The sequence below is a fragment of the Rhodohalobacter sp. 614A genome (genome assembly GCF_021462415.1).
Taxonomy (GTDB): Bacteria; Bacteroidota; Rhodothermia; order Balneolales; family Balneolaceae; genus Rhodohalobacter.
The window spans coordinates 277,944-335,614 of sequence record NZ_JAKEDS010000001.1; the positions used below are offsets into that span (position 1 = coordinate 277,944).

The 57,671-nt window shown below is 42.3% G+C and carries 45 protein-coding genes and 1 tRNA gene (2 of these 46 cut by a window edge); 26 read left to right on the forward strand and 20 right to left on the reverse strand.

The genetic code is table 11. The annotated features are described in order from the left end of the window. The 15 genes from L0B18_RS01060 to L0B18_RS01130 form a co-directional block, all read left to right on the forward strand. Window positions 1–468, forward strand: partial view of a hypothetical protein gene (locus tag L0B18_RS01060; protein WP_234567257.1) — the 3' portion only. 417 nt of this gene lie to the left of the window's left edge; only the last 468 of its 885 coding nucleotides appear in the window; its start codon lies beyond the left edge, outside the window; it ends in the stop codon at window positions 466–468. Then, the gene (locus L0B18_RS01065) at window positions 465–1,256 is read left to right on the forward strand and encodes an enoyl-CoA hydratase/isomerase family protein (protein WP_234567259.1); all 792 of its coding nucleotides are present in this window, start codon (window positions 465–467) and stop codon (window positions 1,254–1,256) included. Before L0B18_RS01060 ends, L0B18_RS01065 begins: the two co-directional genes overlap by 4 nt. 92 nt (window positions 1,257–1,348) lie before the next feature. After that, a complete protein-coding gene (locus L0B18_RS01070) occupies window positions 1,349–2,632 on the forward strand; it encodes a hemolysin family protein (protein WP_234567260.1) in 1,284 nt (427 codons plus the stop codon). 54 nt (window positions 2,633–2,686) lie between these two features. Continuing rightward, window positions 2,687–4,399: an ATP-binding protein gene (locus tag L0B18_RS01075; RefSeq protein ID WP_234567261.1), complete on the forward strand. Its 1,713-nt coding sequence runs from the start codon at window positions 2,687–2,689 to the stop codon at window positions 4,397–4,399. 3 nt (window positions 4,400–4,402) lie between these two features. Further along, window positions 4,403–5,551, forward strand: a complete 1,149-nt coding sequence (gene pheA / locus L0B18_RS01080; protein ID WP_234567262.1) for a prephenate dehydratase — start codon at window positions 4,403–4,405, stop codon at window positions 5,549–5,551. Window positions 5,552–5,686: 135 nt separating this feature from the next. Continuing rightward, the gene (locus tag L0B18_RS01085) at window positions 5,687–8,413 is read left to right on the forward strand and encodes a PAS domain-containing protein (RefSeq protein WP_234567263.1); all 2,727 of its coding nucleotides are present in this window, start codon (window positions 5,687–5,689) and stop codon (window positions 8,411–8,413) included. Window positions 8,414–8,422: 9 nt separating this feature from the next. Continuing rightward, complete coding sequence (locus L0B18_RS01090; protein WP_234567264.1) at window positions 8,423–9,082, forward strand: response regulator transcription factor; 660 nt, start codon at window positions 8,423–8,425, stop codon at window positions 9,080–9,082. Window positions 9,083–9,224: 142 nt separating this feature from the next. Further along, window positions 9,225–9,635 (forward strand): hypothetical protein, encoded by a 411-nt coding sequence (locus L0B18_RS01095; protein WP_234567265.1) that lies wholly within the window; start codon window positions 9,225–9,227, stop codon window positions 9,633–9,635. Window positions 9,636–9,786: 151 nt separating this feature from the next. Continuing rightward, window positions 9,787–11,988 carry a PAS domain S-box protein gene (locus L0B18_RS01100; RefSeq protein WP_234567266.1) on the forward strand — a complete coding sequence of 734 codons (2,202 nt, stop codon included), beginning with the start codon at window positions 9,787–9,789 and terminating at the stop codon, window positions 11,986–11,988. A 4-nt stretch (window positions 11,989–11,992) separates the two neighbouring features. Beyond that, window positions 11,993–12,367 (forward strand): response regulator, encoded by a 375-nt coding sequence (locus tag L0B18_RS01105; RefSeq protein ID WP_234567267.1) that lies wholly within the window; start codon window positions 11,993–11,995, stop codon window positions 12,365–12,367. 27 nt (window positions 12,368–12,394) lie between these two features. Continuing rightward, the gene (locus L0B18_RS01110; RefSeq protein WP_234567268.1) at window positions 12,395–13,609 is read left to right on the forward strand and encodes a GAF domain-containing sensor histidine kinase; all 1,215 of its coding nucleotides are present in this window, start codon (window positions 12,395–12,397) and stop codon (window positions 13,607–13,609) included. 125 nt (window positions 13,610–13,734) lie between these two features. Further along, complete coding sequence (locus tag L0B18_RS01115) at window positions 13,735–14,247, forward strand: phosphoheptose isomerase (protein ID WP_234567269.1); 513 nt, start codon at window positions 13,735–13,737, stop codon at window positions 14,245–14,247. 18 nt (window positions 14,248–14,265) lie between these two features. Next, a complete protein-coding gene (locus L0B18_RS01120; RefSeq protein WP_234567270.1) occupies window positions 14,266–15,381 on the forward strand; it encodes a glycoside hydrolase family 3 protein in 1,116 nt (371 codons plus the stop codon). A gap of 229 nt (window positions 15,382–15,610) precedes the next feature. Continuing rightward, a complete protein-coding gene (locus L0B18_RS01125) occupies window positions 15,611–16,804 on the forward strand; it encodes a class I SAM-dependent methyltransferase (RefSeq protein WP_234567272.1) in 1,194 nt (397 codons plus the stop codon). A gap of 11 nt (window positions 16,805–16,815) precedes the next feature. Then, window positions 16,816–17,388, forward strand: a complete 573-nt coding sequence (locus L0B18_RS01130) for a DinB family protein (protein ID WP_234567273.1) — start codon at window positions 16,816–16,818, stop codon at window positions 17,386–17,388. 27 nt (window positions 17,389–17,415) lie between these two features. On the opposite strand, the gene L0B18_RS01135 is transcribed toward L0B18_RS01130, so the two are convergent. Next, a complete protein-coding gene (locus tag L0B18_RS01135) occupies window positions 17,416–20,181 on the reverse strand; it encodes a S9 family peptidase (RefSeq protein WP_234567274.1) in 2,766 nt (921 codons plus the stop codon). A gap of 97 nt (window positions 20,182–20,278) precedes the next feature. Between L0B18_RS01135 and L0B18_RS01140 the strand changes: the two genes are divergently transcribed. Beyond that, window positions 20,279–21,196 carry a 2-hydroxyacid dehydrogenase gene (locus L0B18_RS01140; RefSeq protein WP_234567275.1) on the forward strand — a complete coding sequence of 306 codons (918 nt, stop codon included), beginning with the start codon at window positions 20,279–20,281 and terminating at the stop codon, window positions 21,194–21,196. Between the two features lie 31 nt (window positions 21,197–21,227). On the opposite strand, the gene rlmN is transcribed toward L0B18_RS01140, so the two are convergent. From rlmN to L0B18_RS01155, 3 genes are all read right to left on the reverse strand, one after another. After that, a complete protein-coding gene (rlmN, locus tag L0B18_RS01145) occupies window positions 21,228–22,355 on the reverse strand; it encodes a 23S rRNA (adenine(2503)-C(2))-methyltransferase RlmN (RefSeq protein WP_234567276.1) in 1,128 nt (375 codons plus the stop codon). A 93-nt stretch (window positions 22,356–22,448) separates the two neighbouring features. After that, entirely contained in the window at window positions 22,449–23,066 is a 618-nt protein-coding gene (locus L0B18_RS01150; protein WP_234567277.1) for a peroxiredoxin-like family protein, read from the reverse strand. Between the two features lie 93 nt (window positions 23,067–23,159). Next, a complete protein-coding gene (locus tag L0B18_RS01155; RefSeq protein ID WP_234567278.1) occupies window positions 23,160–24,407 on the reverse strand; it encodes a hypothetical protein in 1,248 nt (415 codons plus the stop codon). Window positions 24,408–24,577: 170 nt separating this feature from the next. Here L0B18_RS01155 and L0B18_RS01160 point away from each other — a divergent pair, with 170 nt between their 5' ends. Next, window positions 24,578–26,293: a potassium channel family protein gene (locus L0B18_RS01160; RefSeq protein ID WP_234567279.1), complete on the forward strand. Its 1,716-nt coding sequence runs from the start codon at window positions 24,578–24,580 to the stop codon at window positions 26,291–26,293. Between the two features lie 9 nt (window positions 26,294–26,302). On the opposite strand, the gene L0B18_RS01165 is transcribed toward L0B18_RS01160, so the two are convergent. The 5 genes from L0B18_RS01165 to L0B18_RS01185 form a co-directional block, all read right to left on the reverse strand. Then, window positions 26,303–27,820 carry a TrkH family potassium uptake protein gene (locus L0B18_RS01165; protein ID WP_234567281.1) on the reverse strand — a complete coding sequence of 506 codons (1,518 nt, stop codon included), beginning with the start codon at window positions 27,818–27,820 and terminating at the stop codon, window positions 26,303–26,305. Next, window positions 27,820–29,166 (reverse strand): Trk system potassium transporter TrkA, encoded by a 1,347-nt coding sequence (gene trkA, locus L0B18_RS01170; protein WP_234567282.1) that lies wholly within the window; start codon window positions 29,164–29,166, stop codon window positions 27,820–27,822. Before trkA ends, L0B18_RS01165 begins: the two co-directional genes overlap by 1 nt. A gap of 72 nt (window positions 29,167–29,238) precedes the next feature. Continuing rightward, window positions 29,239–29,679 (reverse strand): deaminase, encoded by a 441-nt coding sequence (locus L0B18_RS01175; RefSeq protein WP_234567283.1) that lies wholly within the window; start codon window positions 29,677–29,679, stop codon window positions 29,239–29,241. 70 nt (window positions 29,680–29,749) lie between these two features. Then, complete coding sequence (locus L0B18_RS01180; protein WP_234567284.1) at window positions 29,750–32,029, reverse strand: S9 family peptidase; 2,280 nt, start codon at window positions 32,027–32,029, stop codon at window positions 29,750–29,752. A gap of 119 nt (window positions 32,030–32,148) precedes the next feature. After that, a complete protein-coding gene (locus tag L0B18_RS01185; protein ID WP_234567285.1) occupies window positions 32,149–33,567 on the reverse strand; it encodes a phosphoglucomutase/phosphomannomutase family protein in 1,419 nt (472 codons plus the stop codon). Between the two features lie 211 nt (window positions 33,568–33,778). On the opposite strand from L0B18_RS01185, the gene L0B18_RS01190 reads away from it, so the two are divergent. Together L0B18_RS01190 and L0B18_RS01195 are read left to right on the forward strand one after the other, a co-directional pair. Beyond that, window positions 33,779–34,831, forward strand: coding sequence for a porin (locus tag L0B18_RS01190; RefSeq protein WP_234567286.1), 1,053 nt, complete (start codon window positions 33,779–33,781; stop codon window positions 34,829–34,831). A 123-nt stretch (window positions 34,832–34,954) separates the two neighbouring features. Next, window positions 34,955–35,028, forward strand: a tRNA-Ile gene (locus L0B18_RS01195). A 3-nt stretch (window positions 35,029–35,031) separates the two neighbouring features. Here the strand turns inward: L0B18_RS01195 and L0B18_RS01200 are convergent. After that, entirely contained in the window at window positions 35,032–35,640 is a 609-nt protein-coding gene (locus tag L0B18_RS01200; protein WP_234567287.1) for a 2'-5' RNA ligase family protein, read from the reverse strand. A gap of 138 nt (window positions 35,641–35,778) precedes the next feature. On the opposite strand from L0B18_RS01200, the gene L0B18_RS01205 reads away from it, so the two are divergent. From L0B18_RS01205 to L0B18_RS01215, 3 genes are all read left to right on the forward strand, one after another. Continuing rightward, window positions 35,779–38,109: an amino acid permease gene (locus tag L0B18_RS01205; protein ID WP_234567288.1), complete on the forward strand. Its 2,331-nt coding sequence runs from the start codon at window positions 35,779–35,781 to the stop codon at window positions 38,107–38,109. Window positions 38,110–38,113: 4 nt separating this feature from the next. After that, window positions 38,114–38,416 (forward strand): hypothetical protein, encoded by a 303-nt coding sequence (locus L0B18_RS01210; RefSeq protein WP_234567289.1) that lies wholly within the window; start codon window positions 38,114–38,116, stop codon window positions 38,414–38,416. A 239-nt stretch (window positions 38,417–38,655) separates the two neighbouring features. After that, on the forward strand, window positions 38,656–39,780 hold the full coding sequence (locus tag L0B18_RS01215; RefSeq protein ID WP_234567290.1) for a BamA/TamA family outer membrane protein: 1,125 nt from the start codon (window positions 38,656–38,658) through the stop codon (window positions 39,778–39,780). A 91-nt stretch (window positions 39,781–39,871) separates the two neighbouring features. On the opposite strand, the gene L0B18_RS01220 is transcribed toward L0B18_RS01215, so the two are convergent. Next, window positions 39,872–40,546, reverse strand: a complete 675-nt coding sequence (locus L0B18_RS01220) for an FAD-binding oxidoreductase (RefSeq protein ID WP_234567291.1) — start codon at window positions 40,544–40,546, stop codon at window positions 39,872–39,874. 423 nt (window positions 40,547–40,969) lie between these two features. Here L0B18_RS01220 and L0B18_RS01225 point away from each other — a divergent pair, with 423 nt between their 5' ends. Then, window positions 40,970–41,716, forward strand: a complete 747-nt coding sequence (locus tag L0B18_RS01225) for a carbohydrate-binding family 9-like protein (RefSeq protein ID WP_234567292.1) — start codon at window positions 40,970–40,972, stop codon at window positions 41,714–41,716. A 14-nt stretch (window positions 41,717–41,730) separates the two neighbouring features. Here L0B18_RS01225 and L0B18_RS01230 read toward each other — a convergent pair whose 3' ends face one another. Continuing rightward, window positions 41,731–42,474 (reverse strand): 3-keto-disaccharide hydrolase, encoded by a 744-nt coding sequence (locus L0B18_RS01230; protein WP_234567293.1) that lies wholly within the window; start codon window positions 42,472–42,474, stop codon window positions 41,731–41,733. 240 nt (window positions 42,475–42,714) lie between these two features. On the opposite strand from L0B18_RS01230, the gene L0B18_RS01235 reads away from it, so the two are divergent. Genes L0B18_RS01235 through L0B18_RS01245 form a run of 3 tightly spaced genes read left to right on the forward strand, consistent with a single transcriptional unit; the run spans window position 42,715 to window position 47,111 of the window. Beyond that, on the forward strand, window positions 42,715–43,815 hold the full coding sequence (locus L0B18_RS01235; RefSeq protein WP_234567294.1) for an amidohydrolase family protein: 1,101 nt from the start codon (window positions 42,715–42,717) through the stop codon (window positions 43,813–43,815). Window positions 43,816–43,842: 27 nt separating this feature from the next. After that, a complete protein-coding gene (locus L0B18_RS01240; protein ID WP_234567295.1) occupies window positions 43,843–44,967 on the forward strand; it encodes an acyltransferase family protein in 1,125 nt (374 codons plus the stop codon). 29 nt (window positions 44,968–44,996) lie between these two features. Further along, the gene (locus tag L0B18_RS01245) at window positions 44,997–47,111 is read left to right on the forward strand and encodes a CehA/McbA family metallohydrolase (RefSeq protein WP_234567296.1); all 2,115 of its coding nucleotides are present in this window, start codon (window positions 44,997–44,999) and stop codon (window positions 47,109–47,111) included. Between the two features lie 20 nt (window positions 47,112–47,131). On the opposite strand, the gene L0B18_RS01250 is transcribed toward L0B18_RS01245, so the two are convergent. The 8 genes from L0B18_RS01250 to L0B18_RS01285 form a co-directional block, all read right to left on the reverse strand. Next, window positions 47,132–48,847: a GMC oxidoreductase gene (locus L0B18_RS01250; RefSeq protein ID WP_234567297.1), complete on the reverse strand. Its 1,716-nt coding sequence runs from the start codon at window positions 48,845–48,847 to the stop codon at window positions 47,132–47,134. Window positions 48,848–48,907: 60 nt separating this feature from the next. Further along, window positions 48,908–50,092 (reverse strand): amidohydrolase family protein, encoded by a 1,185-nt coding sequence (locus L0B18_RS01255; RefSeq protein WP_234567299.1) that lies wholly within the window; start codon window positions 50,090–50,092, stop codon window positions 48,908–48,910. 37 nt (window positions 50,093–50,129) lie between these two features. Next, complete coding sequence (locus tag L0B18_RS01260) at window positions 50,130–51,287, reverse strand: amidohydrolase family protein (RefSeq protein WP_234567300.1); 1,158 nt, start codon at window positions 51,285–51,287, stop codon at window positions 50,130–50,132. 166 nt (window positions 51,288–51,453) lie between these two features. Beyond that, the gene (locus L0B18_RS01265) at window positions 51,454–52,803 is read right to left on the reverse strand and encodes a Gfo/Idh/MocA family protein (RefSeq protein ID WP_234567301.1); all 1,350 of its coding nucleotides are present in this window, start codon (window positions 52,801–52,803) and stop codon (window positions 51,454–51,456) included. Between the two features lie 37 nt (window positions 52,804–52,840). Beyond that, the gene (locus tag L0B18_RS01270) at window positions 52,841–53,986 is read right to left on the reverse strand and encodes an amidohydrolase family protein (protein ID WP_234567302.1); all 1,146 of its coding nucleotides are present in this window, start codon (window positions 53,984–53,986) and stop codon (window positions 52,841–52,843) included. Window positions 53,987–54,012: 26 nt separating this feature from the next. Continuing rightward, window positions 54,013–55,356 (reverse strand): Gfo/Idh/MocA family protein, encoded by a 1,344-nt coding sequence (locus tag L0B18_RS01275; RefSeq protein WP_234567303.1) that lies wholly within the window; start codon window positions 55,354–55,356, stop codon window positions 54,013–54,015. Between the two features lie 309 nt (window positions 55,357–55,665). After that, a complete protein-coding gene (locus L0B18_RS01280) occupies window positions 55,666–57,234 on the reverse strand; it encodes a RagB/SusD family nutrient uptake outer membrane protein (RefSeq protein WP_234567304.1) in 1,569 nt (522 codons plus the stop codon). 35 nt (window positions 57,235–57,269) lie between these two features. Then, on the reverse strand, window positions 57,270–57,671 hold the 3' end of the coding sequence (locus L0B18_RS01285; RefSeq protein ID WP_234567305.1) for a SusC/RagA family TonB-linked outer membrane protein. 2,532 nt of this gene lie beyond the right edge of the window; the window shows 402 of its 2,934 coding nt (coding positions 2,533–2,934); the start codon falls outside the window, past its right edge — the gene reads right to left on this strand; it ends in the stop codon at window positions 57,270–57,272.

The window sequence follows — 57,671 nt, forward strand, 5'->3', positions numbered from 1 at the left end:
ACATTATTGGATATGAATCGGCGTTTTCAAATCTATATGAATTCAGAGGTTGAGGAGGAAATTCGCCGTGAGGTTGAAGAACAGCAAAACGATCTTGAAACGATTGATTCTGAAAAACTGAAAAAGACCCGTGAACGGCGGTTGTCAATACTTAATAAACGCCTCAGCAAGTTCGACGTTGCTAAAGAAAAATACCTTATTTGTGAAACACATCTGGAAACCATTGAAGATGCCATCCGGTATATTTACGAACAGTCAATGACAATGCCGAATGCCGAAGATGTGGGAACCCAGCTTGATCATCTGCTGTCCGAAATGGAAGAAACTACCAATATCATCGAGGAACTGGATTCGAATTTGCTGCCCGGTTTTGAAGAGATGGACCGTGAGCTTGAACTGGCCCAACTTCGCAAAGAAGCTCAAGAGCTTAGGAAAGAGACCGGAGAAAAAGTTAAAAAATCGATATGAGTTCAACTCCATTCGAACGCGAAACACTTCTTTTAGATACAGACGAGAATGGTATTTCCATTCTGACAATCAATCGTCCCGAAAAGCTGAATGCTTTAAATGGACAGGTTTTGTCTGATCTGAATGATGCTCTTCATCATATAGAAGAATCAAATGATATTCGACTGCTGATTATTACCGGGTCTGGTGAAAAAGCTTTTGTTGCCGGTGCCGATATTAAAGAGCTCAGTACTCTCGATCGGCAAAGTGGTGAAGAAACATCCTCTGCAGGGCAAAATCTATTCAACCGAATTGAAACATTTCCAAAACCTGTCATCGCTTTAGTAAACGGCTATGCATTGGGTGGCGGGGCTGAACTTGCAATGGCGTGTCACATTCGTACAGGAACTGCAAATGCCGTCTTTGGCCTTCCGGAAGTTTCTCTTGGCCTGATTCCGGGTTACGGCGGAACTCAACGATTGCCTCAATTGGTTGGGAAAGGAAAAGCAATGGAAATGATTCTTAGCGGTGCCCAGATAAAAGCTGATGAAGCGAAACAATTGGGCTTGCTTAATGATATCTTTGATCATTCAGAAGCAATAGAAGAGACCAAAAAATTGTCAGGAAAAATTTTAAAGAACAGCCCTTCGGCTATTTCAAGCGCAATCAGTGCCGTTAATGCCGGATACAGAACCAATGGCTTTGCAAAAGAGGCCGTCTTATTCGGGCAATTGTGTGAAACGGATGATTTTAAAGAGGGCACGTCTGCTTTCTTGGAAAAACGAAAAGCCAAATTTACCGGGAATTAACAGCATTTCTATTTGAAGAAATTACGCAAACGTTCTAAAATTACTTCTCCGGTTTTTTCTCCTGAAGACACCCTCTGTACCATTTAAAGCTCATGCCAGAACTTCTCTACATACTACTTACCATTTTAATCAGTGGCTTCTTTTCGGGCTCGGAAATGGCTTTTGTAACAGCCAATAAACTAAAGCTGGAAATCGAATCCAGGAAAGACTCATTCCGTGGAAGATCATTGGCTTATTTCAGTGAAAATCCCGAAAACTTTCTCACCACCACGCTGGTTGGAAATAATATCATCAACGTGATGTACGCCACATTAATGGCCGTTTTTCTCGTGGAACCAATCCAGGTATTCTATCAACAGTTTTTTGGTGAATTACCCACAACCGCCATGATTCTTTTTATTCAGACCATTATTGCCTCCGTCATTATTCTTCTGTTTGGTGAAATTCTGGCAAAAGCGATTTTCAGAGTTCAGGCCGATTTCCTGATTACGATGATTGCCGTCCCACTCAGGATTACGAATTACATTCTCTCGCCGTTGATTGTTTTAACGAACAAAACCTCCGGCTATCTTCTAAGCTTCTTTGATATCGGTAGTGAACGAAGCGAAAAAGTGTTTCGCCGCCAGGATGTCGAGATGATTTTCAGGGAGTTGAAAGACAGCGGAGGTAGCCAGGAAATTGATCACGACGATTCAGAAATCCTCCATAATGTACTGGAGCTTTCTAATAAACGGGTTCGTGAAACAATGGTTCCGAGAACCGAAATTGTAGCCATTGAAAAAAATGCTACTGTCGAAGAATTAAAAAAAGCATTTATTGAATCGGGCTATTCCAAAATTCCGGTTTACCAGGACACGATTGACGATATCATCGGTGTGGTATTTGCCTACGACCTCTTCAACAGCCCCAAAAGTATCAGCCAGATTATACGGCCGGTAAATTTGATCCCATCCAGTAAAAAATCTAAAGACCTGCTTACTGAATTCAGGCAAAGCAGTATTTCAGTTGCCATTGTAATTGATGAGTATGGAGGAACCGCCGGTATGGTTACTATTGAGGACCTGATCGAAGAGGTGGTGGGTGATATCCAGGATGAGTACGACAAAGAAAATGACCTTATCAAAAAAATATCCACAGATACATTTCTGCTATCCGGTTCGGTTGAATTGGATGAGCTCATTGAACTTCATCCCGAAATACATATCGATTTTGAAGATGGTGATTTCGAGACCGTTGCAGGTTACATCATCCACCATACAGGCCGTATTCCAAAAGTAAATGAAGAACTGCAGATCCACGGAAATACTTTTATCATAACCAAGGCTACGCAGAGTAAGCTCGAAAACGTTAAATTAATTACCCAGACCGGAGATTGACATCTTCGCTGAAAATCCGGTTTCGGATCCACAAACACATTCAGAAGGCACTCGATGATCGAAAAATATCCACATTGGGCACAACAACTTGCCAAAAAATACCTGAGCCGAACGCTGAACCAGTTCATCATTCATGGAAATGTAAATGACCTGGTTTCGATAAAAGATCAGGATAAACATCGATACATACGCCTGAAATCTTTTATGGCTGAAGAGTTCTTTGGCGCGAGAGACATTGTCCTTTTTTACGACCGCGCATCCGGAATTTATTTCAGAGACCAGGATTCGCAACGCGATTTTAACCGGGCAGTTGCCGGCCGGGATTCATTGATTGGCACCGAATATGCCAAGAAACTTCCAAAGGATCCGGTCGGAGCGTTCAGTGTATTGGAGCAATATATTCGATCCCGGTTGGATCAAAAGAAAAGCATTGCACTGATTGTAGATTTTGCCGAAACCATTGTCCCCGCAAATGAAGCGGGAAGTACCGGTTCTGAAGACCGAAATGCGTTGGTTTATTTGTTGAAATGGGCACACGATCCCCTTTTTCTTGCCGCTGATTTTACAACCGCTTTGATTACTGAGAATCTTTCCGACCTGAACCGAACATTGGTTCAGAATCCATATTCATCGGAAATAAAAATTCCGCTTCCTGATGAGAGCGACCGGCTCTCCTACATTGTTCAGGAGTGTCATCCCGATACGTACGAAGAAATATCGGATGTCACCAAACCGGTAATGGCCCAAATGACGGCCGGCCTTGGATTTTTAAAACTCAAAAGTATTCTCTCCAATGCCGTCCAAAATTCAGAACGAATTACTTTCGATTCGCTTACAGCCATCAAAAAAGAAATGATTGAAGCCGAAGCATACGGGCTTCTTGAATTCGTAGTCACTGATTACTCACTGGATAATGTAGCCGGTCATACTCATGTAAAGAAACACCTTCGGCAGGCGGTGCAGGCGTTGAAATCCGGCCGGAATGATGTGATTCCCATGGGATACCTGATCTGTGGACCTGTTGGAACCGGCAAAACATATCTTGTGACTTGCTTTTCCGGTGATGTGGGTATTCCTATGGTGAAACTGAAAAACTTCCGAAGCCAGTGGCAAGGTGTAACCGAGGGAAATCTCGAAAAAATTCTGAGTTTATTGAAAGCAATGTCGCCGGTAGCTGTGATGATTGACGAAGCCGATGCCTACTTGGGCGATCGAAATGCCTCCGGAGACAGTGGTGTTTCAAGCAGGGTATTTTCACAGATTGCAACCTTTATGAGCGATACTAAAAACCGCGGAAAAATTCTCTGGTTTCTGATGACGGCCCGCCCCGATCTCATGCCGATTGACTTAAAACGGCAGGGTCGCGCTGAAGAACACATTGCTCTCTTCCCCCCGGATACGGAAGAAGAACGCATCGAACTTTTTGATGCCATGAAGAAAAAAACAGGTATCAAAATTTCCGAAAACCATATTCCAAAAAATGTTTTAAAAGGTGATGTGCACTACTCCGGCGCCGATATGGAAGCCGCACTCACCCGGGCCAAGTTCAGAACGGCATCCGAAGGACTTGAACAAGCCACTCCACAAATTCTGGATGATGTTTTCGACGATTTTCTCCCTCCTACGTATCCTGAAGAAGTAGAATTACAAACATTAACGGCTGTTTCGGAATGTACATCCAAGGCGCTATTGCCCGAACGATTTCGTAAATTAAACCGAGATAAAATTTTAAGCCGAATCCAGGAATTGAAAAAAACGATACGGTAAAGAATGTCAAAAGGCAGGTTAGAAGAGATCCGAAAAGCCATCGACTCGCTTGATGAAACGATTGTAAAAGCACTCGGCGAGAGGCAAAAAATTGTTCGCGAAATTATTGTCGATAAACTTGAACACGAAGATGAAATCCGCGACCCGGACCGTGAAGAAAAACTCATCGAAAAAATTCGGCATAAAGCGCCGGAAGTTGGCATGGATCCTTATTTCCTCGAGCAGTTGTTCCGGGAAATTATCAATCACTCCGTCCGGTATCAAACGCATGCATTGATCGATCATCAAAATGACCGTTCAAATGAACAGACGATAAGGGTTTCATACCAGGGAACAGATGGCGCTTTTAGCCACCAGGCAGCTATGCGCCATTTTGAACAGCGGTATGCAAATGTAGAATGTATCGGTTATACCCGGTTCGAAGAAGCCGCAGATGCCGTTGAGAAAGGAGAAGTAGATGTGGGAATTCTCCCTATTGAAAATACTACCGCCGGTTCCATTAACGATACGTACGACCTCCTGAATGAAAAAGATCTCTACGTAATCGGTGAAGAGGTTCTGAAAGTTCAGCATTGCCTGATGGCACCGGAAGATATCAGCCTGAATAATATCCGACGAATTCTGTCTCATCCGCAGGCTATTGCACAGTGCAGTAAATTTTTAACGTCTTTGCCTCGCTGTCATGTAGAATCATATTTTGACACAGCCATGTCCGCCCGAAAAGTTCGGGACGATGCAGATCTCTCACAAGCTGCTATCGCAAGTGCCTTTGCCGCCGAAATTTATGGTTTAAAAATTCTGAAGAGAGATCTCGCCAATCAAGAAGAAAACTATACACGATTTGTAGTTGTGAGTCCCGAGCCGGTCACCTGCGATCCTCAACTTACCTGCAAAACGTCTCTTATTTTTGCGACGATTGATGAGAAAGGTGCCCTTCTGAAATGTCTGAACTTATTGGGAGACAGTGGAATCAACATGACAAAACTTGAATCCCGGCCTCGAATGGGTCACCCATGGCAATCACTTTTTTATCTGGATATTGAGGGTAATAAAGAAGAACCCCGTATTGAGGATGCCTTGCTCAAACTGAAGAAGAAAGCCCAATACTTCAAAGTTTTAGGAAGTTATCCTGTGCGGGAAGGAAAGTGGTAAAGGATTTGTGGGTAGCGCCTCGGATTATCAAATCACTTTTTCTTAGTTGTACATTCAGGTTTTATTGCAACTACAATTTTTCTTGGTTCAATTGAATCAAAATTGTAATGTGAGTAACCATTAATGGTGGCTACCATGAAATTTACACCTTCGCGCATCGCGCTGATCTATCTTGGATTTGCATTTCTTTGGATTACCACAACAGACTGGATTGTCGATTATTTCTTTGCAGGAGAAAGTTTTGTCGCTGAGATCCACCTGTTTAAGGGATATTTTTATGTAACGGTTACTGCCTTTTTTCTTTACCTGATGGTTAGAAGCCACGAACTAACGCTAAAGAGAGAACAGGAACTGCAAAACACAATCATAGAAACTATTCCTGTAATGATCACCGTTTACCGGCCCGATCTCTCTGAAATTTCAGTTAATCCTGAATTTGAAAAAATTACAGGTTGGTCCAATAAAGAGATCACCTCCGTAAACCTTCTGGACAGGCTCTATCCGGACAAGGATTATCAAAGCGAAGTTCTGGATTTTATGGACAAAACCAACACAGGATGGAAAGATTTTGAAATGGTCACAAAGGATGGACGGATTATACAATCAGCCTGGACAAATCTTCGCCTTTCTGATGAAACCCAGATTGGAATTGGCCTCGACATTACAGAGAGAAAGCAGATCGAAGAAAAGCTTAAAATGAGTGAAGAATGGCTTCAGCTAACCACCACAAGCTCCAACACGGGACTTTGGGAGTGGCATCCCCAAACAGGAGAAACTGTTTTTGATGAAGTTTGGGCGAATTTGGCAGGATATACCCTGGAAGAACTTGAGCCGGTTAGTATTGAGACGTGGAATAGCTTGGTTCATCCCGAGGACCTTGCCATGTTTGAAAGTGAACTTGAGCGATATCTTCAGGGAGAAAAGCCTCTCTACGAATGCGAAGTGAGAATGAAGCACAAGCAAGGCCATTGGGTGTGGATTTTGGATCGGGGCCGTGTGGTGGATTGGGATGATGACGGAATGCCGGAAAGAATGGTAGGTACGCATGTAGATATTACTTATCAAAAAAATATCGAAGAACGGATTAAAGCCGAACGCCACCGGTTTGAAGTGGCAGCGAATTTAACCAGCGATGTTATATGGGAATGGAGACCCGATAAACAAGAATTGTGGTGGGGAGATGGAATTGAAACCGTTTTTGGATATAAAGAAGATGAATACGAGGATGACCTTGGTTTCTGGAAAAAGCACATTGCCAAAAAAGATCAGGAAAGAGTTGTTCAAAGCATGAAGAAAGCCGAAAACTCCGATGCAACAGAGTGGAGCGAAGAATATGATTTCATTGCATCTGACGGATCGTTAAAAAAAATACGGGATTCTGCCATTATCATCCGGAATGAAGACGGTACTGTTTTGAGAATTATTGGTGCGATGGTAGATAAAACCAAGGAATTTGAATACCGCCAGGCACTTCATCATCAAAGCTACCGTTTTGAAATGATTGCCAAAGCTACGACCGATGTACTCTACGAGTGGAATATTCAGACAGACGAAGTTTGGTGGAGCGAAGGCTGGCATACACGATTTAATTACCCGGAAAAAAATGTTAATAATTCGTTCAAATGGTGGACAAAAATCGTTCATCCGGATGACATTGAAAGAATTGTCGCATCAACAAAGAAAGCGATAGGTTCTAACGAGGATTACTGGTCGGGCAGCTATCGGCTCAAAAACGGGGAAGGCGAATATTCGAATGTGGTAGACCGCGGTTATTTTTTGAAAGATGGAAAGGGAAGAATTCAATATATGGTTGGTACCATCTCCGATGTAACCGCAGATGTAAGAGCTCAGAATGAACTGAAAGCCTCCGAACAACAGTATCGATTGCTCTTCAAACAAAATCCTATCCCGATGTTTATTTATGATCAGGATACACTACAGTTTACTTCTGTCAATGAAGCGGCCATCCATAAATACGGTTATTCAGAAGAGGAATTTGCAAATATGACTATTCTGGAGATCCGCCCCGCTGAAGACATCGAAAAGATAAAAAAGCTTATTTCTCAAAATCAGGAAAAAACACGTACTCCGGTGGGTGAATGGACACACCTAACGAAAAAAGGAGAAAAGCTGACGGTTAAAATATCATCCTCCGTCATTTACTATAAAGGCAAAAAACAGCGCTTAGTAATTGCTCTTGATATCACCGAACAACGGGCGGCTGAGGAACGGGCTTTAAGTGCCATTATTGAAGGGGAAGAACGAGAGCGGCAGCGAATTGCCAAAGAACTTCATGACGGGCTCGGGCAGTATCTCTCTGCTTCCAATATGAATTTGAAATCCGTTTTTGAGGATCTGGAAGAAATTCCATCTCCCCTGGAAACAACCTTTCAAACCGGGTTAAGGTTTTTAAATCATGCCATCTCGGAAACCAGGAATATTTCCCAAAACCTGATGCCGAAATCGATTCAGGATTATGGGCTTGAATTGGCCGCAGAATCGCTTATTAATCACCTGCGGAAAACTCATAAGATTACCTTTTACATCTATACTAATCTTAAAGATGTTGATTTGAATGAAAAGATCCAGATTAACCTTTACAGGATACTTCAGGAAGGTATCAACAATGCCATAAGGCATGGAAAACCAAACAAGATTGAGGTACAACTGGTCCATTCGAAAGGAGAGATACTTATGACGATTGAAGACGATGGAGTTGGCTTTGATAAAGATAATATTGCAGGAAACGGCATTGGAATCCGGAGTATAAAAACCAGAGTTGGTGCTATGTCAGCAAATTTAGATATTGTAAGCAAGCCGGGCAAAGGCACTATAATTTCTGTTGTTGTACCTGTTAATTAAAAAAATGCTATGGCTAACGTAAAAATCGCATTAGCTGACGATCACAAAATTGTAAGAGACGGAATCAAAACGATGCTTGAGTCGCAACCGGAAATTGACGTTGTTGCAGAAGCATCCGATGGGAAAGAGATTCTTCAAAAAGTTGAAGAAAACCTGATTGATCTTGTAATTATGGACATCAACATGCCGGAAATGGACGGTATTACAGCTGCAAAAGTACTTAAAGACAAACATCCGAATGTTAAAGTGCTTGCTCTCACTATGAGTAATGACGACCTGCACGTACGGCAAATGATACAAGCCGGAGCTTCGGGATACATTATGAAAAGTGCCGGCCGGAAAGAACTGAAAAATGCTATTGAAACCATTATGAGCGGCAAACACTATTTTAGTGATGAAGCCACGCACAGCATTATGATGGATTTAGTAAGAGGGAAAGGTAAATCAACATCTCCGGAAGCCGTTCACATTACAGACCGCGAGCTGGAAATATTGGAACTGATTGTAGAAGAGTATACCAACCAGGAAATTGCAGATAAGCTATTCATCAGCTCGCGTACGGTGGATGCTCACAGACGAAATTTACTCCAAAAAACAGGTTCCAGAAATACGGCCGGTCTTGTTAAGTATGCATTTCAGCACAACCTGATCTCTTCGAGAGATGAATAACCACCTATAGGGTCCCTCTCAATCTTGCTTTCGAGAGATTTAGCTCCAAATATCTCTTAGGTTTTTTTACTTATCAAACGAGTTTTAAAAATACGTTCTTCAACCAATACATAATTGGCTCCAGCATTTATAGTTTTATTAAATGGAGGACGAAGCTCTTAATATTGCCATTATTTCCGATCAGCCGGTTCGTGCTGAAAGCTTGTCTAAAACCATTGAAAACGGACTTAGCAATGGCACTGAAATACGGGTTCTTACTACCGACCTGATTCACTCCACCGGTGCCATGTCAAGCGTTCACTTAATACTTGTCGATTTGATGGGAATCAGTAAGTCTTCACGGCAGATTATCCTTCCTTTAAAAGAAAAATATTCCGGAATAAAGATTATTGCGATGCACTTATATCGCTCCTCTCTTCTCGTTAATCCGCTCTTTGCCATGGGGATAGACGGTTATATTTATTATGAACCGTCCAGGGGTGAATTGATGAACGCAATCCGAACTGTCACTGCCGGCAAGAAATATATTCCGAATGATCTCCTTTCTGCGTAAAAAAACCTACGCTCATTTTGGTTGAGCTTAGGTAGTTCCGGCAAAAAAAAATACGCTTTTCACGTCTAACGGTTGTCTCTGGAAAAAGAGAACTTTTATAAATACACAAGAAGAGATTTATCAGGATAGACAAATATGTTGAGTGAACCATATGAAAGGAAAGAAAAAAGATCTGGTAAGCAGCCTGTCCATTTTAAACGCCATGCAAGGTCCGGCTGCTGTTTTAGACAAAGATGGAAATGTTATTCTCAGCAATGAACATTGGGGGAAGGAAAAAAATCACTCCCATTGGTTCGAAATCGAACCACATAACGACAACTACATTGAACACTGCCGGTACGCTGTGGAGTTGGGAAACGACTACGCCTTGCATCTGCTTTTTGGAATCCGTGAAATTTTGCAGGGACAAAAAGAGTCTCTTGCCCTTACAATTTCTGCTACTCCCGGAGTTAATAAGCAATGGCATAAAGTAGAAATTTCAAAGCTTGAGAATACTTCCAAAGACTATGTGCTACTTGTTTTCAGTGATATTTCTGAGGATATGAAATCGGTCAAAGAATTACGGGATTCTGAAGCCAAATATAAGCAGTACTTTCAGCAATCTACAGACGGTATCATTCTTGGCAAACCCAACGGAGAAATCCTGGACGCCAATCCTGCGGCATGCCAAATACTTGGATATTCGAAACCTGAATTGATGGAAGGCGGCCGGGCATTAATTTTGGACGAAAGTGATCCCGCGCACCTGGAAGTTGTGCGAACCCGCGATGACAATTCCTTTTTTACTGGTGAAAAGGAATATATCCACAAAGACGGACATTATATCCCCGTTCAATTAACTTCTTTCGCTTACACGTTTGATGACGGAACCCAGCAAATCATCAATACCTTCCGGGATATCCAGAAAGAGAAGAAAAATAAATTCACTCTTGAGGAGGAAAGAAGATTTTCAAAAACAGCGCTCAATAGTATTCCGGGTATCTTTTTTGTACTGAACGCTGACAATCATTTTATACGATGGAGTGATTCAATGCTTACCGTATTAGGCCACACCGATGAAAGCATTCTTGAGCTCACGATTTATGATATTTTTCATGACTCGGAACATGAAAAGCTATATGAAGTAATTCAGGGAGCTTTTATCACAGGTAGCGGCAATTTCTCAGGGCGAATTATTACCGGGGAGGATGAATGCCGATTCTATAACCTCCAAATCAACAAGTTCGAAAGTAATGACAAAAACTTTTTAGTAGCCACGGGAGTGGACATGACTGACTTCGTTGAATCAGAAAAAAAACGAGAAAAGAACTATCAACTCATGACGGAATTATTTGATAATTCACCGATTGCGAAAGTCATGATAAATCCCCATAACGAAGTTCAAAAAATGAATCAGGCGTTCATTAACCTTTTTGAATATTCGGCTGAAAAGATCATGGGAAACAATATCAATAAACTCATCTCATGTGTTAATTGTATGGATGAGGCTGAAGAAATCACAAAAGCCGCATTTAAAGGCAAAGCAGATCAGCGAAAAACGGTGCGTATAAAAAAAGATGGCACAAAAGTACCTGTCTTGATTACAACCGTTCCTGTTAGAAACAACGGCGAAATCATTTCAGTTTATGGGATTTATGTTGACCTCACGGAGCAACGAAAGCTGGAAAATCACCTTCAAAAATCCCTTCATGAAAAAGATATCCTGCTACAGGAAGTGCATCACCGGGTAAAAAATAATCTTGCCATTATTGCCAGTTTGTTGGAATTGCAAATAATACATGATTCAAATGAAGAATCCAGAGAACAACTTCGTCACGCATATAACCGAATCTTCTCAATCGCAAAAATCCATGAAACCCTTTACAACTACAAAGAAATTGCAGAAATCAGTTTTGATGACTACCTGGCCACTCTTGTGGATGCAACGCCTATCCTTGTAAAAGCTGAAAAATTTAAAATCAATCTACACTCATCGGGAGAGCCGTTAATTCTGAATATCAATCAGGCTGTTCCTCTCGCTTTACTCCTTAACGAACTTGTAAACCTTGGTTCTTCTGATGAAAGTGGCAATAACCGGGTGGAACTCTCTTATAAAAATAAAGGCAATGATGTTAGCATGGAAATAAAAGGAATAGACAAACAAATTGAGGAGTTCTACAAGAGTAAAGAAGAACAACCCTTCCAGCACCTTCTTATTAAAACCTTTATTGAACAGATTGACGCTAACGTAACAGTCGTCAAAAATTCGACTAACAAACTCTCCATAAAATTTCAAAAATCAGATACAGTTAAAGGAGCAAGCAGCTCGCTGACTAAACAAGTAGATGGTTTTTCCAAATCCAATCTTGGTTAATAACATGCAGAATATGCGTATATTAATAATTGAAGATAATGCCATACAGGCTTTAACTCTTGAAATGATTGTTAAACGTTTGGGGTTTACCAAGGTTGAAAAAGTATATACGGCTCAACACGCGTATGAACTTTTGGAAAATTTTCAACCAAACCTTATGCTTGTAGACATTAATCTGGGTGCGGAAGAGACTGGGGTCGATATTGTTAAAGAGGTACAAAAGACAACACCAGTCCGTGTTCTTTATATTACCGGTAATTCTGATATGCACCATAAAAAATTGGCTGCACAGACAGATTATATGGCATATTTGGTGAAACCCATCGATCCTCTTAAGCTCGAACAAATCTTGATCGATGAGGAAATCATCGCCTCCTAAACTAAATACTCAATTAAAAAAGCTCGTATGTCCCTGGTAAATGAACAAGACAGGCTGAAAGCTCTATATTCTTACAATATTTTAGATACCGAATCTGAGGTTGAGTTTGATGAATTAACTGAACTCGCAGCATCTATCTGCAATGCGCCTATTGCCATGATAAATTTAGTAGACGATGAGCATCAATGGGCAAAATCAATCTATGGATTAAACGATGAAGTAAAGAAAATCCCGAGAGAGAAATCCATCTGCCAGTATTCAATTCTTGAGAATGATCTTCTTGAAATCCCGGATATTATGAAAGACGGCCGGTTTGAAGATCTGCCTCATCTGAAACAAAACCCAAATATTATATACTATATCGGTGCCCAGTTGTTAAGTCCGGAAGGATATGCAATTGGTTCTCTGTGCGTGATGGACACTAAAAAACGGCACCTTGATGAGACCAAAAAACGACAGTTAAAGATTGTAGCCAACCAGGTGATGACAGCTCTTGAATTGCGGAAGCAGAACGAGCAACTCACCGAACTGAACAACCACCAGGTAAACCTGATGAAAATTTTGAGCCATGACTTGCGCTCACCCCTCAGCGGTATCATCGGTATGAGTGATTTACTGGAAGAGATGGTCTCATCCTCCGACAATGAAACTCTCGAAATGGTTTCCCTGCTTAACCAAAGTGCCAAACAATTAAATCAGTTAATCAATGATATTCTAAACTATACCATTATTGATTCCAAAGGATTTTCATTACATCCGCGCCAGGCAAATGTTCATGCTGTTGCCGAGAATATGAAAAGGCTTTATATGCCGTCGGCCAAGCTCAAAAATATCGATCTTACATTTGATGTGGATGTTAAGGATAAAGATATCTGGATTGATGAAGAGAAGTTTGAGCAAATATTTGGAAACCTCCTTTCAAACGCCATTAAATTCACAATCGGTGGCGGAAGCGTTCACAGCAGCCTGAAGGTTGAAAATGAGAATGGAAATAAGCGCCTTCTTTTAAACGTAACTGACACAGGAACCGGCATGGCCCCTGACTTTGTTGAGAATCTGTTTTCGAATCACTCACATAATAATAAAGAAGGTACTTCGGGGGAGAAAAGTACGGGCCTTGGACTTTCTATCATCAAACATTTTACTGAATTGCACAATGGCAATATCGATGTGGACAGCCGGCCAGGAGATGGAACTACATTCAAAATTTCACTCCCCCTCAATCATGTAAATCCTTCATAAGGGTTCCGAAGATGTACAGGTTTAGTTTCCTCACACAAATCATTGCCGTTTTCAATTTTATCGAAACAATGTTTTGACGTAACTTTCCTCATTATAAACTCTAACAGAAACAAACGAATATCGAGATGGACGTTGTATCTCAGAATACCGGAAAAGAATCTATTTTTAAAGCTGTTGAAAACTATTTGATCGCCAAAGGTTTATCTATTAAAAAAATTGACAAAACACGCCCATGGGGTGGATTTTTTGTGATTGAGGAATCATCTCTGTTAACATTTAGCCAACTTTTCTTCCCCGATTTTGAAGTAGAAAGTTCTTTAAAAGAACAACCTCTCAGCCCTAAAGTTTTGCTTGTTGCACCTGGCAAGCGCCTTTCCTGGCAGTATCATCACAGAAGATCGGAAATCTGGTCAATTGCAGATGGTACCGTTGGTATTATCATGAGTGATAGTGATGAACAAACACCTGTTCAAACATTTAAAAAAGGTGATCAGGTAAAAATCAACCAGGGTGAAAGGCATCGTTTAGTAGGATTGGACGGATGGGGTGTAGTTGCAGAGATTTGGAAACATTCAGACCCTGAAGACCCATCCAATGAAAATGATATTGTCCGCGTTGAAGATGATTTTGGACGATAAAGACAAAACCATCCTCCAATGAAAAAAATCTTACTCTTCTTGATTCTCGGTTTCTTAATGATTTCCTCGGCATTTGGCCGGCAATCTCAAGTTAAAGAACCCACCCTTGAAGAGAAGATCGGTCAGATGCTGATGATCGGTTTTAAAGGATTTGAAGTGAGTGATACATCCCATATCGTTCGAGATATTCAGGAATACAACCTTGGCGGCGTAGTTCTTTTTGATTACGATGTGCCCACAGGGAAAGCCGAACGAAATATTGAGAGCCCGGACCAGGTTAAGCTCTTGATTTCGCAACTTAACGATCTTTCTGAAACTCCTCTTTTTATTGCTGTGGACCAGGAAGGCGGACGGGTAGCCCGGTTGAAAGAATCCCGCGGATTCAAACCCAATGTTTCCGCACAATATTTGGGTGAGATCAACAACGCCGACTCCACACGATTGTATGCCGAAATTATGGCAGAACAGCTTCAAGATTTGGGATTTAATGTAAACTTTGCTCCGGTGGTAGATCTGAATATTAATCCCGAGAATCCAGTAATTGGGCGTGTAGAGCGAAGTTTCAGTCCTGATCCGGAGGTTGTCGTAAATCAGACATCCATTTTTCTGGAGGAGTTTTCCGAACATCATATTCTTGGAGTACTCAAGCACTTTCCGGGACACGGAAGTGCATGGAATGATTCTCATGTTGGGATGGCGGATGTAACCGAAACCTGGCAGAAATCCGAACTGGAACCATATCGGCAACTCATAGAGAAGGACTACAATTTTGCTGTGATGACTGCACATGTTTTTAATGAAAATCTTGATCCGGAATGGCCGGCAACATTATCACAAAAAGTTCAGACGGAAATTCTTCGGGAAGAGCTTGGTTTCGACGGTGTATTATTTTCTGATGACATGCAGATGGAAGCTATCAGATCTTTTTACGGGCTGAAAACTTCTCTTGAACATGCAATCAATGCCGGTGTGGATGTCGTTGTGTTTGGAAATAACTCCGTTTACCAGCCAGACATCGTTCCCCGGGCCGTTCAAATCATTAAAGAACAAGTTGAGAAGAATAATATTCCCATCGAGAGAATTGATGAATCATACAGAAAAATTATGGAATTAAAGAAAAAGCTAAACATCTAATTTTTATACATTTTCCCAAATCTTTCTGCAAATTGACAGCTTAATTTGATCAGAAATTGTTGTGCCCCAAGCCGCTGGTTATTCATATCTAAATTTACAATTAAATTCATCACAACTTTGTAACATTATTGTTACCAAAGCATAGAGAAATACGAATTAAATTGTATATTAAAACTGCTTAATAAAATCATCTGCAAAAAAGTCAAACTTAATTTAGCTTGGGGTTGCTATGCAAAACTCTACTGTACTTGCTGTAGAAAAACAGGTTTTAGATGTTTATCAAAAAGAAAATCCATCCACGTATAACATTGAAGAAAGAAAAGATCTTTTTGATAGAATTGAACGATCATCCCATCAACTTTATACTGATTCCTTAAAAATACTTCCTAAAGTTTTTGATGGGGCCAACCTCCTTGAATTCGGCGCGGGCACGGGTGAAAGGTCAATGACTTTTTTGCGGTGGAATGCAAATTGCACCTTTGTGGATATGAATCACAAAGCACTCGAAAGAGCCGATTTTCTATTCAAAAAATATTTCCCCTCTGGCAATTACAAACTGATAGAAAAAAGCCTCTTTGAATTTGAGTCTGAAGAGAAATTCGATATTACAGTTTCCAAAGGTGTTATTCATCATACAAACGACAAAGAAAAGGCTTTTAAGAAGCAGGTCTCTTTTCTGAAACCCGGGGGAATCAATATTCTGGGAATTGGAACAAGCGCCGGTTGTTTTCAACGCAATCTGCAACGATATATCATTTATACATTTGCCGGCCGGGATGAAAATGAGATTGAACGGATAGCTAATGATCTGTTTACCGAGCACCTTGACCGCGCTGAAAAATTTGGCGGGCGCAGCCGAAAAGCAATTATTTATGATACGTATGTAAATCCTAAAATGGATTTTATATCCATGGCAGAGCTTCTCAGTTGGTACAAAAAATACGGTCTTACATTTTATTCAAGCTGGCCGCCGGTCATTCCCTCTATTCTTGCGGACAATCTGGCTGGAAATACAGACTGGAGAAATTTCCCGGAACTTTTAAGCTTTCCCGAATGGATCTGGGCCACTCAACAATCCAGTGATGAGGAATTGGCGGAGGTTTTGGAAAAAGAAGTTCGACCGAGAACATCCAGTTTCAGAAAAATGACCGAAGCAATGAATGATGTGCAGGCGGAAAACCTGAATCCGGGTGAAATCAGAGATCACATTGCAAATGTTTATCATTCATTTAGCAAAAACGGCATAAAAAGCCTTCGGGATATCCGGGCGTTTAGAACGTGGCTCAATGAAATCAGCCGTGTTATGGAAGCACTGGACAAAAAAGATTACAATTCGGTATCTTCAATCATCAAAGAAAACAACCAACTTTTCCGCGGACGCCTGGGAGTTGGCCTTAACTACTTTGTAGCGATTAAAGAATAAATTGTAAGTGAATGGCTGACGCCTATTCCTATCTCCAATTAACGGATTTATTTAATAAGGATTTGTCCAGGATTGATGAGTTTCATGCAATCCCCGACGATCTGATTTCTCTCAAACCCGATCCCACAACCTGGAGTGCGAGTGAAGTTATTCAGCATGTCATTAAATTCAATGAGCTTTACATTAGCCAAATGGATGTGGCTGTAGATTCCAATAATATGGTAAAAGCTCAAAAAGAACTTTTTAAGCCCCGGTTTGTTTTTCGGCACGCCATTCGTTTTTTCGAGCCTCCCTACAAAGTGAAAGTAAAAACCTTTGCCCCGATGTATCCAAACAATTCGGGTAATAAAGATCCAAAACAACCGATTGATGAATTGGCTGAAATGAACCGAAATCTCATCCGCCGGATTGAAACTTTCAGGGATGAACAGTTGGATCTGGATCGTATCAAAGGGAAAAATCCCATTATCAAATGGATTCCAATGAGCCTCTCGGAGTTTATTCTGCTTCTTGAAGCTCACCAACGGAGGCACTTCTGGCAGATTGAACAAACGCTTTTGAAACTCTCCGGACAAAAGTATTAAGTATAAACTTCTCTCAAAAGAGAGTTTCTACTCACCCATATACTTTACTCCATCCGTGATCCACTTCGGAGCCGGCTCTCCCTTCAGATAGTGACCCATATACTCCTTCATCTTGATGGCATAATCCAACCGGTTGGCCAGTTTTCGAAGGTGATGAGGCTCATTATGATATTGCAAAAAAACAGCTTCTTTGCCCAATCTTCTCATTGCCAGGTAAAGCTCAATAGATTGATACCACGGCACAGCATCATCGGCATCTCCATGCTGAATGAGTAGCGGAGTATTGATTCTGTCTGCAAAAAAGAGGGGAGAATTTTCGATGTATGGCGAACGATCTTCCCATAAACTTACCCCAAGCCGGCTCTGGGTTTTCTCGTACTGGAACTGCCGTGCCAGGCCCGTTCCCCATCGGATTCCGCCATACGCACTGGTCATATTCGCAACGGGTGCGCCCGCAACTGCGGCAGCAAAAATATCGGTTTGAGTGATGACGTGAGCCGTCATATAACCGCTCCACGAATGCCCATGCAAGCCAATCGCATCGGGATCAGCTACCCCCATTTCTACCAATTTTTGGACACCGGGCACGATATTTTTTGTTGCTGAATAACCCGGAACAGGAACATCAAACCAAACATCCGGGAGGAAAAACGCATAGCCATCGCTGGTGTATTGAGCAATATTTGGCCGGTGATTTGTGTACGGAGTATTGAATTCATAAAGCCTTTGCGAAAACCTCTCATAATAGTAAATAAAGACCGGATAGCGTTTGCCAGGCTCATAATTTCCGGGATAGTAAAGTACACCCTGAACGCTCTCTCCGTCGAGGTTAATCCAATCCACCAGCTCTGCGTGTCCCCATGCATATTTTTCTGTCAGATCTTCATGAAGGTGCGAGATCTTTCCGGGATTTCGGAAACGCATATCCGATGCCACCCATAAATTAGGATATTCTGTAAACGATTCACGGGTATAAAGAATCGCGTCGTCATTTTCGGCGTGCTCAACAATGTTAAATCTCTTGTCTTCCTCAAGGACTCGGTCAGCACCTTCTCGGCCAATTCTTGCATGATAGAAACCGTAATTCTTCTCCTGATCGTGATACATCGTGAGTAATAATCTTTCCCGTGGAGAGAATGTCTCTTTCTCTTCATTCAGGTCATAAATCCGGAAAATTCGCCTTTCTTCGCGACCATTGGTGATTTTCATTGATTCGCCCGTTTCCGAATCAAACTGCCAAATATCATATTTATCATAAATCAAAACGGACCCATCGTCATCGGTCCAGCCGGCAATATTGTACGAATCAGATGCCTGTGGACGATCGTTCTCTTCATCAGCAAACGGCGTTTCAATATCCGAAGTCAGGTTTTTAATCTCACCAGACTCAACCGAACGAAGCAGCCAATCTGCCCCGTCAAACCAAGCCACATATTTTCCGCTGGGTGATAACTCCGTGCTGAATTGTTGCTTTTCAAGAATCTTCTCTTGCTCTCCTGTATTCTGATCTATGAGATACACATCCTCATACCAACCATCCCAGGTAATTAATTTCAGATAGGGTTTGGAGGAAGAACCTAACAGTTTTTCGGAATGATGTTCGGCATTAACATCGGGAACTTCAGGTGTAGCCAGTTGAACGGATTTTCCTTCATTTATGTGATAGACCGCGGTATAAAGATGTTCTTTTTCATCTTCAAATTCTTCCTTTTCATTTGTCTTGATTCGCGGATCATCCCAATGCCACACATCACCTTCCACTCCGTCCAATATCCTGTCAAAATCATAGAGGTTTTCTGAAGTCACAGAATCTTTTTTTGATTCCTTTTCATCCAAAGCCACCATCTCAGAGAGCTGAACGCCGTAAAACAATCGGGTTCCGTCGTAGGTCCACATCAGTTCATTGTCTGTCCGCAGCCTGAACATTTCATTGATATCTTCTGGCTGTACCAAAACCGTGGTTTCATCTTCTTCGGCATTCCAATAAATGATGGAGACATCTGATGCAAAATAGTCTTTCGTGGTATCCAGAATTGAAGAAGTAAAAGCAATTCTCGCTCGCTTTGAATCCCAGGTCAGATTGGAATAAAATCCATTTTCTTCTGACTCAATCTCTTTCCTATTACCTAATCCCTCATCAAAACGAATCGCTGAAATAGTATTTCCCGTTCCCGTTGTATCGATGGTTGAAAATGCCAGGTATTGAGAAGTACTGTCGATTGATGCCTCGTGAACAAACGGCACTAGTTGTTGATCACCATTCTGAAGGCTGTACACGCGAATCGGTTCACCAAGATGTGGATTCTTAAAATCTTTCTCTGAAATTTCTTTCGGCTGATGATGATAGATCAACACCCATTTCCCATCATTTGAAAAAGAAAATCTCTTCACTTCATCAAAATGTACTTTTTCTCCATCAGATGTTTTCAGAAGAGTTAAACCGGTTTTCAATGTATCCTTTTCATCATTTTCAGCAGCAATTGCAGGTGGCTTGATGATGGCACCAACCCATTCGCCGTTCTTTGTGATTTGAGGATTTTCGCCTCTTTCAATGGTGTAACTTCGGTCTCCATCCACCTCTTTGATTCGCACTTCGCCATCGCCCACTTCCGGCCAAACGCCGAACGTAACCCACTGACCATTCGCAGAAATTTTGGGAGTTTTGATGTCTTCAAACTTCATAACATCCTCAAACGTCAGTTGGCCTTGTGCCCAAACAGGAATACAGAAAATCTGAATTAAAAGAAACAGGTTTAAAAATTTTTTGATGAAATTGACCGGACGGGATATCATAACGTTTTCCTTATTTTGTGTACCTAAAGACTTTGGCTTGAGACGAATGAATGAAGTTTCAGCCGTCTTTTTCTAAAATATTGAACAATTTAGAATTATGTCGATACTTCTTGTAGCAAAGAACCGAAACCTGGCTCCCTTTAAGGAAGCGTTATTGAATGCTGACAAAAACCTGGACGTTGAGATCTGGCCCAATGTGGAAAAACCGGAACGGGTTCAGCTTGCCGTGGCGTGGAATCAGCCCAAAAACGTTTTCGATTCCTATCCAAATCTGAAAGTGATTTCATCCCTTGGCGCCGGAGCGGATCACCTGATCGAAGATTCTACCATTCCCGATCATATCATATTCACAAAAATCTATGATCCGTCAATGGTGACGCAGATGAATGATTATGTCTACGCTTCGGTGCTCTCCATTCTTATGAAACTGGAAAACTACAGAAATTCTGAACATTGGGATCCAGCACCTAAATATTCAAGAGAAGATTTGACGATTGGAATTATGGGCTTGGGCAATATCGGAAAAGAGACAGCTACGTATCTTTCTAACCAAGGTTTTAAAGTGTTTGGGCTTTCAAATTCCAAAAAAGAAATCCCGGAAATAGAAACGTACACGTATAATGATTTAGACCCATTTTTAAAGCAGGTGAATATCCTCGTAAACCTGCTTCCACTTACAAAGGAAACGGAAGGTATTCTTGACCTGGCTCTTTTCAAAAAACTGAAGAACCCTTCTTTCATCATAAATGTAGCGAGAGGAAACCACCTGATTGATGAAGATCTGATTTATGCCCTGGATACGAATATAATTGAATCGGCGTACCTCGATGTTTTTAATGAAGAGCCGCTGCCGTCATCGCATCCTTTCTGGAGCAGAGATACTCTTTTTATCACGCCTCACATCGCTGCCATCAGCGATCCGGACAACGTGGCATCTGCACTCATTGACAACTATAAACGATTGCTTTCAGGGATGGAATTGCAAAACGTGGTGGACAGATCAAAAGGATATTAGTTTAATTCGAACTCCAAAGAAAGACAGGATCTTATTCTGACTTGAAATTTTTTGCCATGCTCTTTCCTCTCTCCTGACCCTCTTTTACGGCAAGCTGACCACAACCTGCATCAATATCATCACCGCGGCTTCGCCGGACGGTTGCCGTAACATCTTTGTTAATCAACGTTTTCATGAAACGGTTTAAGCGGTCTTCGCGAACGCGTTTCAGCTCCACACCGGCTACATTGTTGTACATGATGATATTCACTTTAGAAGGCACCCATCGCGCTACTTTTATCAGGTTGCGTGCGTCTTCAACGGAATCATTAAACTGATCAAAAAGAAGATACTCGTAGGTAACCGGTTGCTGGGTTTGCATAAAATAATATGTAACCGCCTCATTCAGCTTCTCAAGATTGAGTGATTCATTGATCGGCATGATTTTGTCACGCTTCTCATCATCGGCGGCGTGCAGGGAAATGGCAAGATTGACTCCAAGATTTTCATCCGCCAACTGCTTGATTTGTTTCGACAACCCGACAGTTGAAATGGTAATCCGGCGCGGTGACATTTCCAGGCCCAGCGGATCAGCAATAATCTTTGCGGATTCAACCACTGCTTTGTAATTGTGCAGCGGTTCGCCCATCCCCATATACACAATATTGGTGATTTTCTTGCCGAATTTCTCCTCAGCTATAGAGTTGATGATCTGAACCTGGTCTACAATTTCTCCATGAGTGAGATTACGGAAATAGCCCATTTTCCCGGTTGCACAAAACGAACAACCAAACATACAGCCTACTTGCGAAGAGACACAAACCGTGATTCTGTTGATTGAACCATCCGCATAAAAATCAGGAATAAGAACCGCCTCTACTTTATACTTTTTAGGATCATCCAGTTGAAACAGGAATTTAATGGTTCCATCCTTCGACTCTTGTTGATTGTAAATCCCGATTCGTTTGACTTCAGCCAATTCTTCAAGCGATGCTCTCAAATCCTTGGAGAGGTTGGTCATCTCCACGAATGAATTCGCCCCTTTTTGATAAAGCCATTGAAAAACCTGATCCGACCGGTAACTTTGTAGTCCCAAACCCTTCAGATAATCAGATAGTTCTGCCTTTGTCAGGCTTTTTAAATCGATTTTTTCCGTCGCGGTTTTCTCTTCATTTTTCATGGACGAAAGATACAAACAAAGGAGCGGAATCTATAGAAGTGAAACACCCGGAAAATTTAACGATTCAACCGAATTTTCTTCCCAATCGAAAATTTAGTTCATCAGTTCTTTTGAAGCTGTCAATAGCTCGTCATTTCCTACACGCACGGTGCAATCGGTATTGAAATATCGATAATGGATTGTGCCGGTTGTATCAACCAGAAAAGCGGCGGGAACTGGAAGCAGATAATGATCTTCACCGGCTCGTTCGGCCAAATCGAGTCCACCATTTTTGTAACGATTGATCGTTGTTGAATCTACCCTGAAGGCCACGCCAAACTCTTTTGCCGCATTCATCTCTCTGTCTGAAAGCAACTGGTAACTCAATTCATGTTCCATAGTTGATTCTTTCAGGTATTCCGGCCGATCCGGGCTTATGCCAACAATTTGGACACCCATATCATAGAGTTGAGCTTCTATTTTAGCCAGCTGACTGAGATGAGCGTTACAGTAAGGGCACCATCCGCCTCGATAAAAAATTAATAAAGTGGGTCTTTCGCTAACAATTTCATGTAAATCGGTTTCATGCCCAAAACTATTGGTGAGTATAACATCGGGAACAGTTTGTCCTACTTCTAATGGAGCTACCTGACTGGCATTTTCAGGTATCCGGTGTGAATTGCAGCCAATAGTAAAAATGGTAAGAAAAAGAGAGTATCGAACTATTTTCATTGTTTTATCTGAAAATACATCCCCGACAGTAAATTTAAGTCACAAAAAAATAACATCTGTCTCAAACCGTATTCATCGAAAACCCCTGAATGTTTAAAACCGGGGATTCACAATATTGTTATAAATTGACCCAAAGGTATAAGACAGACCAAACGACAATCCATAAGAATAGGAAGTTGCCTGCTGTTGTAATCCCAAAAGGATTTCTTCATCCGAAAAATCTCCCTTTTTCAATGCTATTTGATCATTAATCAGAGAGTACCGGCCGGAAAAGCTGACCGATAAACCACGTACAATTCTTACATCCAACGAAGTATTAAAGTTGAGCCTGTTCAAAGCGGTATCATGAAAAAAGTGTGATCCCGATAAATTCGAGGTAAAACGCCCCCATCTGCGGTCGTATCGAACTTCAACGGAGAGTACCTGATGCAAAACCAATTCTTCGGTTTTATCAAAAATGGTAACGTCGAAATAATTTCTGAATGAAGGCGTCAAGCGATACGAAACTAAAAACCGCCGTTCTGAATATTCCGTATAGGGAAAAATATTGTACTCGATTGCCGGAGAAGCCTCAATATTGAATGCAATATTGTTGTATGTACTAAAATCAGTTTTGGTAAAAAGTCCGGCCGACAGATGGTCTGTCAGGCTGTAAGCATAGAGTCCCCAATACTCACCCCAGCTTCGGTTTGAGATGGTTGTACCTTCCGATAACTCAATCCAATTCCGTTCGGTTTCGCCACGAACACGCATCCTGATTTTCCACACAGATGTAATTCTTTCTGCAAATAAACCTCCGAAAAAAGAAAACTCCTTTTCGGTTTTTTCGCCGCTCATCCATGTCCGTGCGTTTACATCAAATACCCAGTTATTCCAGGGATCTTCAACGGTTTCCTCAACGTACAAGTCATTTCCTTCGGGTTCTTCATAAAAAACGTTCAGCGTTTCCATAGCAACAGTTTTGCTGACGAATGGAATCAGCCCGATTTTAATATATCGCGTAAGCCCCCGCCTTCTCTCATCACCCGAATCTGTACTGGGTGAAACATATCGAAGTGTATCGGAACGGGTATTATCCGTATCCCCAATACCAGAAAATGTGAGCGTATATTCTCTTCCCCCACCGGCTGTTTGCAGATCGTTAATCATAAGATAGATCGTCGCGTCTCCCTGGTCCCGAACATAGTTTACAAATGTTACGTTTGTTCGGATATAGGTAAAATCACAGGAACCACAATCGAGATAGACATTTGGAATTGGTTTGTTTGAGCCACCCCCCTGAGCCAACGTGATTTGCGGAATAATTAAAAGAAGAAAAAAAAGTGCTATGCGGTGAAACACGTACTTCGGATACCCAATTATTTATTTTTTTCAGCGAACTATAAAAGTAATGATTTAAGAGTATGAATTGCCAATTAATCACCCATGAGTTTGTAAAAGGTTTCATGTATTTTAATTATGATTTTATTTTGTAGAATTACTTCAACCTCAAGGCAACTACCAGAACTCCATTGAAATTTTTAGGCTCACAATTATCGTACTTTTTTGCGAACCGGCGAACCAAAACCAATGTTCGCAAGCTGCTTAAATTCCTGGCTTTACTGGTGGCCATGTATATTGGCTATTCTATCCTATTTCATTATATCGCGGTTTATGAAGGAGTGGATGAACAGTACTCCTGGATCACGGGTTTCTACTGGACACTCGTTACCATGTCTACCCTTGGATTTGGAGATATTGTTTTCAGTTCTGATTTGGGCCGGCTCTTTTCGATGATTGTTCTGTTTTCGGGGGTTCTATTTCTGTTGATTCTTCTGCCATTTACGTTTATCGAGTTTTTTTACGCACCCTGGCTGAAGGCGCAGAACCAGGCACGCGCTCCCAAAAAAGCAGATGACGATATTAAGAATCACGTTATCATCACGCATCTTGATTCGATCACCGAAGCCCTCATCAAAAAACTGGATGCCTACAAAATTGATTACGCCATTCTTGAACCCGATCTGCAAAAAGCGTTGGATCTGTCGGACATGGACTACAAAGTGGTGAATCTCGATCCCACCGATTATGAAACATACAAACATCTTCAGATCGAAAAAGCGGCCATGGTGGTAGCTACCGGCTCTGATACGGAAAACACCAACATTACATTTACCGTGGAGGAATATAATCCCAGTATAAAAATTGTTGCTACAGCAGCCTCGCCGGATTCTGTTGATGTACTCCAGCTTGCCGGAGCCAACCATGTGTTGCAAATGGGTGAAATTTTGGGCCGTGCGCTTGCCCGCCGCACATTGGGCGGAGACGCCAGGGTACATGTCATCGGCCACATCGACCGGCTGGTCATCGGCGAAACAACCGTTCAGGAAACACCCCTTGTTGGAAAAACCATCAAAGAAAGCAAAGTCCGCGAAACAGCCGGTGTGAGTATTGTTGGGATTTGGGAACGCGGAAAATTCAAAGCGCCCCATCCCGATACGGTGATTCGTGATGAAAGCGTACTTGTGCTGGCCGGAACGGTGGATCAACTCAGAACGTATGATGAGCTGCTGAGTATCTACAATGTATCTGACAAACCGGTGGTCATTATCGGGGCGGGACGTGTAGGCCGGGCCGCTGCCAAAAGCCTTGAGGAACGGGGGATTGACTATCGGATCATTGATAAAAATCCATCACGAATCAAAGATGATGAACGCTATATTTTGGGTGATGCCGCCGATATTGAGGTTCTGCATCGTGGCGGAATCAGGGAAGCACATACAACACTAATCACCACTCATGATGATGATGTAAACATCTATCTGACTATTTATTGCCGTCAGCTCGCGCCGGATATGCATATTATCAGCCGGACCACTTATGAAAAAAACATCAATACGATGCATCGCGCCGGGGCCGATTTTGTGATGTCATACGCATCGATGGGAGCCGGTTCCATCTTTAACATTCTGGAAGGCCAGGAAGTGATGGTTCTTGCCGAAGGATTGAATGTTTTCAACCACCGAATAAATAAGAAACTGGCGGGAAAAACATTGAATCAAACAAATATTCGGCTGGAAACCGGATGCACGGTTATCGCCGTAAACTGTGCTGAAGACACTATGGAAATCAATCCTGAACCAACCCGGAAGTTGGAGCTTGGAAAAGAAATTGTTCTGATTGGTTCGTTTGAGTCGGAAAATATTTTCAATCGAAGGTATGAAGAGGACAGCAAAAGTTCTTCTTGAAAATTTCGCCTAATTCTTCCAGAACCACGGCGTAAAGAGTACCAAAACTGTAAACAGTTCCAACCGGCCGATCATCATCAGAATGAGAAGAACCCATTTACCAAAAATTGGAATTTTAGCGTAATTGTTAATCGGGCCAAATTCTCCCCAACCCGGTCCGATATTCCCAAGACTGGCAATACTGGCTCCCATAGACGACATCATATCAAATCCCATGGTGGTCATGATAATTGCGCCGGCAGCAAACACGATGAAGTACATCACAAAGAAACCAAGAATAGTTTTTAATATCTTCTGCTCAACCACTTTGTTTCCCAACCGAATGGGCAGAATTGCCTGTGGATGTATAAGTTGTTTAAATTCCCGGCTGATATTTTTCATAATGATCATCAACCGAATCATTTTTATTCCCCCGCCGGTTGATCCCGCACATCCGCCGGTAAAGAAAAGTAAAAATAGCAGGAATGAGCTGAAGGGAAGCCAAAGCATATAATCATCCGTTCCAAACCCGGTTGTTGTTACGATGGATACCACCTGAAATGTGCCGTACTGCAATGCTTCACCAATGGAATAATCCTGTGTAATGACAAGACCGCCAACAATGCCTACCGTAAAAATTGCCGTCAACAGTACGTAGAAGCGAAATTCCCGATTTTCAAAAAAGGGTTTGGGATCACCGGTAAACATTCGGAAATGCAAAGCGAAGTTAATGCCTGCCAGAAACATAAAAAGCGTAATTACCGCATCAATATAGACCGAATCGAAAGCGGCAACAGAAGCGTTCTTCGTGGAAAATCCGCCTGTTGCCAGTGTTGCAAATGCATGGTTCATTGCCTCAAACCAATCCATTGATGGATGCAGCCACAGTAACACAAACTCTCCTGCCGTTAAACCAACATAAATCGTCCAGAGTAAAAGAGCTGTCTCCTGGATTCGGGGTGTAATTTTATCGGCCGTACTGCCTGAATATTCGGCTTGGTAAAGCTGCATTCCGCCAATCCCCAAAAGAGGTAACAGCGCAAGGGTCAAAACAATGATTCCCATTCCGCCAAGCCAGTGAGAGAGAGATCGCCAGAAAAGGATGCTCTTATCTAAAGATTCAATATCAGGATTTTGAATCCCGCTGGCTGTAATTCCTCCGAAAATAGTTGCCCCGGTTGTGGTCAGGCCACTCATAGCTTCAAAAACGGCATCCGTATAAGATTCCAGTGAACCGGACAGCACAAACGGAAATGCACTGAACAGAGAACCCAAAAACCAGATGAGGGCTACAATTAAAAAAGCTTCTCTCATACGAAGCTCATGCTCCGGCTTATACCTGTAAAAAAGCAATCCGCCTGCGGCCATGGTTCCGCCTGCAGTTATCAGGAATGCGCTCCATGATGCCTCATGATAAATGAGTGCAATAAGACAAGGAAGTAACATGGAAACGCCTAAACAAAAAATAAGGCCGCCGAGAATTCCCGAGACAAGGCGAAAATCGATACGTGGCCTGACTACTGCATCTTTTGAAAATTGATCAAACATCAAAAAAGTTTTTCGATTTGATTGATAGCATCGGGGAGTGCCAGTACAATCACACGGTCACCTTTTTTAATAATCGAATCTCCCGTAGCCACTTCCGCATTTCCTCCGCTTAAAATTCCTCCAATCACAATTCCATCCGGAATTCCAAGGGAGTGAATGGGCCGATCGGAGATATCGCAATTTTTCCCGGCAATCACCTCCATAATCTCCGCTTTAATTCCCTGGAGAGCTTTCACTGTAAGGAGTTGTCCCTGGCGGATATGCCGGTGAATTTCGTCGGAGGCAGACGCCTTCACATTCACAACCGCATCAATCCCAATGGTTTGGCTAAGCGGAATGTACTGTGGCTTTGACACAAGCGCGACCGCCTTTTTAACCTCCAAATGCTTGGCCATCAAACAGGAAATTATATTGGATTCCTCGTCTTCCGTTACCGAAACAAAGGCGTCCATTTCCTGAATTCCCTCTACGACCAGAAGGTTTGGATCCGTTCCATCACCGTGTAAAACAAGGATGTCTCGCTGGTTGTTGGCAATTTCAACGGCCTTGTCTTCATTCGGCTCAATCAGCTTGATTTCCCACTTCTGCTTATCTCTCGCAAGTTTCTTCGCAAGCATCCGTCCTACTTCATCTCCACCGGCAATCATGATACGCCGCAGGCTTACATCTTTATGGCCCGTAGCTTCTGTAATGGCTTTTACATGCTCGTTTTTTGTGATGACAAAAATATGGTCGAGCGGCATAATTTGATTATTCCCCCGGGGAATGATTGTTCTGCCTCTCCTGGAAATAGCCACGACCCGAAATGGGATCTCCGCGAATGTATTTGCGAGTTCTTCGAGTGACTGGTTAATAATTTCGGAATTTTTCTCGACCCGCAGCCCCACCAGTTGTAACTGATCGTCGGCCATCGAAACCACATCACTGGCAGATGCCCGTTTTACGAGTTGGTGAATCTCATTCGCCGCACTTTCTTCGGGATGAATCAGAACGTCAATTCCAAGTTCGTTTGGAGTTAACGGGGAATCGGGACGAGACAATTCGTTGTTCCGAACTCTGGCAATGGCTCGCTTAACCCCAAGACGTTTGGCCATCATCGATGAAATAATATTCACTTCGTCCACACTTGTAACGGCAATCATCAGATCGGCCTCATCAGTACCTGCTTCCACAAGCACTTTGGGAGATGTTGCGTTTCCTTCAACGGTAAGTACATCCAGATTTTCAATCACCCGCTGCAGGCATCGTTTTCTCTCATCAATTACTGTAACATCATGTTGTTCTATCGAAAGAACTTTACTGAGTTCGTAGCCTACTTCGCCGGCACCGGCAATAACAATTTTCAATAGTATCCTCGTTTTTGAAAAGAATCATCAAAAAATATCACTTATTCTAAAGAAAGCGAAGTGAGTTCTTCATCATGAAAATTTTCGCAAAAGTGTTTCGCACTCTTCTTTTAAAAAACCATTTATCAGATCAAAGTCATTCCAATTTTCCACGGCGCCATCTTCATCAATGTTTTGAAACTCATCCACATATTTCTTCGCGTCAGGAATCTCACATCCATACACAACTGTTTTTATGTTGTATGCCAGAATTTCTTTGATACAATCCGAGCAGGGCTGAGACGTAGAATAGAGTATAAATCCCGAAAGATTTTTTTTGCCCGTTTGTTCTGAAAGTCTGCAGATTATTTTTGTTACTGCATGAGTGGATGGTTCTCTCATTTCTTCGGCCGTGCTGAAGGCTGTCGCAAAAACCTGGTCTCCCATTGCCAGCGCTGCACCAAATGGCGTTTTGTTGTGCTCTGCCATTTGAATGGCCGCCCGCATACAATCTCTATTTGGTTTGATGCTCATTGAATCATGTTTTAAAAAAGAAACCTGAAAACATCTTCAACAACCGCTTGACTTTCCTTTACAGCATCTGTCAATCCTGAAGGGCAACCTCTTTTTCCTGATGAGGATTCAGGTGCTTGTTCAAATAGTTTGTGTACGTTTTATATAACAGCAGGTAACTTTGATTGCTGTAAGAAACGCTGTGATCTCCCGGCGGATAAATTCTCAAATCCACATCCTTTCCGGCATTTGTGAAAGCGGTGATCATCTGCATGGTGTTTTGAACGTGAACATTTTCATCCATCGAGGAATGAGCTACAAAAAGATTGCCATCCAGGTTTTTTGCATAAGGCATCACAGCCGTGCTTTCATATCCCTCTTCATTCCTATTTAAAAGCCCCATGTAGCGTTCGGTATAGATGGTATCGTAAAGCCGCCAATCTGTAACAGGTGCTCCGACAAGTCCTACTTTAAACACACCGGGATGCAGAACCATCGTCAAAGAAGTCATGTATCCGCCATAACTGTGGCCGCGAATGGCCATACGATCACCATCAATCCAGTCGTATTGTGAGGCAAAAAATTCAGCCGTATCCACATAATCTTGTGCCTCTAACTGGCCGAGATTTTTGTAAACAGAATTCTGAAAATCCCAGCTGTAACCACCACTTCCACGGTTATTTACATTTGCAATCACATATCCCTGCTGTGCCAAAAACTGGTACCACGCATTCGTTTCAAATGAATTATAGACTCCCTGCGAACCGGGGCCGCCGTAAATCATCATAATGAGCGGATAAGTTCTTTCAGGATCAAAATCTGTCGGTTTGATGATAAACGCATCCAGTTCCGTGCCATCTGATGTTTGAACTTTCATCAATTCTCTATGCGAATAGGCATACCGGTTGATGTAGTCCTTAACCGCTTGATTATCAACAAATTTTTCAAGCAGTTCGCCGCCATTGTCGGTCGTCCACAGCTCAACCTGTCTTGGAGTAGAAATGTTCGACCACGTATCAATATAATAGACTCCATCCGACCCCATGCTGAAGGAGTGATTTCCCTCATCTTCGGTATATTTCTCTTTCTCGGAACCGTCGAACTTTACAGAATAGAGATGACGCTCCAACGGACTTTCCTCAGTTGAAGAGTAGTAAATTCGTTCCTTTTCAGTATTTACGGCATGAACCACTGTTGCATTCCAATCGCCCTCGGTTACCTGGTTCAAAACCTCTCCTTCGTAATTGTATCGATAAATATGTTTGTAACCATCGCGGTTCGAAAACCAAAAGAATTCCTCTCTTTCATCGGGAAAAATGAAGTAATCATTAATACCCGCGAAAAAATCATACACGTCAATCCAGCCATCAGAAGATTCTTCTTCCATGATGAGTTGGCCTTCTCCTGTATTGGTATCAAAAAAATGGAGTCCCAAGTGAGTTTGCTGGCGATTCATTTTCACAATGGCCAGTTGGTCTTGATGGCTCGTCCAATAAATCCGCGGAATTAATTCATCTTCGGCAGCTTCAGCCTGCCATACATTTTCGCCGGTTTCGATGTCTACTACACCAATTCTGACAAACGGATTTTTTTCGCCCACTTTTGGATAAGGAATATCTGTATACCCAGGATACTGGCCTTTATAATCCGTTGATACAAAGCGTTTTACATGACGCTCATCCGTTTGCCAATAAGCAATTTTCTTGCTGTCGGGCGACCATTTCCATGCCTGTACCAAACTAAATTCTTCTTCATAAACCCAACCAAAACGTCCGTTAAAAAAATGCTCTTTGGAATCGAAAGTAAGCTGGGTTTCTTCTCCACTGTTCAGATCAAATACATACATTTCTCCTTCCCGGTGATAGGCTACTTTTTGGCCGTCGGGAGAGAGTTCAGCCGTAAAAGCATCTTCGGCAATCAGCTCCATTGTATCATCTTCCAGCGAATAATAGTAATAATCTGAAATTCCGGAATAGCGATAGATTGGCGTAAAATCTGTTTGAAAAACCAAGTATCGAAAATCCTTTGACCATTGAAATGATCTGTAACTGAACGGATCATCTGTTCCCGGATAGGTGTGGTCTGAGTCACGAAAGATGAGTTCATCTTCTCCTGTTTCAGGATTGTAGGCTCTTATATCATTGGTATTCTCCTGATAATTGTATTCCATATACGAATATCGTTTTCCTCCCTCAATCCAAACGACATTCCGGGGGCCACTCTCACCACTTAACTGGCTGGATGAAAAAAGCGCATGTTCAATATTTTCGTATTCTCTTTGAGCCTGAGATTGCACCGGTATAAAAACAAAAACTACCAGGCACAGATAAATGGATAAACGTGTTCGTAAACCGTTTTTATTTTTTAGCATACTATTTGATTCAAGACTTGAATGAACGACTAACTTCTTATGATAAACGTGACATTTGATAAAATCATACAACTGAAAGATAGAAAAACGAGCTTAACATTTTGCCCTGCAATTATAAATCAAACCAAAATCTCCGGGCGATCCACCCACGAGGTAGCATCTTCAACCAAGGCAACTGCACTCTCATAATCTGAAGCCTCTGCATAAATTCTCAGAACCGGCTCCGTACCCGATGGCCGCACCAACAACCAGGAACCATTTTCCAACAGATGTTTTATTCCGTCTTTCATATTCCAATCCACCACTTTTAAACCGGCAATCGTATTCAGCTTTTTCTCTTCGCAATATTGGATCATAGCTTTCTTCTTGTGGTCTTCGGTGTGGATATCATTCCTGTAATAACTGTGCTTACCATATTCATCAAATAAATCCTGAATAAGCCGGCCGAGAGTTTTCCCGGATTTCACAACCATTTCGGTAATCAAAAGGCCAATATAAATTCCATCCCGTTCCGGCAGGTGTCCTTTCACAGCTATTCCGCCGGACTCTTCTCCCCCGGCCAGTATATCTTCATTAACAATTTTTTCGGCGATATATTTAAATCCGATAGGTGTTACATCCATCGTCAGGCCATATTTCTCTGCCTGTTTGTCGAGCATATTTGTTGTAGAAAATGTCTTCACAATTTTTCCGTTCATCTTTTTTTCCTGGTGAAGATATTCCACCAAAAGACTCAGAAGTTTATGTGAACTCACAAATGTACCGTTTTCGTCCACCATCCCAATGCGGTCCGCGTCTCCATCATTTGCGATACCTAATGCACAATTATTTTCAGCTATAAAATGAGAAAGCTCATCCAGGTTTTGCCCCATGGGTTCCGGCGCAATTCCACCAAATAACGGATTTAGTTCATCATGAATTTCCAAAACCTGCTCACCAAGCAACTGTTTCAATATGGTTCGCCCGGAACCGTACATCGGGTCATGCGCAATTTTAATTCCGTTTTGTTTGATGGCTTCGAGATCGATCAATTCACGAATTAAATCCAGGTATCCATCGGTGAAATTCATTTCACGAATCAAACCTTCCCGAACGCACTCCACGTAAGGTTTCGCAGACAGCGTTATATCATATAAATCCAGCCGTTGTTCAATCCCTGCAATTTGATCCGGGTTAGCGGAGCCACCAAATGGCGCTTTGATTTTATATCCATTGTACTCCGGCGGGTTATGGCTGGCGGTGACCACAACTCCTACCGCATCAAAATGGTTGGCAGCCCAACTTACTGCCGGTGTAGGTACTATTTGATTGGAAATACGAACAGGAATTTCCATTGCCGCAAAAATGACTGCTGCGTGTTTTGCGAATCGTTCACTGAGGAAGCGGGCATCATACCCAATCACAACGCCGTTTTCAGTCACTTCTTCATCACCAATCCATCGAGCAACGGCCTGGGTTACAATCCCCACATTTTCAAACGTATAATTTTCTGCGATAATCCCTCTCCAACCGTCCGTACCAAATTTAATGTGATTCATAATATCAAAATGCCTGACTTTTTCTTTTCTTTATTCTGATTTGATCGTTCTAAAGTACGGCGACTTCAAGATTAATTCTAATCTCTTCGTTGGTGATACCGGATCATTTCCCAGATAAAATTTTCGACTTTTGATTTGTAAATTTCACTGATTGTGATCTTTTATTTGTCGGATTTTAAAATGACTAAATAAACTTCAAATAGCTGTTTCAATGAATAGGTTTTTCTTTTTGGGAATATGGATGATACTTACCGCTACAAATCTTTTTGCTCAGGAACCGCTCGCAGATCAACTCAAGGAAAAGCTAAAATCCGAAGAATTTAATGTTAGTATTCTCCTTCAGGCAAATGGCTACTACTCATCATCAAATGAAGATCTAGCCAATGGGCTTTATTCGTTTGCATACAATGGCTACCCGGAGTTCAGCAAGTTTGATATCGGAGCAACACGGCTGGTTTTAAGCGGTACTGTTGACCATCATTATATTTATAAAATGCAGATGGATTTCCGGGGCCGCCCCAGCATTCTTGATGCGCAAGTGGGTTATAAATTTGCGGATGAATTCAAGCTGATTGCGGGAGCTTTCAAACCTTTTTTAAGTATTGACCTTGATCCCAATCCCGGCAAAACGGATATCATCGGAAGGGCAAGACATGTTCGCGCTATGATGAACACACGTGAAATCGGGCTCACCGCCTTAGGCGATATCGCTAATTTCAACTATCGGGTTGGAATGTATAACGGAACCGGCCTCTCACGAACCGGGACCGGTAAATTTTTATATACGTTAAGAGTTGGGTACACATTTAATTTCAGTGAATCCAGTGATCTTAAAATCGGATTCAACGCCGCCCATGATCAAAATGAGTTCATCCCTATTGGAAATACCGGGTTAACCTCCACCGGTGATCGGAATATTTTTGGGGTTTTTACTCAATATGATGACGATCGTTTTTTCGGAACATTTGAATATCAACTCTCCGGCTTTGAGGCGGTTGAATTCCAGGATGACGGATCTATAACAGGAGCCTTTGGTACACTGGGCATCCATGTTACGGACAAAACAGATGTTCTCGGCCGTTGGGATTATCTTCAACTTGACAATACTGGTGAACCAGGTACTGATGATTCCAGTCTGTACATTTTGGGGGTAAATCATTATCCAACCCAACTTATTAAACTCCAATTGAATCTTCTCTACTTGACTGAAGTGGACAATAGCAACCGGTTCGGGATGGCTGCCAATATGCAATTTCAGTTTTAGCCGAAAGCCTGCTGCTTCGAGCTGCAAATTGTTTACTGATAACCGTCTTGTTTCTGCCTCTCAAACCTCGTAATTTTAGGGTCTTTCGATTGATCGAAAATCAATCGTTACCAATCCAACCACGGGCCCGTAGCTCAGCCGGTTAGAGCAGTCGACTCATAATCGATTGGTCGGGGGTTCAAGTCCCTCCGGGCCCACTTTTATTCTCTCCCTCCTAACACTAAATCACATACCTCTTCATACTTTCCAAAGGTTTGGGGATCAATGATTTCTCTTCTCAGTACTTTCAACTTACTCTTTACGAAGGAACTACGGTACCGTCTTGGAATGTAGTCTCTTTTTGCTTCTTCAAATACATCTTCCTGAAGTCCCCGGGCAATGGTTACATGAGGTTTCTTAAAAATGAAAAAGTCTTTATTCGTATAGTTATAGAGCTGTTTAATACGATTAAAAGGACCTCTTAATTTTTGCAAATCTTCTGATTCGTCAACATGAATGTATATCACTTTGCTATTTCTTGAAAAACTATCATATCCATTTAATTCAATTTGTAAGGGTTTTAAGCGATAGAGAGCATCCTGTAATAATGCGAGAATCGTATCCTGATCCTGAACCCAGTAAGGAAATTGAGCAATGGTCATGTGGGGTATGGAAGTTCTGGAAGGAAAAGAACCAAATCTCTCAGCAAAATCTTCCTTTTGTTGAATCACATATTTATCCACCCATTTTGGAAGATCAAAAACAACCAAAAACTGATAGATCTGTTTCTTCTCTGTGAGTATGTTTTTTCTGCGGATTCGCTGTGCCATAGTTCTTAACCAAATCAGGTTCTATTTAACAAAATAAATCTGAACTTTCCACGCCCGAAACATCTTGTAGTACATAGAGTTCGAATAATAGTACTCTATTCCAGAGTTGTTTATTCATCTTGATTACGACATTGATATATGGCTGACCAACCAAAAGCAGAATTAAGCAGAGATCTGGGGCTTTTTACAATTACAATGGTTGGTGTTGGAGCGATGATTGGCGCAGGAATCTTCGTTCTGACTGGAATCGCAGCCGGCACAGCCGGACCCGCTCTTATGATCGCTTTTGCAGGAAACGGCCTGGTAACATTTCTGACTGCCCTTGCTTACGCTGAACTTGGATCAGCTATTCCCGAAGCCGGCGGTGGATATCTCTGGGTAAAAGAAGGCCTGCCCGGTCCCAATGCATTCCTGGCAGGATGGATGAGTTGGTTTGCCCATGCGGTGGCCGGAAGTTTATACGCACTGGGATTCTCTTCGTACTTAGGATTTATGCTGAATGAAATGGGAATGACGGCCGTAGCCGGAATCCCAATTGAGGGATGGCTCTTTCAAAAAGGACTCGCTGTAATCATTGCCATCATTTTTGTTGGGATTAATTTCAAAGGAGTTTCCGAAACGGGTTTGGCTGGCAATATTGTGACGATGGCAAAGATTACGATTATCGGAATTTTTATTGCCAGCGGACTTTATGCCATGTTTAACGAACCCACGTCCTGGGAAAATTTCACCCCGTTTGCGCCGGAAGGATTTGGCGGGGTTTTGTCAGCCATGGGGCTGACGTATATTGCATTCGAGGGATATGAAATCATCGTTCAGGCCGGCGAGGAGGTAAAAAATCCCAAGAAAAATATTCCACGCGCAGTATTTTGGTCGCTGGCTATTGTAATTCCCATCTATATTTTGGTTGCAATTACCTGCATTGGAGCAATTGATACCGGTTCAGATCTGGCCACCTGGCAATGGCTGGGTGATCACCAGGAACTTGGCCTGGCTGAGGCTGCCCGACAATTTATGCCGCTTGGAACCACTCTACTTTTGATCGGTGGAATCCTGTCAACCATGTCGGCATTGAATGCTACGACTTTCAGTTCAACCCGGGTCTCTTTTGCCATGGGCCGTGACCGAAATCTCCCCGACTTCTTTTCAAAAATCAACGACTCAACAAAAACGCCATATCTGGCTCTGATTTGCAGTGGCACTTTGATTATCATCATGGCTTTGGCGGTTCCTATCGAAGATGTTGCCGCCGCGGCCGATGTCATGTTCCTTCTTCTTTTCCTTCAAGTGAATGTTGCCATTATTACCATTCGCCGAAAATATGGAGACAAGCTCGACTACGGATTTCTTATCCCCTTTTTCCCGGCCACTCCAATCCTCGCCATCATCCTGATGATTGGCCTCGCCGCCTTCATGTTTCACTTTTCGCCCATCGCCTGGTTTTTTGTAATCGGGTGGATTGTCTCGGGTTTTGTGATCTATTACACCTATGCCCGGAAACGCGAGCGAGAGAAATCCGCGTCGCCGGTGGTTTTGGAAGAAACATGGTCAGGTGATGAAGACCGATATAGAATTTTGGTGCCGGTTGCCAATCCACGGAAATCAAAAAAACTGATTGATTTTGCAGCCATGATGGCCAAAAGAAAAGACGGAGAGCTAGTGTTGATGCACGTCATCAAAGTCCCGAGACAGTCTCCGCTGGGAGTTGGCCGCCAATACGTAAAACAGGCCCAGGAAAGAGTTTTAGATGATGCCATAGAAAGAGCCTCCGGATATGACATTCCTGTTAATACCATCATTCGCGTTGCAAGAAAACCTTTCAAAGCAATCATTGATGAAGTAAAAGAACGAAATGTAAATATGGTGGTGATGGGCTGGAAAGGCGCAACAAAAAATCCTGAAACAGTTATCGGCTCCAATATCGACAAGGTTTTGAAAGATGCGGATTGCGACATTGCCATTCTGAAAGGTGATGATTTCAGTGACATCAGAAAAATCTTAATCCCGATTACACATCAGGAACAAGCCCGGTTAATGCTTGAAGTGGGAGCCGCGTACAAGAAACAAAATCAATCCGAATTGCACTTATTTCATATTGTAGATCCCGCTACGGTTCAAAATGATGAAGAAAAACAACGCCGGCTGGACGAGCTTCATGAAGAGATTGGAGAAATTGAAGAGGAATTACAGGAAGTAAAAGAGGCCAAGGAATCTATAGAGCTGAAGACAAGCAAACATATCATTGGGGAAATTTCGAGCGCTTCGGACGAACATGATCTCACCATCATCGGGGCCAGTTCTGAAGGTTGGTTCAGAAAACTTATCGCAGGAACCCGGACCGAACGGCTTGTACATCGCATTAGCGGCAACCTGATTCTTGTGAAAGACCGAAGAAGCGGAATACAATCCAGTTTCCTGGATACCATCGAATTTTTCAAAAGCAAGGAACCCGAAAGTGTAGAGGAATAACCCTATGTCTATTGAAGATCTTAAAGAACAAAATATCTTACTTCCTGAAGAAGAATGGGGTAAGCATAGCCTTGATACGCCAATAGCTCAAGTCCCGGTTTTAATCCTGTTCCTGTTTGCAGTGGCTTCATGCATTATTGCTTTCTTGGGAAATGGCAATACCTGGACGTGGATCGGTACAATCGTGTTTTTTCTTTCATTTTTTGGGATCATCATTTTATCGGACCGGGGCATTCAGAAACAGCGCGAACGCTTCAAAAAAGAGAAGAGAGAGTTTCAAAATCAAAAAAATAGTAAGGATTTATAGAATAACGTTTCATCTCATTTTCAGGAAATCAAAATTCACTTTTCCTGTAACCCGAAATTACCCGGACTCGTAAAAACTTTTATCTGAATTGAAGGTATTCACAGTATTTCAATTCCTTCCGGGATAACTGGCTTTCCTTTTTTAGATCCTGTTCCCAGGAATTTTACTTCACATGGGAGACGTGTAGAAAGTTGGAATGGATAAAGAATTTAATATATCGGGCGATACACAACATGAACATGAAACAGTTTTTAAACGTACATTCTCAGAACCGCTATCTGCTAATATTTTTTGCTGTTCTCTTCATTAGTCCGGTTAAAACGTACGCTCAGGATTCAACCGCTACTCCATACACAAACAACACCATTGTGTTGCCTGCTTTAGGTTCGAGTCCTGAAACGGGCTTCCTCTTTGGTGGGGTTGGATTTCATCAATTCAAGATGGGTGATCCACAATCAGATACACGAACTTCTTCGATTGTAGCGGCCGGAATTTACACCTTGAATAACCAGGCTTCTCTTGTGTTGAAACCTTCCCTGATCCTGGAAAATGAATCCTGGATTTTGAATGGAATGTACGGTTATAGTTATTTTCCCGAAGCTTTTTGGGGTGTGGGATCCAGCCTGGATAATGATAATGAAATGAAATTAATCAATCGCCAGATTTTTCTGAGTCAATCCGCTCTGCTCCAGGTACTCCCAAAGTTATTTGTCGGGCCGCAGGTTCGGTGGACAAAGAATTATAATATGCGATTTGAAACTCCGGATGGCGATAAAATTAATGCTCCTGCCTACACCGGAACAGAAGATTACTCTGTTACCAGTTTGGGTTTTACACTCCTTTGGGATGCACGAGACCGCATCATGTTTCCTACTAAAAACCATTTGCTTCAGCTCGATATTATGACAAATCCCTCAGGTTTGAGCACCATAGACAGTTACACAACTTACATGCTGGATGCCAGAAAATATCATGATCTTTCCAATGACGGATCGTCTGTTTTGGCATTCCAGTTTATCACAAAACTAACCAGCGGTAAACCTCCGATTCATGACCTGGCGATGCTTGGCGGAGAAAGCATCTTGCGTGGATATTACGAGGGACGTCTTCGGGACCGGCACGGAGCTCAAATACAGGGAGAACTTCGTCAGCAGATTTGGGGAAGAATAGGAGTGGCGGTTTTCGCTTCCGGGGGCCAGGTTTGGGATTCGTTCGACAACATGAGTCTTGAGAATGTGCACCTTTCAGCCGGTGGCGGACTTCGTTTTAATCTAAACAAGGATGATCCCACCAATATTCGTGTGGATTACGGAATCGGGAAGAATACCACCGGACTCTATATCACCGTCGGGGAGGCATTTTAAACTGGTTTTCGAATTCCAATATCATGGATTCTGCGGTCTGCCATATATGCTGAAAGTCCGAAAAGGTCCAGACAAAAAATAAAGATCGCAGTTACTCTTCGAAAACAAGGCTATCCGGTTCAGCTCCGAGTTCTTTCAGGTATTCCATCATGTTTTCGATGAACTTGGGTGGCCCACAAACATAGAAAGGCTGGCCAAAATCGGTAATTTGTTCTTTGAGAAAATCTTTATCGATAAAACCATCAAGAAAAATATCCTGATCTGTGCCTTTCTCATTAGAGAGAACTGAGATAAAATCCTCATTCAGCATCCGTTCAAACTCTCCTCTCAAGATAACATCTTTTGCCGTTTTGTTTGAAAAGATGAGCTTATTTCCCTTCAGTTCTTCATTTTTGTAAAGTTGCCGTAAGATGGCTATAAATGGAGTTACACCGGCTCCGCCCGCCAGAAAAACTCCCGGGCCTTTATATTCAATCGTTCCCCACGGATCATCAATAATAAACTCATCACCAACTTTTAGTTTCCCGATTTGATCCGTAACCCCATCATGATCCTCATAAATTTTAATGGTGAACTGAAGGTTTGGATCTTCATTCAGCGATGTAAATGTAAAGGGGCGTTTTTCATCCGTCCACTTGTCTTTGTTGATAGCTACTTCCGTAGCCTGCCCCGGCGTAAATGAATAACCGTCGGGCTTTTCGTAGGTAAACTGTTTTACATCGTGAGTAATTTTCTCAATTGATTTGATGGCGACTGTATAACTCATTGCAGGTCATTTTCTTGAAGTTCAACTTTATACTTTTTGAAAGAGAAGTGACTCGTAATTCGTTCCGTTGGATCCTTCAATTACGGCAAAAAAAATGCCCCAAGCACGGGTACATACTTGGGACATTCTCTGTATGAATGACTGCCTTGTATTCAAGCTACGGTAAACTCAGGAGGTGAGTTTTAGAATACCAGACAATTCACGTTGTGAACTATGCTACAATCCATTGAGAAAATAATGAAACGAAATTCATCAAACAAATAAAAAAAGTAAATAATTGATAAATATTTTCATTTTCTTTTTATTGATTCTTCAGAATCTTGCCATTCGAAATGTATCGGCAAAATTCAAGTCTCATACATTCTCTGAAGAATTCTTGTCAGGTCTCTTTTTCAGGTCATTAAAAACAAATATTGAAACTCTATGAATATTCAATCCTTTACATTTTTTCTTATTCTTTTCCTTGTCTTCTCTTCTCCGCAACACGTTCGCTCGCAGTCATTAACCGAAACCAATCTGCTGGTTCAAAAAACCAATGATTTCACGGTTAACGGAACCGGTGACTCCGAAAATTGGTCGGAAACCAACTGGGTAGAATTAATCCAGCGGACCAATCACCAAAACGACTCTGACAGAAAAACATCTGTTAAAGTCCTTTACTCAGAAACCGGTATCTACTTTCTTTTTCGTTGTGATGATGACCTGGTTTCCTCAACCATCACTTCACACTTTGAAGAACTGTGGCGTGAGGATGTAGTGGAAGTTTTCATATGGCCCAATGAGGGAGAAGAAGTTTATTTTGAATATGAACTATCCCCTCTTAATTATGAATTGCCCATTCTCGTTTCCAGAACCGATTCCGGTCAGTCTCATTGGATTCCATTTACATTCAGTTACGACGAGGGTTTTTCCCGAAAGACTGTTCATCAAACATCGGCAACCGGAGGCATTTTGAAAAGCGGAGAGGAAATTTCTGAATGGAGAGCGGAATTCTTCATTCCATTTGAGCTTTTAATACCGCTCAAAAACAGAATTCCAAAATCAGGTTCAACCTGGAGAGCCAATATTTACCGTGTAGATCACGATTATGGAACAACCAACTGGACGTGGCAACCCGTTACAACGAATTTCCATGACCTTTATAGTTACGGAACACTCGTTTTTGAATAATTAAAACCTCAGGATTAAACCTCTCCAGCAGATTGGCCGGGTTGCAGAATTCCACCCGGCAATTCCATTATATCGATCTTGCGGAAATGAATTTCGGCACCTTCAGCTTCAGGACAAATATATCCCTTTTTTCTTTGGGTAGATCTCATACCATTCACAAACTTTCCGTTGACACTTAGCTTGATGGTGCCGTCAATACAGACAACGATATACCGGTTCCAGTTTCCAGCCCTTTTTACTCTGTTTTCGAGAGCGTAACTCCTGCCTTTCACCACATCAGACGGATTGTCGGGAATGGTTCCTTTTAAACCCATAACAGGAAAAAGATGGCCGTGCGCATATTCAACAGGTCTTTCGTTTATTTCCGGCCATCCGGGATCAAGCATTTGAATCTCGACGCCCGTTGGAAAAGGCTCATCTTTATAAGGAGTGCCATCAGCCCAGATGAAAAACCCCGAATTTCCACCTTCATCCACAAATTTCCACTCAACGTCCAGAATAAAATTTTCATACTGTTTTTCCGTCCTCATTACCCCTATAGGTTTGCCAGTACAAACCAGAGCTCCATCCTTCACTTTCCAGGTATCTTTGGATGTATTAACATCCGTAAAGCCGGTTAGATCCCGGCCATTAAAAATGGGTTGAAAACCAGGGATTGTTTGATTATCAGCCCCAATCTCACCAGAACCCATGATTCCAAATAAAGACCACACTGCCGCGGCTGAAAAGCTACCCTTTAAAAAATCATCTCTATTCATATCAATCCAAAGATTCTGTGAAGTGTAATTTCAGTGCTATGAATGTCAGCAATCCTAAACCTGACTAACATAAATCATATGCTGATTTTTCCTTTATCTAAAAGAAAAATACTATATGAAACAAATATTTATAAAAAATAAGGCTACGAAAAATATTACCTTTCAAATAAAAGACGTTTACAGTACATTGACAAAAGAAACATTCAAAATGAAAGCATTTTCAAAGCATACTCTTATTCAATGAATCACACCAAACTCCTCCTACTTTTCTCCTCCGTTTTACTTCTGATTTTGTCCGCCTGCCAAAATAAATCCGCTGAATCGGATAGCTTTTACAGTATTGAAGATTTTCAAAGTGTAGAAAAAATTGATGCCCATGTTCATTTGAATATAGCCAACCCCGTGGTTATTGAACAGGGAATTGAGGATAACATGAAATTGATTACCCTGAATGTTGCCAACGGAAGAACACCGGTGGCGGAGCAGCAACGTGTAGCTCTCGAGCTAAAGAATGATTATCCCGACAGGCTGGCGTACACCTCTGCTTTTTCCCTGGAGGGTTTTAATGATTCCGAAACCTGGCAGCAGAACACGATGGATTATCTTGAACAATCTTTTGAAAATGGAGCCATTGGCGTAAAAGTCTGGAAAAACATCGGTATGGAATTGCAAGATGAAGATGGAAATTTTGTGATGGTCGACGATCCTCAATTTGATCCCATTTTCGAATATCTCTCCCAGAACAACATTCCCCTTTTCGGTCATATCGGCGAACCCAGAAATTGCTGGCTTCCTCTTGAAGAAATGACTGTAGCAAATGATCGTGATTACTTCGAAAACAATCCGAAATATCATATGTATCAGCATCCGGAATATCCATCTTACGAAGAGATTGTCGCAGCGCGGGATAACATGCTGGATAAGAATCCGGACCTGGCTTTTTTCGGAGCCCATCTTGGCAGTATGGAATGGAGTATTGAAATGATGAGTGAGCATCTGGATAAATATCCGCATATGATTCTTGGCATGGCTCATCGAATTCCGCACCTGCAATACCTCGCTCAAAAAGACCGCGAAGCACTTCGAAACTTTTTTATCAAATACCAAGACCGCTTTTTATACTCAACCGATCTTCACCTTTATGATTCTTCCAATCCCGAAGAAGTAAGACAGCTTGCTGCGGATACATGGAAAAAAGACTGGGAGTTTTTTGTAACCGACAATACCCTCGAAGTATGGCAGGTAGAAGGAAGTTTCCAGGGGCTGAAATTACCAAAAGAAGTGGTTGATAAAATTTATCGCGAAAACGCTCGTGACCGGATTCCCGGCCTCGGTCTTTAACTTTTTTGAACCATACTTTTTTTTGAAATGGATAAAATTGATAATTCGCTGCTAGATAATTACGGACGCCTTTTATCGCTCGATTTTTACAGAGGGTTCACCATGTTTTTGCTGATAGCTGAGGGAGCCGGATTGTGGATAGCTATCAGCAACTCTTATTTTGACGGCAGTATTATAGGAGCTATTTCCACTCAATTTCATCACCATCCCTGGAACGGCTTACGTTTTTGGGATCTTGTTCAGCCTTTCTTCATGTTTATTGTTGGGGTGGCCATGCCCATCTCATTGGGCAGACGATGGGCCCGTGGCGATTCCTGGGAAAGCACTTTCAAACACGTGCTATATCGTGCATTCATGCTTCTCCTCCTCGGATTAACCATCCATTGTGTCTATTCCGGCGAGATTGTTTTTGAACTTTGGAATGTCCTTTCGCAACTCTCGTTCACTTATCTTCTAGCCTTTCTCATCATGAGAAAAAGCTGGAAATTTCAGATCAGTTTCTCCGTTGGGCTGTTATTACTTACGGAGTTTCTCTACCGAATTTGGTGGGTTGAAGGATTTAATCAGCCTTTTACTCCGGACCAAAATTTCGGTACATGGATGGATCTCCTGTTAATGGGAAAAATTAGTGGTGGACACTGGGTAGTCATTAATGCCCTTCCAACAGCCGCTCACACCATTTGGGGAGTTATTGCTGGTCAGCTTTTGATCAGCAATCGTGAAACCAGCGAAAAATTTAAAAAATTAATCATCTTTGGTGTTGGTTTAGCCATTCTTGGATACCTGATGGATCCCTTGATTACTCCCATCATTAAACGGATTGCAACCACTTCGTTTACGATTGTGAGCGGTGGATGGTGTCTTTTGGTATTGGCCGGCTCCTTCTACGTTTTTGATGTAAAAAAATGGCAAACAAATTCAGCTCGCTTTTTTGCCATTGTCGGTATGAATCCGCTGTTTATTTACCTGTTCAGTGAGTTTGGTGTAGTGGATTGGCTGTACGACTTTGTTCAAATTTTTACGACTGATATTTTGGGAATTGTAGCCATGCCTGAAGCCTGGATTAATGTTTTTACAGCATCCATTGTTCTCGGGTTGATGTGGTATATCACATACTTTCTGTACAAGCGGAAAATTTTTATTTCGATTTAGATTTCAATCCCAAAAAATGTTTGTAGAGTATGGATGAAAATCAGTTTCAATACAAATCATGCTCTACAATCATTTTCGGTTTTGTAAACCTGTTTTTCTTTTTCCTTGTAGTCCTTTCAATACCACAGCCTCTTTTTGCACAGGGAAATATCTACAAATTAACTCCGGAACTTCATCATCTGCGAACAACTGATGCCAGAGAGTGGAGTGATTTTCCACAAGAGAATCTACTGAAAGAATTTAAGACCCGGTTTGAAGCAAAGGAAAATCAAACTGAATTCACGCTTCGGCTTCGCCAGATAAATGTGAAGCAAAATTGGGAAATCAGCCTGAACGGTGTTCCATTAACGCGTCTTCATCAAAATGAAGCTGATATCATTGCCTACTTTATCATACCGGCAGGGATTTTAACCTCAGGACAAAATGAGCTGGCTATTCAACAATCCAATCAACTGCCGGATGATATTATAGTTGGAGATATACAAATCATCCAACAAACTGTTGAGAACGTGTTAAAAAATGGCGAAGTAATTGTTCGCGTAGTAGATCGTGACACCGGTAGTCCATTGCCTTCGCGAATTACCGTTGTCAATGAACACCAATCACTCCAAACCATCTGGCCTTCTGCAGACAGCCTGACCACCGTACGCCCCGGCGTTATTTATACAGGAACGGGATCTGCCAATTTTTTTCTTCCTGAAGGCAAATATACAATCTATGCTGGAAGGGGAATGGAATACAGTGTCGACTCTACAGCGGTTTCCATCACCGGTTCAGATCAACTTTTTGAGACAGAGCTTTCTATTTATCGTCAGGTTGACACAGAAGGATTTATCAGTAGTGATACACATATTCACACTTTTACCCACTCGCGGCACGGCGATGCTTCCATTCACGAAAGGATGCTGACAATTGCCGGCGAAGGAATTGAGCTGCCCATTGCAACAGATCATAATCTCCATATAGATTTTAAGCCTGCTGCTGAGAAAATGAAGATTGACAACTACTTTACACCGGTAATTGGAAACGAAGTCACAACCCCTTTGGGGCATTTCAATGTCTTCCCGGTATTGGAAAAAGCCCCGCCGCCGGAATCCAACATCGAAAATTGGGAGATTTTATTCGATCATATATATGATACTCCCAACGCATCCGTCGTAATTTTCAATCACGGACGTGACATTCACGGAGGATTCAGACCTCTCGACAGTGAATTCTTTAATGAAATAACCGGAACATTTCAGAAGGGTTTCAATCCTGAATTTAATGCCATGGAAGTTCTCAATTCCGGAGCTCATCAATCGGATATTATGCAGCTTTTCCATGATTGGTTTGCCATGACGAACCGCGGATATACCCTGACACCCGTTGCCGGAAGTGACTCTCATGACGTCAATCGTTACATCCTGGGACAAGCAAGAACCTATATCGAATTCCCGGATGATGACGTCTCAAATATGAATATTCCGAAAGCATCTGAACGGATTGTACAGGGCAAAGTTGGCATTGGAATGGGACTTTTTACCACCATGACTGTAAATGAAATGTTTACTGCCGGCGATCTTGTACCGGTCCGGGATTCCATAGAAGTTTCGATTCGCGTTCAGGGACCCGATTGGATAGATGCCGATGTAATCGAATTATACCAAAATGGCCAGATCGTCCGATCAGAAAAAATCTCAACAAAATCCCGCGCCGGACTGAAATGGGAAGGAAGCTGGAATCTCCCAAAACTTAATCATGACTCCTTCCTGGTTGCTATCGCACGAGGTCCCGGAATCACAAAACCATTCTGGCCCATTGCACGTCCCTGGGAACCTAAATCGATCGAATGGACGCCTGAAGTAATCGGGACAACAGGTGCAATTTGGCTGGATGAAGATGGAAATGGAAAAAGAACTTCTGCTTTTGAATATGCAACTGAAGTCATGGAATTATCAGAGGGCTTTTTTTCTGAATTACTTCAACAGCTCGAAAATTTTGATCAGGCCGTAGCTATTCAGGCTGCCGGTATATTTTTTGAAGAACATTCCAATCAACTTCCACTTTCAGAAGAAATGCACCGTTTAATCGAAGCTTCTGCTCCCCAGGTTAGGAAAGGGATGAACATGTACCTGGATTATCAGAAACAGATTGGAGAGTAATTACAGCAAACTTTCTGCTGTTATAAATTCCCTTTGCCCATCTCTTCAACCGCAAAATGAGCAGCACGAGCTGTAATCGCCATAAATGTTAACGATGGGTTTTGAGTAGATGTGGTGGTCATGCAGGCTCCATCCGTTACAAAAACATTTTTACAGGAATGAATCTGGTTCCACTTATTCAGAACAGACGTTTTAGGATCTTTACCCATCCGCACACCGCCCATCTCATGAATATCCAGTCCGGGATTCTGGTTGTTGTCTCCGGTTTGAATATTTTTTACACCTACAGCATCCAGAATGTCTACGGCTTTATCCAGGAAATCATTCATCATTTTTACATCGTTTTCGCCGTAATCGATTGAAATAACGAGTTGAGGAAAGCCCCATTCATCTGTTTCGGTTTCGCTTAAGCGAACGTGATTTTCATATCGGGGAATAACTTCGCCCGACATTCTTCCGCCAATTCTCCAGCTTCCCGGTTCCATAAGTTCATTTTTCAGATCAACACCAATTTTTGAAGAACTGAAACCTCGTCTCCATCCCGGGCGGCTGGCATTAATCGAGATATGGTAGCGTCCCTGGAAATCCGCATCACTTTCCTGTTCAAAAACATTTCTGAATGGTGGAATCAGCGGACCGGTAGGCCTTCTTCCGTAATAATATTTATCATCAAAGCCTTCGATATCGGCACTGATTCTGCCCCGGTAGTTATGAAATCCGAGGTAGTGTCCCAAGACTCCACTGTCATTACCCAGGCCATTCGGGAATCGGTCGGACGTACTGTTCAGAAGAATCATATTTGAATTGATACAAGCTGCATTCACAAAAATAATCCGGGCATAATATTCCGTCATTTCTTTTGTATTTGCATCAACCACGCGAACGCCTATGGCTTTCTCCTTATCTTTATCATAAATAATAGAATGGACAACAGAGTGGGTTCGAATCGTCAAATTGCCGGTTTGCATGGCCCAGGGCAGAGTTGTTGAATTGGAACTGAAATAAGCTCCGTACGGACAACCGCGCTGGCACATGTTCCTTGCCATACATTGTCCCCGTCCTTGCTGGCGGTGAATATCTTGTACTTGTGTCAGATGAGCACACCGACCCTGGATGTAATATCGATCTTTAAAAGAAGATTCTATTTTCTGTTTCATGTGTTCTTCCACACAATTGAACTCAAACGGTGGAAGAAACTCGCCATCGGGAAAATGCTCAAGGCCATCTTTATTTCCGCTCCATCCGGCAAACTTTTCAACTTTGGAATACCAGGGAGCTAAATCATCATATGTGATAGGCCATTCAATTCCATATCCATCCCGGCCGGGGGCTTCAAAATCGTATTTACTCCAACGCTGGCAACCACGTGCCCAAACCAAAGATTTGCCGCCTTCCTGGTAACTTCGGATCCAATCAAACGGCTTTTCCTGGATGTAGGGTTGTTCCTCATCTTTTACAAAGAAATGCTCGGTGGTTTTATCGAAAGCATAGCATTTAGCAATGATAGGATTCCTTTCGAGCATTTCTTGCGGCAACCGGGCGGCATGATCTACCTCCCAGGGATCCTTCATTGCTGTAGGATAATCGCCATGTTTAACGGGTCTTCCCCGTTCCAATACCAGCGTTTTAACTCCCTGGTCACAAAGTTCCTTGGCTGCATATCCGCCACTCATTCCTGAACCGATGACAATAGCATCGAACGTTCTTTCCTCTTTGGATTGACCGATATACATCATAATTGAAGGTAGACTTAGGCCTGAGAATTATTTTTTAATAGATATAAAATTAACAAATGATCAAAGAATGCCTGGAAACCACTTTTCGGCATTTTTCATGTAGATCTTATCTACAACTTCTTTGGGCAGATGCATTGCTTTGAACTGTTTATCCTCGAGTTTTGGAGCGTTCATAAATCCTTCCGTTGTAAAAAACTTCCAGTGTCTTCGATAATTAACGTCCGTTGCTTCCTCGATTTGTTCTTTCGTTCGGAGTGATGCATCCGTTAATTCTGCTCCAAAATGCGGTTTGGGTCCATAGTGTGAATCATCCGTCGCATATATTAGCCGATCCTGATATGTAATCAAAAAGTTTCTCACTTTCTCCCAATCTGTTACTGCCTGATATTGAAAGTGTGAAATACGTTCTGCCATATCCACAGCCATATTGGGATATTTGTCGAGCCGTTTTGCGAGTTCGTCCACATCATATTCCAAACTACCAAGATGCGCTCCCACATACCGAACGTCCGGATGCTTCTGCAACATATTTTCAACAGCCTGGATGTGTTCCTCATGCGATAAAAATTCCGGATGAAGATACATGTGATATTGCGGATGCTCGCTGTAATATTGTCTGTCTCCGCCCACTGTCATTTCTTCGAGGGGAAGCCAGCAATTTTTGGGCTCGCCAATGTGGCCGATCAGGGTTTTATTATTCTCTGCTATAAAATCGATAACCGGGTCGAATTTAGGGTCGTCAATGGTCACGAACTCCCCGTTCGGCTTTCTGACTTCCATCCCGATACTTTTCCTGATTTTTACAGCAATCGCTCCTTTTTTAAAAGACTGATCTAAATGCGCGATGGTTTTTTCAACCCAATCGGGTTCATTAAAACTATACGGATCCAGGATGGTCGTGGCATAAAACAGATTTTCCGGATACAATTCAATTTGTTCCAGCGTATTTGTTTCCTGGTCCGGAACAGATATCTCGCTGGTTGAACCCGGCGCCGATGACAAAAATGTCAGCAGTTTGAAATTGCCTTTAATCGATTCATCGATATATATAGTATCCTCGCTGTACAGGTGCACGTGAGAATTGAACTTTTCAACCGAATCGTAATCCTCTTCCGTATAATATTCTGCCGTGGAGGCTTCCTTTTGTGCACAACCCTGAATGGCAATTGTCAAAATTGCCAAACAGGAAATTGTCAGGAACCGCTTTAAAGTGCGGGTTGATTGTTTAGATGATATCATCTTCATCTCCAAAAAACGTTTAGTTGTTGTTATAGCCAGACTTTCACTCGCCCAATATCTTTAAAGCATTTTCCCTGTAAATTTTACGAAGGGTCTCATCACTTAAATTCAAACCGTACATTGGCCATTTATACCCAACAAGGTCCGTGATATAAAAATGCTCGTCTGCTGTTTCCAAAACCCGGAAGGTCATCTTGAACATCTCTTCGGTGCTGGTATTGTTTCCATATGGTTTTGAAGGATTGTCCGGGAAGGTTTCGAAACCGTAGTCTGTTCCGTATACAATTCGATCCTGGTATTTTTCAAAGAATGCCGCTGTTGCTCTTGGAATGGTAGAAAATTCTCCAAAACGAGCGGATACATCACCATATAAGTTTGGATATTTGTCAAAAAGCTCAGCCAGCAGTGAGAAATCGTTACTAGTATTTGCCAAGTGAGCAGCAACGAATGTTGTATTAGGATGACGCTCCAGCGTTCTTCCGAATATTTCAACCATGCCGTCATGCCCAACGATTTGATCCTGATTTTTAACGCGCCATGTATAGGCTCGTGTCAGTCCGTCGTTGGTAGAATCCATGGCTTCGTACATCCAGATTGGTTCGGCCACATGAAGATTTATTGTAAGCCCCAACTCGCCGGCAGCTTCGAAAACCGGATCCATTCTGGGATCGTCAGGATGCATTCCCGGCGCAAGGCCCGGACCTTTATCATGGACTTCTCCAATACCCACAGCTCCCATTTCAGCGACTCTTCGGAGTTCTGCAATCATCTTATCACTCCAGCCGTCTTCTTCGTAGCCGGTGTAATCAAAGCCAACATATATAAAGAATCGGTCTGGATATTTTGAATAGAGTTCAAAAAGCCTGTCAAATTCTTCACCGGTTGCTCCGGTTAATACGACTGATTTTTCAATGCCTACAGCATCCATGATTGCAACACGTCTCGCAACCTCTTCTTCGGTGGTGGCATATGCATGAGCGTGCAAATCTATTACCGGGTATTTCGCCTTGGTAATATTTGTACGATGAACTTTATGAACATTTTCCGGCATCCAGTCCTTCAGTAGTAATGTATCAAGTAATTCTACTTCACCGGATCGGTTTTGAGACTGAGTTCCCTCAGTTTGCGTGCAAGCGTTTATACTAAGAGCTGCAATAAGTACTAAAAAAAACGATTTATTGATATTAATTGAACGTTTCATCCCGGTTGCCTTTATAAGAATAGTTGTTATATGTTTTAAGATGTCCAAAAGCTGCCATCACACGTCAGGATGGCAGCTAATGAACATTGCGTCTGTGTTACCTATCACTCAATGGTCAACTTCTTCAAAGTCAGATCATCAATGATTTCGTCATTGACGCTATTATCTATACTTCCATAAAAATTGGAGTTCTTTCTTTCCATTTTCCTTTTGTGAAATCAGGAAAATCTACAGGCCTTCCATTATTAGCAACGGAAGCCTCCGATACTGCAGAAACTGCACTACTTGTAACAGAATCGTAGGTATCAATGTAAGGTTGCGTACCCTCCGAAATCGCCATAATCAGGTTGTGCCAATTAATAGGGGTTTGTGTCATACGCTGACCATGCCCCTCAATGGCACCACCAATTCGTGCTGGAGGATTATAATTCTTGAGCAATGGATGCTCATATTCTTCAAGATATTTATCTGCCGATTCCCATTCATGCTCTTCCGGGCTTGGGCCTTCAAGATAAATTGTTTGGATGCCTCCGCCGTCTTCGTACACACCCTTGGTTCCCTGAATTCGGAAACTTTCCCGCGGATGGGGGGTGTTGGTATCAAAATTGAGCGTTATCATTTTTCCGTTCACAGTACGGATCAGGGAAGCGTTGTAATCACCCTGGTTCATTTTACGAGTTGCATCGGGATGGTCGGAACCAAACTGCTCGGCCGCATACCGGTTCAGCATTACCGCTTTTGAACTCATAGAAACCAGAAAATCAATTCTGTCGCCATGGTTAATATCCAGCGCCGGCATGATGGTTCTCATGGGGTGATCCGGATAAAGATTCCCGTTTCGGTCGATAGAGTGTTGCAATCTCCAGGGTTCTCTGTCCACGTTGTTTTTTACAAACCGAAGATCGTGTACATAACCGTCTTCAACATGAATGATTTCACCAAACAATCCCTTTCGAACCATATTTAACAGGGTTGCATCGGGGAATCCACCCAGTACGGTACTGGCCCATTTGCCTGTTTTTTCAAACGTTTCGACAATTCTCCATGCTTCGTCCAGGGTAAGCACCAAAGGCACTTCGCAGGCAGCATGTTTACCATTGTTCATCGCGGCAAGGCAGACAGGAACATGCCACTTCCAGGAAGTGGAACAAATAACTACATCCAGATCTTCTTCTTCGCATAACCGCTGAAAATCGGTTTCGCCCTGAGGGCCTTCCCCATATAGAGTTGGGGTTGGCCTTCCGGACGCCTCAACCATGTTCTTTGCATTTTCAAGCCGATCTGCCCGAATTTCACAAATTGCGGGTACTTCAACTCCTTCAATTCCCAAAGCAGCGCTCAGGTGCCATGTGCCACGTCCGCCAATGCCAACAAATCCCAGGCGAATTGGCTTTTGTTGATAAGAAGATCTCTTTTTTGCCACTACAGGCTTTGACATACTTAAACCGGCAAGCATAGATGTGCTTAAACCTGCGGTAGACATTTTTAAGAAATCTTTTCTGTTCAATTTACTCATAAGAAAACACCATTTGTTTTTAAACTGTACAACTCATTTAACCTTTAAACTGCTCGAAGATTTTTAAAGCATTTTTGTTATAGATTTTTTCCAATACTTCATCGGGTAAATAGAGGCCGTAAATCCTCCATCTGCCTTGCCTGTGATGGCTCGGGTCCGCATTAATGTATTCATCATCTGTTTCCAGGAATCGGTAATAAACCCGGTATGCATCCACATTGGGTGGAGTATCCGTACCAAACAGAATCCTGTCCTGATGTTTAATCATAAACTTCCGTGCCGTATAAGGCTGGCGGCCCAGTTCGCTGATTCTCGCATCGATATCTACATACATGTTCGGATATTTTTCAAGCCACATAGATACACGGCCCAGCTCTTCCGGCAGATTAGCCATATGTGTAGCAATGAACGTTGTATTTGGATGTCGTTCGATCACCCGGTTTCGCTGACGAAGAAGTTCTTCTTTTTCAGGAAATTCAGGGCCTGAAAATCCCCAGTCGGGGTGAGAACCAAGTTCATCGTACCGCTCATTAAACCGGTCAATAGGCGTGAAAAAAGCTTTGGGGTCGGAAATGTGCATTAATACAGGAATTCCCAATTCACCGGCTCTTGCCCAAACGGGATCAATACGAGGATCGTCAACTTTAACCAAATCTCCATTTTTATCCTTGTACGTCAAGCCCAGTGACTTAGCGATTTTAATTCCGCGCACTCCCATATTAACGGCTTCTTCAAGCTTGTCAGCTTCTTTTTTGCCGAAATCAGGCTCATCTATTTTATTGAAATCCGGTCTGAAAAAGATGATAAATCTGTCCTCAGAAACCTCTTTGGAAGTTTGAATGTGTTCCTTAAAGAATTCGCCTTCAGAACGGCCATCAAGGCTCACTACTTTCCAAACTCCAGCCTCATCCATGGCCTTGAGGTACTCATCCGTTTTATCCAGATCTCTCAAGTGGTTGTGAATATCAATTACCGGAAACTTCGGTTTTGTAACGATGGTTTCCTGTACAACCAGTTGCGGAATGGGTTCCCAATCCAACAACCGTAAATCTCCAGTCACTTGATCGGCATTGGAAACGGGTTTAGAATAGCCCGGTTTCGAGCCTCCAAGAAACCCTAATCCGGTAAAGCCTAAACCAGTGAGCCCGGCTTTTTTTAAAAAACTTCTACGGTTACTTTTCATTGTTCAACTCCTTGTGTGTTCAATGATTATGCTTCCGTAAAAATCGGAACTCTGGTTTTCCATTTTCCTTTTGTGAAATCAGGAAAATCTACCGGCCGGCATCCTTCTGCAATTGATTTTTCTGTTATGGCAGAAACTGCACTGCTTGTAACAGAATCATAAGTATCAATGTAAGGTTGAGTTTCATTTCGAATGGCTTCAACCAAATTTGTCCAGTTAATGGATGTTTGCTGATTGGATCCGCCATGTCCGCGAATGTCAACAACACGCTTGGGCGGATTGTAGTTTTTGAGAATTGGAGACTCATACTCTTCTCTGTACTTCTCTGCTGATTCCCATTGGTGAGATTCAGGACTTTCGCCTTCCACATAAATTCGGTTGGTTCCCCTGTCTCGCAAATACACGCCTTTTGTACCCTGGAAGCGATAATTGCCTCTCGGGTGAGGTGTATTTGTATCGAAATTCAGAGTAATCATCTTTCCGTCTACCGTTCGAATCAACGAAGCATTATAGTCCCCCTGCTTCATCTCTTTGGTTGCATAGGGATGATCTTTACCATATTGATCAGCTGCATATTGGTTCAACATTAATGCTTTTGAACTCATGGAAACCAGGTAATCAATTCGGTCGCCATGATTAATATCAAGCGCCGGCATAATGGTTCTCATGGGGTGATCCGGATAGAGATTTCCATTCCGTTCAATAGAATGCCACAATCTCCAGGGTTCTTCATCGGGAGCATGTTTAACAAATCTCAAATCATGAATGTATCCGGCTTCAGCATGAATCATATCTCCTAAAAGGCCTTTTCGAATCATATTCAAAAGCGTTACGTCCGGAAATCCACCTAACACGGTGCTCGACCATTTTCCGGTACTTTCATGAGTTTCTACGATTTCCCAGGCTTCATCGAGGGTAAGTACAAGAGGTACTTCACAGGCTGCATTTTTACCGTTTTTCATAGCGGCAACGCATATCTTTGTATGCCATTTCCATGATGTTGCGCAAATGATAGCATCCAGATCTTCTTCCTCACACATGCGGATGAAATCTGTTTCGCCGTCTTTTCCTTCCCCATATAGTGTGGGTGATGGCTGGCCTGCTTCTTCAACCCATCGTTTGGCCGTATAAAGCCGTTCGGGTTTAATTTCACAAACAGCAGGTATTTCCACTCCGGGAATTCCCAAAGCAGAACTTAGGTGCCACTGTCCGCGGCCACCGATTCCAACAAATCCAAGCCGTACCGGCCTATCCTGTGCAGATTTTTTTGCGAAAGATTTCTTGGGTAAACCCATTGAGGTTAGCATCATCCCACCCATTGCGGCGGAAGATATTTTCAAAAAATCTTTTCTGTCGTATTGATTACTCATGCCAATTGCCTTTTTAAATTATGATAGTAGTATAAAAGGTGCGCTCCGAAGTATTTATGCTGTCTATCTTCATGGAGCGAAACCCAATAATTTTAAAAAAATGTCATCCGGATTTTCCCATATCATAAAACCCGGATGACTGGTGCACACAAAACTGATCAAGATCTCTTTATTAATTCTGTCTGATATGACTTTATTTTTCATGATCTGCAGGTTAAATCTTAATCAGATGGTGTTTAAAAATCTTAAGGAATAGGAGTACTAAACTGCTACGTACTCCTATTCTTAGTTATCAAGGATGGATGTGAGTTAAATTGGGTTCTGTACCAAATTCGGATTGAGGTCAATTTCCTGCTCAGGAATTTGGAAGATAATTCTTGTGTGATCCCACGGTATATGTTGTACTCCACGAATTCCTGTATATGGATCAACAGGTCCGGAATTCAGATCAACTCCAGGGTTACCAGGTGCGAGATGCGTTCCGGGATAATCTCTGTAGAGATCTTTCATGTTTCGGAATAAATCGTGTGCCCGGTGTCCTTCCATGAAAAGTTCGAGTCTTCGCTCTTCAAGCACAACATCAAGAACTGTATCATGATCGCCTAAATTTCCAAGAGAATACAACCCTTCCTGTGGAATATTGGCACGGGTACGGATCATGTTCACAATATCTAACGCTGCTTGGCTTTGTCCGAGTTTTGCCAATGCTTCTGCTTTATTCAGGTAGATTTCCGAATAGCGGATCAGTTCCGGAGAGTTCCCCATTTCGGTTCCATCCTGGCAGCAAAACTTAGTGACGTAGAATCGTGGGAATCCATTTCTTTCCCTGTAAACGTAGTTACCATTTCCATCACGAACGGTGTCGCCATTTACAATCTCAAACTGAGGTTCGATGAACTGTCGGCGAACATCTGACGGCCACTGATCAATTAAGTCACGGTAAGCTTTTGAAGCGTAGTTTTCGCCCCATCCAGCGCCGGAGGAAGATTGGTAAATCATAGATCCTATACCGTGGCTTCTGCCATGATCATCAGACGGCATTACGTGACGAATTGCAAAGATAGACTCAGATCGGGCATCAGCTTCATTATTAAAGGTGAAATATCTGGGAAGAGTCTCGGTATCCACCAACTCATATCTTCCTGAATTTATAACCTGATCTGCCGTTGCAATAGCTTGTTCGTTATCACCTCTGTAGAGATATACACGTGATAAAAGGGCCAATGCAGCTTCTTTTGTACCATATGAACTTGATTTTTCAGAGCCCATAAGATTTGCCGCCTCGATTAAATCCTCTACCAGGAAGTCATAAACTTCACCAACCGTTGCTCGTGCAGGCTGGGCTTCCAGGTCGGGTTCTCGCATAATTGGAACTCCAAGATTATCTCTGCCATGAGAATATGGACGGCCAAAAGCAGTTACCAGATGCAAAGTCATCAATGAACGGAGGAATTGATTTTCGCCCCGAAGTTGATCCAATTCAGCAGATTCGCCGGGTGTAATTGCATCTACAACCGTATTTGCATTATAAATCAGCCGATATGCGCGTCTCCACAAATTAAGCGTATTCGCCATATTGGGATTATGGAGATAATTATAAGTAAGCATCATCCGGTTTGATGTTGTACCACTGATCATCAGATCATCTGACCTGTAATCTCCGGGTTGATAAAGCATCATCACAAGGTTATTGGTACCTGCTGTCTCATCTTTCAGGTATGCATAATTACCCCTGGTTACATCTTCTAATCCTTGCACAGAGTTTAATGCCTGATCAACGGGGACACCATCGTATGGTGAGCGGGCTATGTCACAACTGCTGAACAGCATAACGAGTGACAGCACTACAGTTGCTAAAACTATCTTTAAATGTTTCATAGTTTTTTGATTTCTGATTTGATATTAAAATTCGTTTAAAAGCCGATTTCTATCCCAAAAAGGAAGGTTCGCGCAAGCGGGTAGTCGTTTTCTACTGAAGCAGGGTCTCTGCCTGGCCAGTCAGAAAATGTGAGGAGGTTTTCCCCGTTGACATAAAGCATTGCATTTCTCAGGCCAACTGTTTGCATAAACGACAGGTCTGGAGATAGTGTATAGCTTAATCTGGCACTTCTTAACCGAATGTAAGACCGCTCATACAGCCACAGGCTGGACTCAAGGTGACCACTGTTATTACCACCCACTACATTTGCAGGGAAGTGAGCATTATCACCGGGCTGCTGCCAGTAACTTTCACCTGATCTCAACTTACGATAGTTGGTGGTCATATAAGCTCCAAAGTCGATACCACTGCCATAATAGCCAGTACCACCTTTCAT

What these genes read in the sequence shown, in the direction of transcription:
- L0B18_RS01200 (WP_234567287.1), bottom strand. Translation starts at nt 35,640, where the DNA reads ATGGCACAGCGAATCCGCAGAAAAAACATACTCACAGAGAAGAAACAG.
- L0B18_RS01110 (WP_234567268.1), top strand. Translation starts at nt 12,395, where the DNA reads ATGTCCCTGGTAAATGAACAAGACAGGCTGAAAGCTCTATATTCTTAC.
- L0B18_RS01180 (WP_234567284.1), bottom strand. Translation starts at nt 32,029, where the DNA reads ATGCTAAAAAATAAAAACGGTTTACGAACACGTTTATCCATTTATCTG.
- L0B18_RS01165 (WP_234567281.1), bottom strand. Translation starts at nt 27,820, where the DNA reads ATGTTTGATCAATTTTCAAAAGATGCAGTAGTCAGGCCACGTATCGAT.
- L0B18_RS01215 (WP_234567290.1), top strand. Translation starts at nt 38,656, where the DNA reads ATGAAACAGTTTTTAAACGTACATTCTCAGAACCGCTATCTGCTAATA.
- L0B18_RS01115 (WP_234567269.1), top strand. Translation starts at nt 13,735, where the DNA reads ATGGACGTTGTATCTCAGAATACCGGAAAAGAATCTATTTTTAAAGCT.
- L0B18_RS01175 (WP_234567283.1), bottom strand. Translation starts at nt 29,679, where the DNA reads ATGAGCATCAAACCAAATAGAGATTGTATGCGGGCGGCCATTCAAATG.
- L0B18_RS01185 (WP_234567285.1), bottom strand. Translation starts at nt 33,567, where the DNA reads ATGAATCACATTAAATTTGGTACGGACGGTTGGAGAGGGATTATCGCA.
- L0B18_RS01260 (WP_234567300.1), bottom strand. Translation starts at nt 51,287, where the DNA reads ATGAAACGTTCAATTAATATCAATAAATCGTTTTTTTTAGTACTTATT.
- L0B18_RS01090 (WP_234567264.1), top strand. Translation starts at nt 8,423, where the DNA reads ATGGCTAACGTAAAAATCGCATTAGCTGACGATCACAAAATTGTAAGA.
- L0B18_RS01125 (WP_234567272.1), top strand. Translation starts at nt 15,611, where the DNA reads ATGCAAAACTCTACTGTACTTGCTGTAGAAAAACAGGTTTTAGATGTT.
- L0B18_RS01135 (WP_234567274.1), bottom strand. Translation starts at nt 20,181, where the DNA reads ATGATATCCCGTCCGGTCAATTTCATCAAAAAATTTTTAAACCTGTTT.
- L0B18_RS01075 (WP_234567261.1), top strand. Translation starts at nt 2,687, where the DNA reads ATGATCGAAAAATATCCACATTGGGCACAACAACTTGCCAAAAAATAC.
- L0B18_RS01070 (WP_234567260.1), top strand. Translation starts at nt 1,349, where the DNA reads ATGCCAGAACTTCTCTACATACTACTTACCATTTTAATCAGTGGCTTC.
- L0B18_RS01270 (WP_234567302.1), bottom strand. Translation starts at nt 53,986, where the DNA reads ATGAAAAGTAACCGTAGAAGTTTTTTAAAAAAAGCCGGGCTCACTGGT.
- L0B18_RS01140 (WP_234567275.1), top strand. Translation starts at nt 20,279, where the DNA reads ATGTCGATACTTCTTGTAGCAAAGAACCGAAACCTGGCTCCCTTTAAG.
- L0B18_RS01220 (WP_234567291.1), bottom strand. Translation starts at nt 40,546, where the DNA reads ATGAGTTATACAGTCGCCATCAAATCAATTGAGAAAATTACTCACGAT.
- L0B18_RS01230 (WP_234567293.1), bottom strand. Translation starts at nt 42,474, where the DNA reads ATGAATAGAGATGATTTTTTAAAGGGTAGCTTTTCAGCCGCGGCAGTG.
- L0B18_RS01265 (WP_234567301.1), bottom strand. Translation starts at nt 52,803, where the DNA reads ATGAGTAAATTGAACAGAAAAGATTTCTTAAAAATGTCTACCGCAGGT.
- L0B18_RS01085 (WP_234567263.1), top strand. Translation starts at nt 5,687, where the DNA reads ATGAAATTTACACCTTCGCGCATCGCGCTGATCTATCTTGGATTTGCA.
- L0B18_RS01255 (WP_234567299.1), bottom strand. Translation starts at nt 50,092, where the DNA reads ATGAAGATGATATCATCTAAACAATCAACCCGCACTTTAAAGCGGTTC.
- L0B18_RS01205 (WP_234567288.1), top strand. Translation starts at nt 35,779, where the DNA reads ATGGCTGACCAACCAAAAGCAGAATTAAGCAGAGATCTGGGGCTTTTT.
- L0B18_RS01105 (WP_234567267.1), top strand. Translation starts at nt 11,993, where the DNA reads ATGCAGAATATGCGTATATTAATAATTGAAGATAATGCCATACAGGCT.
- L0B18_RS01275 (WP_234567303.1), bottom strand. Translation starts at nt 55,356, where the DNA reads ATGAGTAATCAATACGACAGAAAAGATTTTTTGAAAATATCTTCCGCC.
- L0B18_RS01225 (WP_234567292.1), top strand. Translation starts at nt 40,970, where the DNA reads ATGAATATTCAATCCTTTACATTTTTTCTTATTCTTTTCCTTGTCTTC.
- rlmN (WP_234567276.1), bottom strand. Translation starts at nt 22,355, where the DNA reads ATGAAAAATGAAGAGAAAACCGCGACGGAAAAAATCGATTTAAAAAGC.
- pheA (WP_234567262.1), top strand. Translation starts at nt 4,403, where the DNA reads ATGTCAAAAGGCAGGTTAGAAGAGATCCGAAAAGCCATCGACTCGCTT.
- L0B18_RS01240 (WP_234567295.1), top strand. Translation starts at nt 43,843, where the DNA reads ATGGATAAAATTGATAATTCGCTGCTAGATAATTACGGACGCCTTTTA.
- L0B18_RS01150 (WP_234567277.1), bottom strand. Translation starts at nt 23,066, where the DNA reads ATGAAAATAGTTCGATACTCTCTTTTTCTTACCATTTTTACTATTGGC.
- L0B18_RS01250 (WP_234567297.1), bottom strand. Translation starts at nt 48,847, where the DNA reads ATGATGTATATCGGTCAATCCAAAGAGGAAAGAACGTTCGATGCTATT.
- L0B18_RS01120 (WP_234567270.1), top strand. Translation starts at nt 14,266, where the DNA reads ATGAAAAAAATCTTACTCTTCTTGATTCTCGGTTTCTTAATGATTTCC.
- L0B18_RS01065 (WP_234567259.1), top strand. Translation starts at nt 465, where the DNA reads ATGAGTTCAACTCCATTCGAACGCGAAACACTTCTTTTAGATACAGAC.
- L0B18_RS01130 (WP_234567273.1), top strand. Translation starts at nt 16,816, where the DNA reads ATGGCTGACGCCTATTCCTATCTCCAATTAACGGATTTATTTAATAAG.
- L0B18_RS01245 (WP_234567296.1), top strand. Translation starts at nt 44,997, where the DNA reads ATGGATGAAAATCAGTTTCAATACAAATCATGCTCTACAATCATTTTC.
- L0B18_RS01210 (WP_234567289.1), top strand. Translation starts at nt 38,114, where the DNA reads ATGTCTATTGAAGATCTTAAAGAACAAAATATCTTACTTCCTGAAGAA.
- L0B18_RS01280 (WP_234567304.1), bottom strand. Translation starts at nt 57,234, where the DNA reads ATGAAACATTTAAAGATAGTTTTAGCAACTGTAGTGCTGTCACTCGTT.
- L0B18_RS01100 (WP_234567266.1), top strand. Translation starts at nt 9,787, where the DNA reads ATGAAAGGAAAGAAAAAAGATCTGGTAAGCAGCCTGTCCATTTTAAAC.
- L0B18_RS01190 (WP_234567286.1), top strand. Translation starts at nt 33,779, where the DNA reads ATGAATAGGTTTTTCTTTTTGGGAATATGGATGATACTTACCGCTACA.
- L0B18_RS01235 (WP_234567294.1), top strand. Translation starts at nt 42,715, where the DNA reads ATGAATCACACCAAACTCCTCCTACTTTTCTCCTCCGTTTTACTTCTG.
- L0B18_RS01095 (WP_234567265.1), top strand. Translation starts at nt 9,225, where the DNA reads ATGGAGGACGAAGCTCTTAATATTGCCATTATTTCCGATCAGCCGGTT.